At 58.0% G+C, this 57,671-nt stretch carries 43 protein-coding genes and 9 pseudogenes (1 of these 52 cut by a window edge); 38 read left to right on the top strand and 14 right to left on the bottom strand.

Going from position 1 to position 57,671, the window contains the following annotated elements; genetic code table 11:
* The first annotated feature begins 625 nt into the window (after nucleotides 1–625).
* Nucleotides 626–1,693, top strand: coding sequence for a Gfo/Idh/MocA family oxidoreductase (locus SM755_RS16400; protein ID WP_323173608.1), 1,068 nt, complete (start codon nucleotides 626–628; stop codon nucleotides 1,691–1,693).
* A gap of 38 nt (nucleotides 1,694–1,731) precedes the next feature.
* Here SM755_RS16400 and SM755_RS16395 read toward each other — a convergent pair whose 3' ends face one another.
* Nucleotides 1,732–2,529: an aldolase/citrate lyase family protein gene (locus SM755_RS16395; RefSeq protein WP_323173607.1), complete on the bottom strand. Its 798-nt coding sequence runs from the start codon at nucleotides 2,527–2,529 to the stop codon at nucleotides 1,732–1,734.
* A gap of 470 nt (nucleotides 2,530–2,999) precedes the next feature.
* On the opposite strand from SM755_RS16395, the gene SM755_RS16390 reads away from it, so the two are divergent.
* The 5 genes and pseudogenes from SM755_RS16390 to SM755_RS24495 all read left to right on the top strand — a co-directional run.
* Nucleotides 3,000–4,322: an extracellular solute-binding protein gene (locus SM755_RS16390; protein ID WP_323173606.1), complete on the top strand. Its 1,323-nt coding sequence runs from the start codon at nucleotides 3,000–3,002 to the stop codon at nucleotides 4,320–4,322.
* Between the two features lie 22 nt (nucleotides 4,323–4,344).
* Complete coding sequence (locus SM755_RS16385) at nucleotides 4,345–5,289, top strand: sugar ABC transporter permease (RefSeq protein ID WP_323173605.1); 945 nt, start codon at nucleotides 4,345–4,347, stop codon at nucleotides 5,287–5,289.
* Between the two features lie 2 nt (nucleotides 5,290–5,291).
* Complete coding sequence (locus SM755_RS16380) at nucleotides 5,292–6,200, top strand: carbohydrate ABC transporter permease (RefSeq protein WP_323173604.1); 909 nt, start codon at nucleotides 5,292–5,294, stop codon at nucleotides 6,198–6,200.
* 54 nt (nucleotides 6,201–6,254) lie between these two features.
* The gene (locus tag SM755_RS16375; protein WP_323173603.1) at nucleotides 6,255–7,412 is read left to right on the top strand and encodes an ABC transporter ATP-binding protein; all 1,158 of its coding nucleotides are present in this window, start codon (nucleotides 6,255–6,257) and stop codon (nucleotides 7,410–7,412) included.
* Between the two features lie 148 nt (nucleotides 7,413–7,560).
* Nucleotides 7,561–7,692 (top strand): annotated as a pseudogene (locus SM755_RS24495) (universal stress protein); the annotation flags it as partial.
* Between the two features lie 51 nt (nucleotides 7,693–7,743).
* Here the strand turns inward: SM755_RS24495 and SM755_RS16370 are convergent.
* Entirely contained in the window at nucleotides 7,744–8,511 is a 768-nt protein-coding gene (locus tag SM755_RS16370) for an IclR family transcriptional regulator (RefSeq protein WP_323173602.1), read from the bottom strand.
* Between the two features lie 205 nt (nucleotides 8,512–8,716).
* On the opposite strand from SM755_RS16370, the gene SM755_RS16365 reads away from it, so the two are divergent.
* The 3 genes from SM755_RS16365 to SM755_RS16355 all read left to right on the top strand — a co-directional run bounded on the left by SM755_RS16365 (nucleotide 8,717) and on the right by SM755_RS16355 (nucleotide 13,086).
* Nucleotides 8,717–10,216, top strand: coding sequence for a CoA-acylating methylmalonate-semialdehyde dehydrogenase (locus SM755_RS16365; RefSeq protein WP_323173601.1), 1,500 nt, complete (start codon nucleotides 8,717–8,719; stop codon nucleotides 10,214–10,216).
* A 433-nt stretch (nucleotides 10,217–10,649) separates the two neighbouring features.
* Entirely contained in the window at nucleotides 10,650–11,888 is a 1,239-nt protein-coding gene (locus tag SM755_RS16360) for a mandelate racemase/muconate lactonizing enzyme family protein (RefSeq protein ID WP_323173697.1), read from the top strand.
* 178 nt (nucleotides 11,889–12,066) lie between these two features.
* Nucleotides 12,067–13,086 (top strand): TIGR03557 family F420-dependent LLM class oxidoreductase, encoded by a 1,020-nt coding sequence (locus SM755_RS16355; protein WP_323173600.1) that lies wholly within the window; start codon nucleotides 12,067–12,069, stop codon nucleotides 13,084–13,086.
* Between the two features lie 59 nt (nucleotides 13,087–13,145).
* Here the strand turns inward: SM755_RS16355 and SM755_RS16350 are convergent, their stop codons facing one another.
* A complete protein-coding gene (locus SM755_RS16350) occupies nucleotides 13,146–13,982 on the bottom strand; it encodes an MBL fold metallo-hydrolase (protein WP_323173599.1) in 837 nt (278 codons plus the stop codon).
* 204 nt (nucleotides 13,983–14,186) lie between these two features.
* Here SM755_RS16350 and SM755_RS16345 point away from each other — a divergent pair, with 204 nt between their 5' ends.
* The 3 genes from SM755_RS16345 to SM755_RS16335 all read left to right on the top strand — a co-directional run bounded on the left by SM755_RS16345 (nucleotide 14,187) and on the right by SM755_RS16335 (nucleotide 18,157).
* Entirely contained in the window at nucleotides 14,187–15,923 is a 1,737-nt protein-coding gene (locus SM755_RS16345) for a thiamine pyrophosphate-binding protein (RefSeq protein ID WP_323173598.1), read from the top strand.
* A gap of 113 nt (nucleotides 15,924–16,036) precedes the next feature.
* Entirely contained in the window at nucleotides 16,037–17,191 is a 1,155-nt protein-coding gene (iolM, locus tag SM755_RS16340; protein ID WP_323173597.1) for a scyllo-inosose 3-dehydrogenase, read from the top strand.
* 162 nt (nucleotides 17,192–17,353) lie between these two features.
* Nucleotides 17,354–18,157 carry a sugar phosphate isomerase/epimerase gene (locus SM755_RS16335; RefSeq protein ID WP_323173596.1) on the top strand — a complete coding sequence of 268 codons (804 nt, stop codon included), beginning with the start codon at nucleotides 17,354–17,356 and terminating at the stop codon, nucleotides 18,155–18,157.
* Nucleotides 18,158–18,330: 173 nt separating this feature from the next.
* On the opposite strand, the gene SM755_RS16330 is transcribed toward SM755_RS16335, so the two are convergent.
* Nucleotides 18,331–19,440 carry a Gfo/Idh/MocA family oxidoreductase gene (locus SM755_RS16330; RefSeq protein WP_323173595.1) on the bottom strand — a complete coding sequence of 370 codons (1,110 nt, stop codon included), beginning with the start codon at nucleotides 19,438–19,440 and terminating at the stop codon, nucleotides 18,331–18,333.
* Between the two features lie 322 nt (nucleotides 19,441–19,762).
* Here SM755_RS16330 and SM755_RS16325 point away from each other — a divergent pair, with 322 nt between their 5' ends.
* On the top strand, nucleotides 19,763–20,851 hold the full coding sequence (locus tag SM755_RS16325; protein ID WP_323173594.1) for a Gfo/Idh/MocA family oxidoreductase: 1,089 nt from the start codon (nucleotides 19,763–19,765) through the stop codon (nucleotides 20,849–20,851).
* A gap of 90 nt (nucleotides 20,852–20,941) precedes the next feature.
* Here the strand turns inward: SM755_RS16325 and SM755_RS16320 are convergent, their stop codons facing one another.
* A complete protein-coding gene (locus SM755_RS16320; RefSeq protein ID WP_323173593.1) occupies nucleotides 20,942–21,751 on the bottom strand; it encodes an aldo/keto reductase in 810 nt (269 codons plus the stop codon).
* Nucleotides 21,752–22,293: 542 nt separating this feature from the next.
* The gene (locus SM755_RS16315) at nucleotides 22,294–23,166 is read right to left on the bottom strand and encodes a DMT family transporter (protein ID WP_323173592.1); all 873 of its coding nucleotides are present in this window, start codon (nucleotides 23,164–23,166) and stop codon (nucleotides 22,294–22,296) included.
* 200 nt (nucleotides 23,167–23,366) lie between these two features.
* Here SM755_RS16315 and SM755_RS16310 point away from each other — a divergent pair.
* Nucleotides 23,367–23,723, top strand: a pseudogene (locus SM755_RS16310) (phosphoenolpyruvate carboxylase); the annotation flags it as partial.
* Nucleotides 23,724–23,726: 3 nt separating this feature from the next.
* On the opposite strand, the pseudogene SM755_RS16305 reads toward SM755_RS16310, so the two are convergent.
* Nucleotides 23,727–24,368 (bottom strand): annotated as a pseudogene (locus SM755_RS16305) (transposase); the annotation flags it as partial.
* 159 nt (nucleotides 24,369–24,527) lie between these two features.
* On the opposite strand from SM755_RS16305, the pseudogene SM755_RS16300 reads away from it, so the two are divergent.
* From SM755_RS16300 to SM755_RS16275, 6 genes and pseudogenes are all read left to right on the top strand, one after another.
* Nucleotides 24,528–25,157 (top strand): annotated as a pseudogene (locus tag SM755_RS16300) (DDE-type integrase/transposase/recombinase).
* A gap of 313 nt (nucleotides 25,158–25,470) precedes the next feature.
* The gene (locus SM755_RS16295) at nucleotides 25,471–26,856 is read left to right on the top strand and encodes an NADH-ubiquinone oxidoreductase-F iron-sulfur binding region domain-containing protein (protein ID WP_323173591.1); all 1,386 of its coding nucleotides are present in this window, start codon (nucleotides 25,471–25,473) and stop codon (nucleotides 26,854–26,856) included.
* 3 nt (nucleotides 26,857–26,859) lie between these two features.
* On the top strand, nucleotides 26,860–27,822 hold the full coding sequence (locus SM755_RS16290; RefSeq protein WP_369335255.1) for a 2Fe-2S iron-sulfur cluster-binding protein: 963 nt from the start codon (nucleotides 26,860–26,862) through the stop codon (nucleotides 27,820–27,822).
* A gap of 29 nt (nucleotides 27,823–27,851) precedes the next feature.
* Entirely contained in the window at nucleotides 27,852–30,086 is a 2,235-nt protein-coding gene (gene fdhF / locus SM755_RS16285; RefSeq protein WP_369335257.1) for a formate dehydrogenase subunit alpha, read from the top strand.
* Nucleotide 30,087: 1 nt separating this feature from the next.
* Nucleotides 30,088–30,828 carry a DUF1641 domain-containing protein gene (locus tag SM755_RS16280; RefSeq protein ID WP_323173589.1) on the top strand — a complete coding sequence of 247 codons (741 nt, stop codon included), beginning with the start codon at nucleotides 30,088–30,090 and terminating at the stop codon, nucleotides 30,826–30,828.
* A gap of 3 nt (nucleotides 30,829–30,831) precedes the next feature.
* The gene (locus SM755_RS16275; protein WP_323173588.1) at nucleotides 30,832–32,787 is read left to right on the top strand and encodes a molybdopterin-dependent oxidoreductase; all 1,956 of its coding nucleotides are present in this window, start codon (nucleotides 30,832–30,834) and stop codon (nucleotides 32,785–32,787) included.
* 135 nt (nucleotides 32,788–32,922) lie between these two features.
* Here the strand turns inward: SM755_RS16275 and SM755_RS16270 are convergent.
* Nucleotides 32,923–33,162, bottom strand: a pseudogene (locus tag SM755_RS16270) (IS5/IS1182 family transposase); the annotation flags it as partial.
* Between SM755_RS16270 and SM755_RS16265 the strand changes: the two are divergent.
* A complete protein-coding gene (locus SM755_RS16265) occupies nucleotides 33,121–33,282 on the top strand; it encodes a hypothetical protein (RefSeq protein ID WP_323173700.1) in 162 nt (53 codons plus the stop codon). The pseudogene SM755_RS16270 and the gene SM755_RS16265 sit on opposite strands and share 42 nt — an antisense overlap.
* A 92-nt stretch (nucleotides 33,283–33,374) precedes the next feature.
* Here SM755_RS16265 and SM755_RS16260 read toward each other — a convergent pair whose 3' ends face one another.
* Both SM755_RS16260 and SM755_RS16255 read right to left on the bottom strand, forming a co-directional pair.
* A complete protein-coding gene (locus SM755_RS16260; RefSeq protein WP_323173587.1) occupies nucleotides 33,375–34,355 on the bottom strand; it encodes a zinc-binding dehydrogenase in 981 nt (326 codons plus the stop codon).
* A gap of 273 nt (nucleotides 34,356–34,628) precedes the next feature.
* Complete coding sequence (locus SM755_RS16255; RefSeq protein ID WP_049904087.1) at nucleotides 34,629–35,291, bottom strand: helix-turn-helix domain-containing protein; 663 nt, start codon at nucleotides 35,289–35,291, stop codon at nucleotides 34,629–34,631.
* A gap of 96 nt (nucleotides 35,292–35,387) precedes the next feature.
* On the opposite strand from SM755_RS16255, the gene SM755_RS16250 reads away from it, so the two are divergent.
* The 3 genes from SM755_RS16250 to SM755_RS16240 all read left to right on the top strand — a co-directional run bounded on the left by SM755_RS16250 (nucleotide 35,388) and on the right by SM755_RS16240 (nucleotide 39,970).
* On the top strand, nucleotides 35,388–36,596 hold the full coding sequence (locus SM755_RS16250; protein ID WP_006667429.1) for a CaiB/BaiF CoA-transferase family protein: 1,209 nt from the start codon (nucleotides 35,388–35,390) through the stop codon (nucleotides 36,594–36,596).
* Nucleotides 36,593–37,681 (top strand): citramalate synthase, encoded by a 1,089-nt coding sequence (locus SM755_RS16245; protein ID WP_323173586.1) that lies wholly within the window; start codon nucleotides 36,593–36,595, stop codon nucleotides 37,679–37,681. The genes SM755_RS16250 and SM755_RS16245 overlap by 4 nt, the downstream gene beginning before the upstream one ends.
* Before the next feature lie 471 nt (nucleotides 37,682–38,152).
* On the top strand, nucleotides 38,153–39,970 hold the full coding sequence (locus SM755_RS16240) for a sodium:solute symporter family protein (protein WP_323173585.1): 1,818 nt from the start codon (nucleotides 38,153–38,155) through the stop codon (nucleotides 39,968–39,970).
* A 74-nt stretch (nucleotides 39,971–40,044) separates the two neighbouring features.
* On the opposite strand, the gene SM755_RS24490 is transcribed toward SM755_RS16240, so the two are convergent.
* Nucleotides 40,045–40,191 (bottom strand): transposase, encoded by a 147-nt coding sequence (locus SM755_RS24490; protein ID WP_152424127.1) that lies wholly within the window; start codon nucleotides 40,189–40,191, stop codon nucleotides 40,045–40,047.
* A 654-nt stretch (nucleotides 40,192–40,845) separates the two neighbouring features.
* Between SM755_RS24490 and SM755_RS16235 the strand changes: the two genes are divergently transcribed.
* Both SM755_RS16235 and SM755_RS16230 read left to right on the top strand, forming a co-directional pair.
* Entirely contained in the window at nucleotides 40,846–41,649 is an 804-nt protein-coding gene (locus SM755_RS16235) for an N-acyl homoserine lactonase family protein (protein ID WP_049904077.1), read from the top strand.
* Nucleotides 41,650–42,963 carry a hydroxyacid-oxoacid transhydrogenase gene (locus SM755_RS16230; RefSeq protein ID WP_323173584.1) on the top strand — a complete coding sequence of 438 codons (1,314 nt, stop codon included), beginning with the start codon at nucleotides 41,650–41,652 and terminating at the stop codon, nucleotides 42,961–42,963.
* A 57-nt stretch (nucleotides 42,964–43,020) separates the two neighbouring features.
* Here SM755_RS16230 and SM755_RS16225 read toward each other — a convergent pair whose 3' ends face one another.
* Entirely contained in the window at nucleotides 43,021–43,353 is a 333-nt protein-coding gene (locus SM755_RS16225) for a hypothetical protein (protein ID WP_323173583.1), read from the bottom strand.
* Between the two features lie 110 nt (nucleotides 43,354–43,463).
* Between SM755_RS16225 and SM755_RS16220 the strand changes: the two are divergent.
* From SM755_RS16220 to SM755_RS16190, 7 genes and pseudogenes are all read left to right on the top strand, one after another.
* Nucleotides 43,464–44,075 (top strand): annotated as a pseudogene (locus SM755_RS16220) (ATP-binding cassette domain-containing protein); the annotation flags it as partial.
* A gap of 147 nt (nucleotides 44,076–44,222) precedes the next feature.
* Nucleotides 44,223–45,881 carry an ABC transporter substrate-binding protein gene (locus SM755_RS16215; RefSeq protein ID WP_323173582.1) on the top strand — a complete coding sequence of 553 codons (1,659 nt, stop codon included), beginning with the start codon at nucleotides 44,223–44,225 and terminating at the stop codon, nucleotides 45,879–45,881.
* Complete coding sequence (locus SM755_RS16210) at nucleotides 45,878–47,215, top strand: APC family permease (protein ID WP_323173581.1); 1,338 nt, start codon at nucleotides 45,878–45,880, stop codon at nucleotides 47,213–47,215. Before SM755_RS16215 ends, SM755_RS16210 begins: the two co-directional genes overlap by 4 nt.
* Before the next feature lie 515 nt (nucleotides 47,216–47,730).
* Nucleotides 47,731–47,817, top strand: a pseudogene (locus tag SM755_RS16205) (IS6 family transposase); the annotation flags it as partial.
* A gap of 70 nt (nucleotides 47,818–47,887) precedes the next feature.
* The gene (locus SM755_RS16200; RefSeq protein ID WP_323173580.1) at nucleotides 47,888–48,445 is read left to right on the top strand and encodes a maltose acetyltransferase domain-containing protein; all 558 of its coding nucleotides are present in this window, start codon (nucleotides 47,888–47,890) and stop codon (nucleotides 48,443–48,445) included.
* A gap of 127 nt (nucleotides 48,446–48,572) precedes the next feature.
* The gene (locus SM755_RS16195; protein WP_323173579.1) at nucleotides 48,573–49,322 is read left to right on the top strand and encodes a type II CAAX endopeptidase family protein; all 750 of its coding nucleotides are present in this window, start codon (nucleotides 48,573–48,575) and stop codon (nucleotides 49,320–49,322) included.
* Nucleotides 49,323–49,358: 36 nt separating this feature from the next.
* Nucleotides 49,359–49,514 (top strand): annotated as a pseudogene (locus tag SM755_RS16190) (IS5/IS1182 family transposase); the annotation flags it as partial.
* Between the two features lie 96 nt (nucleotides 49,515–49,610).
* Here SM755_RS16190 and SM755_RS16185 read toward each other — a convergent pair.
* Nucleotides 49,611–50,027: a hypothetical protein gene (locus tag SM755_RS16185; RefSeq protein WP_152424121.1), complete on the bottom strand. Its 417-nt coding sequence runs from the start codon at nucleotides 50,025–50,027 to the stop codon at nucleotides 49,611–49,613.
* Nucleotides 50,028–50,216: 189 nt separating this feature from the next.
* On the opposite strand from SM755_RS16185, the gene SM755_RS16180 reads away from it, so the two are divergent.
* The 5 genes and pseudogenes from SM755_RS16180 (at nucleotide 50,217) to SM755_RS16160 (ending at nucleotide 57,215) form a co-directional block, all read left to right on the top strand.
* Complete coding sequence (locus SM755_RS16180) at nucleotides 50,217–51,599, top strand: HalOD1 output domain-containing protein (RefSeq protein ID WP_323173578.1); 1,383 nt, start codon at nucleotides 50,217–50,219, stop codon at nucleotides 51,597–51,599.
* A gap of 78 nt (nucleotides 51,600–51,677) precedes the next feature.
* On the top strand, nucleotides 51,678–53,789 hold the full coding sequence (locus SM755_RS16175) for a hypothetical protein (RefSeq protein WP_323173577.1): 2,112 nt from the start codon (nucleotides 51,678–51,680) through the stop codon (nucleotides 53,787–53,789).
* 548 nt (nucleotides 53,790–54,337) lie between these two features.
* Nucleotides 54,338–54,601, top strand: a pseudogene (locus SM755_RS16170) (IS5/IS1182 family transposase); the annotation flags it as partial.
* A gap of 310 nt (nucleotides 54,602–54,911) precedes the next feature.
* Nucleotides 54,912–56,309, top strand: coding sequence for an ATP-binding protein (locus tag SM755_RS16165; protein ID WP_323173576.1), 1,398 nt, complete (start codon nucleotides 54,912–54,914; stop codon nucleotides 56,307–56,309).
* 99 nt (nucleotides 56,310–56,408) lie between these two features.
* Nucleotides 56,409–57,215, top strand: a complete 807-nt coding sequence (locus SM755_RS16160; RefSeq protein ID WP_323173575.1) for a hypothetical protein — start codon at nucleotides 56,409–56,411, stop codon at nucleotides 57,213–57,215.
* 395 nt (nucleotides 57,216–57,610) lie between these two features.
* On the opposite strand, the gene SM755_RS16155 is transcribed toward SM755_RS16160, so the two are convergent.
* A protein-coding gene (locus SM755_RS16155; RefSeq protein ID WP_323173574.1) for an FAD/NAD(P)-binding protein crosses the window boundary here: on the bottom strand, nucleotides 57,611–57,671 show its 3' portion. 1,202 nt of this gene lie beyond the right edge of the window; 61 of the gene's 1,263 nt are visible here — the last part of the coding sequence; its start codon lies off the right edge, out of view; it ends in the stop codon at nucleotides 57,611–57,613.

Here is a 57,671-nt window from a genome sequence, read left to right as displayed (position 1 = left end):
CGCGAACCGGCATTCGTTTCGTCAGTCACGGACCCGATCGCAAAAAGTACCGAAAAGTTCGTAGACAGATCGACCGGGTGCGCTACGATCGTTACCCCCGCTTGAACCGCACTGCTCCCGATCGAGTGACGAGTTCAGGGCTACGAGGTACGTACGGCAGGGGAAACGACCGCAGAGATGCCTTCAGAGCGGGCCGTTCGAACGTGACGAACGCGGTGATTGACCGGGAACGAACCGAGACCGACCCACTCCGGACGGTTCGAGCGAACCCTGCTGGAGACCTAGCGTGTGATCGTTACGACTGTCCACGGCGGGAACACTGACGGGTTGTTTCGTCACGAATTGCCCGCCGGCGGGATCACACACTATCGATTACCCTACGACGCAACGATAGTGGTTCGCAGTTGATCCGACGCTTGCGTTTGGAGATGTGGGAGACGGTGAGACGAAAACTTCCGGGTGATATTCGGCCGGGCGAGTCGTTCACTTCCCCGTTTCTCAGTTGTTCGTCCGTTGCAAACACGACGTGAGCGAACGATTCGCTACGAGCGAGCGCTTCTCGCGGCGATCAGGAAACGGTACCGTCGAAGGAAGCTTTTTGTAGCCCGTCTCCAAACGGGGTGGCATGAAGTTCGGTATCATCGGCTGCGGGACTATCGCACAGATCATGCACATTCCAAACATCATCGAAGTGCCGGATGCAACGCTCGCAGCGATGTGCGATCCCGCAGAGAACGTGACGGAGACGCTCGGAGACCGATACAACGTTCCAGCGGACCGGCGGTATATCGACCCGAGCCGACTGATCGAAGAGGGTGCGACCGACCTCGATGCGATCGTCGTCACCACTCCGATGCAGACCCACGCCGACATCGTTGAAACGGCGCTGGCGGCCGGGTTGGACACCCTCGTCGAGAAACCGCTCGCCGTCACACCGGCTGACGCCGACAGGCTCGCTGCGGCCGCCGAGCAAAGCGATGCGACAGCGATGGTCGCGTACAACCGGCGGTTCGAACCGGCGTACGAACGATTATCCGAGGAACTCGCCGACATCGACCACGTAGACGGTATCACGGCCTACGCCGTCGACGCTGACTTCTCGAAGTCGCTCCCGAATATCTACGATCTAGTCGAACCGGAACTCGACGCCGAGTTCATCGAACGGAGTACCGAACGCCGGCGCGAGCAGTGCAAGCAGGCCGTCGACACGACCGACGATGAACTCGCCTCGGCGTACGATTTTCAACTCGAGCACGTCTGCCACGACATCAACGCGCTTCGCGGGTTGTTCGGCGACATTGTCTCGATCGATCACGTCGACTTCGTCCGCAACGGGTATTTCGGCACCGCCCACCTCGTTTTCGAGGGCGGCGAACGGTGCGTACTCCAGACGGGGGATTCCGAACGGCACTGGCACGAGCAGTTTGTGCGTATCGACGCGCCGGACCGGATGCTCCAGCTCGAGTTCGACCATCCCTTCGTCAAGTACAACGCTGCGACGCTGTCCGTCCGGCGGGGGACGGAGGAAACGATCGATTCTCAGTTCAGTCCGACCCGCGAGGAGAGTTTCAAACGGGAGTTAGAGCGGTTCATGGCGTGTGCCTGCGGCGAAGCGGCGGTACAAACTCCGTTCACCGAGGCGCGAGACGATATCAAACTGATCGCCTCGCTGTTCACGCAATCTCGGGATTAACCACCACTTCGCGCGGCATTATGGCAAAATAATTGATTTTAGTCTTCGCTCATCGAGGCCGCCGTATGCTGTGCTACCGTTTCTTCGTAGCGTTGGCGAATCCGCTCGTTGGCGGCCGACAGGTGACTTGTATCTTTCCCGACGATCAGGAAGTCGAAATCCTGCTCGACTCGCGTTTCGATGTCGGTCGGATCAACGACGAGCGTCCCGACCGGAATGCCGGCGGCATTCCCGGCATTGACGACGTGGTTGATCGCGGCATCAAGGCTGTCGTTCTCCCATTCTCCGAAGATTCCGAGATTCGCGGAGAGATCGGCCGGCCCGACGAAGACGGCGTCGATACCGTCGACCGCGGCGATCTCTCGAGCGTTATCAAGGCCCGTCTGCGTCTCGATCTGAACGACTGTGGTGATCGAGTCGTTGGCGTTTTTAAAGTATTGCTGAAAATCGTCGCCGTACGTGGAGGCGCGACCCGACGCGACGCCACGAATACCAGTTGGTGGATAGGTAACCGCTCGGACGATGTCTCGGGCTTCATCGGCCGTTTCGATTCTCGGGACCATTATTCCGGCAACGCCGATATCCAAAACACGTTTGATCCGAACGGGATCGTCCGATGGTACTCGAACGATCGTCTTTGTGTCCCCATCGGCAGCATCGACCCCGCGAGACATGTTTTCGACCGTTTCCAGGTTCAACGTTGTGTGTTCGGTATCGATGAGAACGAAATCGAAACCGCGTGTTGCTGTTACTTCTGCGACGGTCGGATGACCGATCGAGAGCCACGCACCGACGAGATTTGTTTCGGTTCTGAATTTATGTTTTAGTTTTGTCATAATCTGGTCAAGGCGTATCGCTCTCCGGCGCAGTCAACGGGATAGCTTGCCCGTCGACCTGACCCGAGAATGTGTCCTTATCTAGCGTGCTCCTGGTTTCGTGAATCAGGCATAAATACTTAACCCTGTACCGAACCGGTTCGGCTGAGCGCAGTAGCTATCCGAAAACAAACTGGATAATGCGAGCGTACAAATCCGAATGCCGAATACAACCGGCTGATATCGTCGATCGACCAACCACTGGTTGAGTGACCGACACGAGAGCCCGCGTCAACCTCGGCTTGTTCCTTTACGCGAGGAGCACAATCGGATCTACTTCTCGTTCGAGTCGCGTTAGTGAACACTGCGTGGTGGTGGAAGTATACAAGGTGGATCATTTACCACATGATTTATGTTGGGGGACGATACACATTGCCATTATGCCAACTGGTGGCAAGACACAGAATAGAAGCGACAGTACTGAGCGTAGCATGACGACGCAGGCCACGGATCGAAACTCGCGCCGACGGTTCCTGACCGGTGTTGCCGGTGCGACAACGGCGATCGGACTGGCCGGCTGTCTCGGTGGGGGAGGAAGCGGCAGCGGTGCCGATGTCAACATTATCGCCGTTTCGGGAGAGGGCGAACTCGTACAGGACCTGATCAACGACTACGTCGAGGAGGAGACGGAGCTCTCGATCGAAGTCACGATCTTTCCGTACGCGAACCTCTACGAGCGAGTCAGCAGCGTGCTAACGACCGGGGGGACGGGATACGATGCGATCCTGATGGACGACACCTGGTTCCCCCAGTTCGCGACCTACCTCGACCCGCTCGAGCAGTGGCTCCCCGACGGACTGCCCGAGGATCAACTCATCGAGACGACGGTCGACATCACGACGTGGCCGACGCCCGGAGCCCCGACGGTTCCGTCCGCCGAAGGGATGGACGAGACGGTTCGCGGACAAGTCGTTGTGGGGAATACGCAGATGTTCGTCTACAATACCTCGTACTACGAGGAGGTCGGCGAGGAAGAGCCGGAAACCTGGGACGACGTGGTACGCGCCGGACGGAGTATCAACGACGAGGTCGACGGCGCAAACGGGTACGTGATCCGCGGTCAGCGCGGCAATCCGGCCAACACGAACTTCATGAGCATCGGGTGGTCGAACCTCGGGAACATGTTCAACGACGACTGGGAGTATCAGTGGGACACTGGCGAGGGCGAAGACGTAGTCAGTTTCTTCGTCGAGGAACTGCGATCGATCTCGCCGGACGGCGTCGGATCGTTCAACAGCGATCAGGTGCTGAACCGAATCGGGGACGGCTCCGCTGCACAGGGAATGGCGTGGCCGGCCGCGGCGTCGACACTGCTCGACGACGACACCGAGGAAGCGGACAACCTGGAGTTCATCCCGATCCCAGAAGGGGACGAGCAGCAAGCTCCGATGCAGGGCAACTGGCTGCTCGGTATCAACTCGAACGTCTCCGATGGTCGGAAGGAAGACGCCGGCACGGTCATTCAGTCCATCATCTCCAAGGAGGCACAGAACCGCTACGTGGAACTCGGCGGTGTCCCCTTCCGACACGATACGTTCGAGGACAACATGGACGCGCAACCGTGGTTCGAGGCGCTGTATGAAAGCCTGCAAAACGCCAAGCCGCGACCACGGACTCCGCTCTGGAACGAAATCGACGTGACGCAGGGTGAGAACCTCAACAGCGCACTGACCGGCGATATGAGTCCCGCGGAAGTCGTGAGTGAAACCAGGAACGAGGCCGAATCGATCCTCGAGAACGCGGGGTACTACTAGATGCCGCTAACGGGATCAAACAATGGCAACTGAAACAGGGACGGACGTGCGTTCGACGGCCGACCTCGAGGAGCAATTAGGCATGGAGAAGTCGATCCGGGAACGCGTGCTTCTATGGATCGACGAGCGGCTGAAATGGCTCATGACCCTCCCGGCCGTGTTTCTCCTGTTCACCCTGACGTTCTACCCGCTCTTGCGCGCGCTCCAGATGTCGACACAGCAGTACATGCCCGGTGGACGGACGGTCTACGTCGGGATCGAGAACTACGTTACCCTACTGGACAATGCCGCGTTCATCGACTCCCTCTTGGTGACCGGGAAGTTCATCGGGCTGGCAGTCGGCCTCGAGTTCGTGCTCGGGTTCGGAATCGCGCTTCTGTTGAACAAGAAGATCCAGATGCGCGGACTGTGGCAGACACTCATCTTGGTTCCGATGATACTTTCACCGACGGTCATCGGGCTGATCTGGCGGCTCATGTACACGCCCGACGGCCTCCTCGACTTCATGGCCGCGCCGTTTATCGGGGGCAACGTCGGCTGGATTAGCAATCCCGACGTCGCGTTGTACGCCATCGTCATAACCGATGTCTGGCAGTGGACGCCGCTCGTCGTGTTGGTCATCTTCGCGGGCCTGCAGTCCGTTCCGGGCGACATTCAAGAGGCGGCGATCATGGACGGCGCGCCGCGCTGGCGGCGATTCATCGACATCGTGTTCCCCTACCTGAAGTCGCTGATCGTCCTCGTGTTGATTATTCGCGTCGTCGACGCGCTACGCGTGTTCGCAAAGGTCTACATCCTGACCCGCGGGGGGCCATCAAACGCGACGAACGTGATCAGTATGGAAATGTACCGGACGGCGTTCCGGTTTAACAACTTCGGCCAGGCGTCGGCGATGGCAATATCGCTGCTGGTCGTCGTGCTCATCCTGGCGATGAGCTTCGTCAAAATCGCCGATATCGAATTCTAACCATGGCAACAGACCAACAACCGGACGTTCCGTTCAAGGAACCGTCTCGACTCGAGAAGATACAGGAGAGCGTGGCGGAGAAGGGCATCAGCAAGGCAATTATCTACGGACTGCTCGGGGTCTTCCTCGTCTGGACGCTGTTCCCGGTCTACTGGCTCGTCTCCGGTGCGCTCAAATCGCGGCAGACGCTGCTGGCGTTCCCGCCGACGTGGATCCCGACCGAATTCCGGGTGGGGAACTTCGTCCAGTTGTTCACCCAACGGCCCGAGTTCATTCAATACGTATTCAACAGCGTCGTCGTCACGGTTATCACGACGATCATCGCGACGACAATCGGGGCGGCGGCAGCATACGGGTTCGTCACCTTCGACTTCCCGTACAACCTGGATTTCCACCTGCCGTTTTACATTCTCTCAACGCGGTTCATGCCACCGATCGTGACGATCATCCCGCTGTTCGTCATCTTCCGGAACGTCAAGCTAGTGAACACGCTGTACGGACTCATCTGCGTGTACGTTATGTTCAACATCCCCTTCGCCGTGTGGATGATGAAAGGGTTCTTCGACGAGGTGCCGGACAGCCTCGTCGAGTCCGCGATGTTGGACGGACACACTCACATCGGGGCGTTCTTCAAGATCGTCCTGCCGCTGGTCAAACCCGGATTGCTCGCCTCGGCGATCTTCACGACGATCATCACCTGGAACGAGCTCCTGTTCGCAATTATCTTGACGCAGGACGTCACTGCGATGACGCTGCCGGTCGGCCTCTCGTCGTTCGTCACGAAGTACTCGGTCCAGTGGATCAACGTCAGCGTCGCCGGAACGATCGCGCTCATTCCGGTCCTCGTGTTCGCATTCGTCGCGCGGCAAGAACTCGTTCGCGGATTCAGCATGGGGGCCGTCGGCAAATGATGCACAGCACACGAACGAAACGGACGCGAACGCAACTCACGGAGGAATACAACAATGGTTAACGTCGAATACGACGCAGTCGAAAAGCGGTACGGAGAGACGATCGCGATCGAGGATATCAACCTCACCGTCGAAGACGGCGAGTTCGCCATCCTTCTCGGGCCGAGCGGCTGCGGGAAGACGACGACGCTGCGCTGTCTCGCCGGCCTCACCGAACCGACCAGCGGGACGATCACGCTCGGCGACTACGACGTCACCGACGTACATCCCAAAAACCGGAACGCTGCGATGGTGTTCCAAAACTTCGCGCTCTACCCGCACATGACCGTCCAGGAGAATATCGGCTACCCGCTCAAAGTCGCGGGCGTCGATGCTGCTGTCCGCGAAGAGCGCATTCGAGAGGTCGCGGAGATGCTCGAGATTCCGGAGTTACTCGATCGGGATATCGACAACCTAAGCGGCGGACAGCAACAGCGCGTCGCGCTGGGTCGGGCGATCATCCGCCGTCCATCCGTCTTCCTCATGGATGAGCCGCTGGCGAACCTCGATGCGAAATTGAAGCTGAGTATGCGCAGTCGGATCAAGGTACTCCAGCGCGAACTCGGTATCACGACGCTGTACGTGACCCACGACCAGGAGGAAGCGATGTCACTGGGTGACAAGCTCATTGTGATGGACCAGGGACACATCCAACAGATCGGGTCGCCAGATGAAGTCTACCACGAGCCCGAAAATAGGTTCGTCGCCGGATTCATCGGCTCGCCGTCGATGAACTTCATCGACGTCACGATTGACGAATCGGGCACGGTTCGCTCGACGGACGCCGTCGACGGATTCGAGTACCGGCTGGAGGCGGGTGTCGCCGACCGATACCGTGACCACGATGAGATCACCCTGGGAATTCGCCCGCAATACTTCATTGTCCATACGGAGCCGGTGGATAACGCGATTCGCGGTCAGGTCAAGGTAACGGAGCCCCAGGGCGACGATCAGATTATCGACGTGCTCGTCGGCGACGAGGATGGCGGCCACGTCGAACTCACCGTGAAAGCGCCGAGTACCGTCGAAGCCGTGCGAAACGAGGATATCTGGCTCACGGTAGACGATCCGCTCGTCCACGGGTTCGATAGCCGGTCCGGCTCCCGGCTCGATGACGGCGACGTCGCGCGGACGAAAGCGAGCAAACAGCACGCCGAATCGACGTCTGATTGATCGGATCGCGATCGTTTCCAGTCTCCCAGCTGTCCAGTGGCTTTCCGGTTGCAAACTACGTCTCTCCGAGCGGCGGCGTCTGGTGACGAGTTCGCCGCGGTGTTCCGAACCGGGCGGCTGGTCTGCCGTCGGGAGACAAAATGCGTTCGTGTCGCCGGCCGATGCAGTCGACGCCGATCTGGCGTTCGTTCAGGGCCGGTGTCGCACGGCCGACAAGGCGCTTTTCGGCAGTACCTCCCAGACGGTCGTTCTGAACGCTACCTGCCCCGTCACGTTCGTTTCAGAGGAATCAGCAGCCGGTCGTTCGAGCGGATCGGAAACGAAAGCGGAGTCAGGAGAACTTGGAGTTGATCTCGATCACGTTCGCAGAGCGTGTGACCATGTTGGGAAGTTCCTCTCGGTATCGGTCGCCCGTCATCCGACTCGACGGCCCGGAGATGCTCACGGCACCGAGCACCTCGTTTTCGTCGGCCTTTACCGGGGCTGCGACACACCTGAGTCCCTCGATCTTCTCCTCGTCGTCGAACGCATACCCGCGCTCTCGGATCGTTTGAAGTTCCTCGAAAAGCTCGTCGCGACTGGTAATCGTTTGCGAGGTGTACTCCGGTAATCCGTGCCGCTCGATGATCCGTTCGATGCGCTCGCGTGGGTAGTGGGCGAGAATCACCTTTCCGAGCGAGATACAGTGGAGGTACTCCCGTTTACCGATCGACGAGGCCGTCTGTACGGCCCGATCGCCGCCGTCCTTGTAGAGGTACACTGCGCGGCCGTGTTCCTCCGTCGCGAACTGAACCAGTTCGTCGGACTGTTCGGCCAAGTCGGCCAGCTCGTCGGTCACGACACCGTAGGTTCCCAGCCGCCTTTTGACACCCTCACCGAGTTCGAGGTACCGGAGACTGAGCTGGTAAGCATCGCCGTTCTTGACGACGTGTTCCTGCTCGAGTAGCGTCGCTAGATGGCAGTGAATCGTCCCCTTGGATCGACCGAGCTCATGCGCGATTTCCGTAATCCGTGCGCTATCGTGTTCGTGCAGGTAATCGATGATCTCAAGCGTAATCCCCACCGCTTGAATCGTCCTCGGTTCCGTCGTCTTTGTCATGCGAGATGCAAGCACACCGGCCCACTAAATTGTTTGTGTCTGCCAAACAAATCGTCGATTGACTCTTTCAAACGCTCTTGCCGATCACAATACCCGGTCGGCCGGTTAGCCCGTGAATCGCCAAACCGGGGCGAGCGGGGACGTGACCGTCTCGCGGTAGAGCGAACGTAATGTATTTGTGTCCGTACCGCAACCACTAATCCGTATGTCCGAGCAACGAGAGCGAGCCGTTTCGCCAGACGTTCGTAACCGCGTCGACAACTACGTCGGTGGGGAGTGGACGACGCCCGCCAGCGAGACCACCCAGCCGGTGCTCGATCCGGCGACGAGAGACGAACTCGCGACAGTCGAGTATTCGACCGTAGCAGCCGTCGACGACGCAGTCCGGACGGCTGATGAGGCCTTCGAGGAGTGGCGACGGACGCCCGTCGTCGAACGAGTTCAGTACCTCTTCGAACTGAAGACCGAACTCGAGAATCGGCTTGACGAGATTGCGATCGCGCTGTCTCGCGAACACGGAAAGACCGTCGCAGAGGCCCGCGGCGAGATTCAACGCGGCATCGAGAACGTCGAGGTAGCCTGCGGAATGCCGAACATGATGCGGGAGGGAAGCGGCAACGTCGAAGACATCGCACCTGGTATGGACGAGTACGCCGTCCGTCAACCGCTCGGCGTCTTCACCGCCATCACGCCCTTTAATTTCCCGGCGATGATTCCGCTCTGGTTCCTGCCGTACGCGGTCGCATCCGGCAACACGTTTATCCTCAAACCCAGCGAGAAGGTCCCGTTGAGCTCCCAACTCATCTTCGAGGCCGTCGATGCAGTCGATTTCCCCGACGGAGTCGTCAACCTCGTCAACGGCGGGGCCGACACGGTCAACGCGCTGCTCGAGCACGACACCATTGAGGGCGTCTCGTTCGTCGGCAGTTCCCCCGTCGCCAAGCACGTCTACGAAACCGCCGCCGAGCACGGGAAGCGCGTGCAGGCACAGGGGGGCGCGAAGAATTACGCCGTCGTCACCGAGCACGCCTCGATCGACGACGCCATCCCGAACGTCATCGGCTCCGTCTACGGTAACGCCGGCCAGCGATGTCTCGCCAACGACGTCGTCGTCGGTGTCGGCGATGTCTACGACGAACTCCGCGAACAGCTCATCGACGCTGCCGAGAATCTCACCGTCGGTGCTGGCGTCGCCGACGGCACCGATGTCGGACCCCTGATTACGGGCAACTCGCGCGACCGAGTGCTCGATCTGATCGACACTGCGATCGACGAGGGAGCCGAACTCGTCCTCGACGGTCGTGACTTCGAACATCCTGACGAGGAACTGGACGGGCACTTCCTCGGTCCGACGCTCCTCGAAGGCGTGACGACTGACATGGAGATCGCACAGGAGGAGATTTTCGGGCCGGTGCTGTGTCTCGCCGACGCCGGCGACTTAGACGAGGCGATCGAGATGGTCAACTCAACGAAGTACGGCAACGCGTCCTCAATTTACACCGAATCCGGTAGCGAAGCGCGCCAGTACAAGTACGAAGTCAATGCGGGGAACATCGGCGTCAACGTCGGTGTCTGTGCACCGATGGGCTTCTTCCACTTCGGCGGGCGGAAGGCGTCGTTCTTCGGTGACCTCCACGCCCAGGGCGAGGACGCGGTCAACTTCTACACCGAAAAGACGGTACAGATTGAACGGTGGTACAGCTAATACTCGATCGCACCGACCGACATAACAATCGATAATCAAGTGCGACCGCTGATCTAGTGGTTCTTTTGGGGATCCGTGCGACGAATGCCGAATCTACAGTGCGCACTCTTCCTAGCAGGGATCGGCGAGGTCGACGATGAACTCGTTTTCGGTCACCGGAAGCTATAACAAGCGTCTCCTCAATCGACTTGATAATGCGACTCGCTCCCAACGGCCGTGGTTTGACTGCCGCGACGCCGCCGCAGAACGCCGACGGCAGTCGGTGCGAGTTGCACTGCTCTTGTCTGCCGTACGGAGCGAGACCGGCACGAGGTGCCGTACCTCGCCGGTTCGGACATGCGGCCGGTTCGTCGCGGGCGTGCTCCGCGATGGAATCGCGATCGGGAGACCAGAGATGACTGCGGAACGCGGCCAGCAACATACGACACAGATCATGTACGAGGACTTTGCATCAACACTCGCGGCGACGATGTGGACAGACTTCGACGAAGAACCCGAACGGGACGGACCGACGGCTGAGATAACGGATGTCGACTCCTTCGTCATCGACGGCAATTTCCCGTGGACGATCGTCACGCTCGAGACTGACCAGGGAGTGACGGGAATCGGCGAAGCCTACCCTTCACCGGGCGTTCACGAGATCGTCACAGACTACCTCCGACCCGTACTCGTCGGTGAGAACCCGCTCGACGTCGAGCGACTCTACAACCTCATGCGCGAGAGCCTCTCGGGTCGAGGATCGCAGTGGGGCATCGGAACGATTGCCATCAGCGGTATCGAGATCGCGCTTTGGGACGCGGCCGGGAAAATCCTCGACCAGCCAATCTACCAGCTGCTCGGCGGGAAGACCCGCGACGAGGTTCGCGTCTATGCCGACTGTCACGCCGGCGAAGCGATGGTCTCCTCGGCCGAGGAGGGCCAAGCGGAAACGACCTACGAACCCGAAGCGTACGCGCGGGCCGCTCGGCTGGCGGTTGACGACGGTTTCGACGCCGTCAAATTCGATCTTGACGTTCCCTCCGGCCGCGACATAGACACGCTCTCGAGGCACTTCGATCCGCCGGAGATCGAACACAAACGGTCCGTCGTCGAAGCCGTCACCGACGAGGTCGGCGACGACGCCGAGGTCGCGGTCGACCTTCACTGGAACTTCAGCCCCGAAACCGCCGAACGGCTCTGCCGGGCCATCGAACCCTACGACCTCGCCTGGGTCGAAGACCCGCTTCCACCCGAAAATACCGACGCGATGCGAGAGCTGAAGCGATCGACCGACGTCACGCTGCTGACCGGCGAGAACCGCTACGGGCGTCACGGATTCCGCGACCTGATCGAAGAGCAGGCGGTGGACTTCCTCGCTCCCGACGTTCCGAAAACCGGCGGTATCGCTGAGACCAAAAAGATCGCAGATATGGCCGAAGCCTACTACCAGGCACTGATCCCGCACAACATCGGGAGCCCGGTCGCGACGATCGCGACCGCCCACGTCGGCGCGACGGTCCCGAACTTCGTCGCCCTCGAGTATCACGCCCGTGAAGTACCGTGGTGGGACGATCTCGTCGCACGGGACGAGCCACTCATTCAGAACGGACGCCTCAGTGTCCCGGACGAGCCGGGGCTCGGTATCGAACTCGACTGGGACGCCGTCGACAAACACCGGAAGGCGCGGTCCTGACTCGACGAACTCGACGACTACACGGATCGGTAGTCCGTTCGGGTACTATACCACCCTGATGGAAGACCCCAGATAAACTCACTGCGGCTCTCCTCGATACGAAACGCGTGCTCGCTCGGTTCCGATCGACATCCGAGCACAAAACCTAATGCACGGTCCTCCGTACTGTCAGGTGACGATGGTTAGAATCGATTACATGGCGCATCAGGAGCAGTACGATCCATCGACGCTGTTAGAATACGGGGAACACGCCACGAACAGCGGTTACGAAACCGTCTGGACGTCGGATCACTTCCACCCGTGGTTCCACACGAAGGCCGACTCCGGGTTTGCGTGGTCTTGGCTTGGCGCCGCCACGGAACGGCTTGACGGCCCGATTGGTACCTGCGTGACGCCCGCGACGGGACACTACCATCCTGGAATGATCGCACAGGCGTTCGCCACGCTCCAACACCTTCACGACGACCGGGTGCTGCTCGGTCTCTCCACCGGCGAGGCAATGAACGAGACGCCGCTCGGGTTCGATTGGCCCGAGTACCCCGAACGCCGGGACCGGCTCGAGGAAGCCCTCGAGATCATCCGCGCACTCTGGGGCGACGACGAGTGGGTCAGCGACGACGTCAGCGAGCGGATCGACGGGGAGGGATTCGTCACCTACGACGGGGAGCGATTCGAACTCGACGACGCGAGGCTATACACGATGTCCGAGACGTCGCCGGAGATCCACATCGCGGCCAACGGACCGAGCACCGCTCGGCTTGCGGCGCGATACGCCGACGGATTCGTCACCGTCAAAAAGGGTGAAGAGTTCACAGACCGGCTCTACCCCGCGATTCGTCGGTACGCCGAAGAGGAGGGAAACGATCCGGACGCGATCGAAACGACACTGCTCGTGACCGCGTCCTACCACCCCGACTACGAACGAGCGTTGGAGGCGACGCGGCCGTGGTGGGCGACGACCCAGAACGTCTTCGACCGGGCGATGGCGAACCCGAAGGAAATCGAGGCGGAAGGTGAGAAGGCGACCCGCGAAGAAGTCGAAGCGAAGTTCCTGATCGCCGACGATCCGTCAACGATCGCGGCCCAGCTCGAAGCGTACGCCGAGATGGGCTTCGATCGGATCGCGGTTGCCAACACCAGCCCGGATCCCGAGCAACTATTTGAAGTGATGAACGACGACGTAATCCCATCGCTGTGACTATCGGTGGCCCCTCGCTGACGCCGTAGCTCTCCAACTGGTTGGGACAGTCACTCGGCTCAGAGTTCGATGTGATCCCCGATTTCGGCGATCTCGAGGCGTCGAGGATGCTCGAAGCTTCGAGCGTGATCGCGAAGGGCAGTCGGATTCGCCGTCAGCCGCTTCCACATATCCCAGTGGCTCGGGAGCAGTCGGTCGAGCCTGAGATCCTGTGCGGCCTCGATACACTGGTTTCCATCGTTGTACCACTTCGTCACGGTCGGTACTCCGGTCTCTCGGTCCGGCATCATTCCGACGGTACCGAAGGCTAATACGCCGAGGTCGAGATCGTATCGCGAACCGATCTCGGCGAACGCATCAGCCGGTTTCGAATCGCCGCCGTGGAAAAACGTGCCGGCCTCGTGTTCGACGACGTACGTGACCGGATGGCTCGCATCGGGATCGTGGGCCGGTTCGACGTGGATCCGAAACTCACCGACATCGAACGACATCCCCTCGGCGACCTCGGTCAACTGTTCGTCGGAGATATCGTAGGCGGCCGGCCACGTCTCGTCTTCCCGAGCGACGGCAACCGCGTCGTCCGGTCCGTAAAACGACGCGCCCGTATTCGCGAGTATCGGTGCCTGCGACGGGCCGTGGACGTGGTCGACGTGTTCGTGGGTCGCGAGAATTGCGTGCGCACCGCGGATGGCCGATGGCTCGAACGGGACCGGGAGCATGCGAATCGTTCGCGGCGGATCCCCGTTCCCGAGATACGGGTCAATGAAGATCGTCGTCCCTCCGCTTCCCTTGAGAGCGAACCCGTTGCAACCGAGATACCAGACGGCGACGCCGACAGGATCTGCCGATTCAATCGCTCGCGGGAGCCACGACCCCCAGTCGCTGTGAATGACCATACGACTACGTGACTCCGGTATCGACCAAGAGCGTATCGATCCCTGCGACGGTTCTACGGTGCTCTTGACTCCCACTCGCACCGCACGAGACAACCGTCGTATGGTACCCTCCGCTTCCGTCTCGGCCACTCGTCGGATTGCAGTCATGGATAGATCGACACGCGAGGGCGAATGTTTATGTCACAGCGTGGTAATCCATTGAATATGCCCATGCTTACCGGCGGCGAGGTCGTCGCCAAGTATCTGGAAAAGGAGGGCGTAGAGTATCTGGTCGGTATCCCCGGTCACGGAAGCACGAACCTGCTCGACGCGTTCAACGACTCCGACGTCGAAGTCATCCAGCCGCGACACGAACAGGGCGCGACCCACCTTGCGGACGGCTATGCCCGCGCGTCCGGCGACCCGCTCGCGGTCTTCACTTCGATTGGACCGGGGGCGACGAACACCGTCACGGGCGCTGCAACGGCCTACGTCGACTCGATCCCGATGGTCATCTTCACCGGAGCGCCACAGACTCACGAGTACGGCCAGGGGATCCTGCAGGAACTCGACCGGCAGAAACCCGGCGACTTCCCGAGCGTGATGGAACCAGTGACCAAACGGAGTTTCGTCGCGCGGGACATTGAACAGCTCCCTCGAATCTTGCGGCGCGCGTTCCAGATCGCTGTCACGGGTCGGCCGGGTCCCGTCCACGTCGACATCCCGATGGACGTCCAGGGGAGCGCCGCGGACGTCGAGATTCCAGACCCCGAGGAAACACGCACGCATAGCCGACCGGGCGGCGACCCCGAATCGATCGAAGAGGCCGCGGACCTGCTCGCCGACGCCGATCGACCCGTAATTGTCCCCGGTGGCGGCTGTATGCTCGGTGAGGCCTGGGACGAGGTCCAAGCGCTCGCCGAGCACCTGAAAGCGCCCGTCATTCCAACATTTCAGGCGAAGGGAATCATCCCCGAAGACCACGACCTCTTCGTCGGGTACGCAGGCTGGATCGGCTCGTCGGCCGGGAACGAACTCGCGAGCAACGCGGACGTCGTCCTCGGGATCGGCTGTCGGTTCTCCGACCTGCACACCTCCTCGTTCGAACAGGGCGTTAGCTTCGAAATCCCGCCGAGCAAGCTGATCCACGTCGATATCGACAATACGGAGATCGGCAAGAACTACCCCGTCGAAGTTGGCATCCTCGGAGACGCCAAGGTCGTCACCGATCAACTCCACGACGCCGTCACCGACCGCGTCGACGAAGTCGCAACCGAGGACAACGAGTACTACGACGAGACCCAGCGTCTGTGGGCCGATTGGCAGGAGCAGGTCGAACAGCGCCACACCGACGACGTCCCCATGAGTATTTCCCGCGCGCTCGCGAGCCTCCGCGAGGCGCTGCCCCGAGAGGGTATGATCGTCTCGAGCGCGGGCCAACCCCAGGAGATCACGAATCCGGAGTTCCCGGTCTACGATCCGCAGACGAACATCTCCTGTGGCGGGTTCTCGACGATGGGCTTTGGCGTCTCTGCCGCGATCGGCGCGAAACTCGCCGAACCCGACCGGCCCGTCGTCGACATCGAAGGCGACGGTAGTTTCCTGATGTGCAACCAAGAGGTCGCCTGCGCAGTTGAACACGATATCGATGTCACCTGGGTTGTCGTCAACAACGACGGCTGGAAATCGATCCGCAACCTGCAGGTCGACAAGTACGGTTGGGACCGCGTTCTCAACACGGAGTTCGACGGTGATGTCGACTTCGTGAAGATGGCCGACGCGTTCAGCATCGAGTTCGCCGAACGCGTCGTCAAACCCGAGAACCTCACGGCAACGATCGAGGAGGCTATCAAGCACGACGGTCCCGCGTTCGTCGAAGCCGTCGTCGAACCGGACAGCGCCGACTCCGGTGCGATCATCACCGGTGAATGGGACCTCGCTGATCTCGAAGCGGACCACTGACCGCGAGAGTGATATCGGAGAACGACCAGCGAATCGACCGAGCGTCCGTCCTCGTCGATCGGAGTTGTCCCGGCACCGATATTATTATATTGGATGCCAAGAATCCCCATAGTATGCAATCCCTTGTAGTGGACGCTGAGTGGGAACCCCGCGCGGAGTACGAGGTTTCTGATGCCGAGCGCGACTCAAAGAAAGCGATGAACGCCTCGCAGGTGTGGCGAAACCCCAAATTCCGGATGACCGAGCGGGAACGGCCGACGCCGGACGATGACGAGGTGCTCGTTCGAGTTCGGTACGCGGGCATCTGCGGGAGCGACGCCTCGATGCTCGAGACGGACGATGAGGGCTACGTCCACTATTCGGCGTACCTCAGCCTCCCGAACGTGATCGGCCACGAGTTCGCAGGCGAGATCGTTGAGACGGGTGACGATGCGCAACTGTTCGAAACGGGCGATCTGGTCACTGCGGAGGTCACCGATTACTGCGGGCGCTGTGATATGTGCCGACAGGGATTCAACGGACACTGCGAGAACTTCGAACAGATCGGTTTCACGATTCCGGGTGCGTTCGCGGAGTATGTCGCCGTCCCGGAGAAACTGTGCTGGGACGTGTCGGCGCTTCGAGAAACGTACGAAACGGACGACGAGGCGCTTCGAGCCGCCGCGACGATTGAGCCGAGCACCATCACGTACCACGGGCTGTTCGCTCGAGCCGAGGGAATCTTGCCGGGGGACTACCACGTCTACCACGGTGCGGGGCCGATCGGGCTCACCGGCATGAACGTTTCGCGGGCCGCCGGCGCGGGAAAAGTGATCGCGTTCGAGCCCGCCGATGAGCGCCGCGAGATCGCCCGCAACCTCGGGCACGAACACGTCTACAACCCGATTGAACGCGCTCCGGTCGAGACGATCGCGTCGGTCACGGACGGTGCGGGTGCCGACGTCCACGTTGAGACCGCCGGTGCGGTCGGGCAGACCTACCCCTCGATCGAAGACACCCTGGCGGAGACCGCAAACGTGGTCCATATCAGCAATGCCGGCTCCGACCCCGGAATTGCGCTGCGAAAGTACCAGGGTAACAGCGCTCAGTTATACGGTTCGGAGGGACATACCGGTCAACAAGTCTACCCGCGAGTGGTCAGGTTGATGGCCGCCGGACGGCTCGACAACCGACCGATAATCACGTCGACGTTCGACCTCTCGAACGCTGACGGCGCACTCCGGCAGGCGGCGGAGCGCGTCGACGGGAAGGTCCTCATCGAGATGTAGATGTCCATCGACCGATTCCCCGGTCGATCGACGACCTCGTTTCGACGGCAGCTCGACGGACTGATTTGAGGAAGACGGTTACCGGTTGGTACTCCACGGCGGTGAATCGACATTCGTCACCAAACCACACCATTTATTATCACGCCTGGTAGTGGGTCGTGTATGGGCGTAGGATATACGACCATCATGTACGACCCAGCGGAGGTACTGTCCGAGGGCCTCGGTGACTTCGCCGCCTGCCGGTACGACGGCGTCGAGATCGGTCTCGGCAAAGTCGAATACATCGGCGTCGATTCGCTCCAGGAATCCCTCGAGGAAAGCGGCCTCAACATCTACTGTGTCATGGCCGGCTGGCTCAACAACGAAGCAGACGTCGAGGCGGCGGTCGACGGCGCCGCAATCGCGGCCGAACTCGACGCCCGCTTCCTCGGAATCTTGCCGCCACCGCGGGGTCAGGAGACCGACGAGACGTTCGACGAGTGGCTCAACCAGATCTGTACGGCGGCCGCCGACGCCGGCGTCACGCCCGTCCTCCACCATCACGGGGCCTCGCACGTCGAGAGTCCCGAGGAAATCGAAGAATGGCTTGAGCGTGCGCCGGACAACCTCGAGTTGTTGTACGATACGGCACACTACTATCCCTATGGTGATGCCATCGACGGCATCCACCGATTCGCAGACGACATCGCGTACGTCCACCTCAAGGACATCGATCCGACCGTCGATTTCCAGAGTCACGTCGATACCCTCTCCGCGGGGAACGTCCAGTACGATAGTCTCTTCGTATTCCTCACGTCGTTTGTCGATCTCGGAGCGGGCGTCATCGACTTCGAAGCCGTCGACGAGACGCTTGACGACATCGGATACGACGGACAAATCACGATCGAAATCGAGAACGAGCGCAACGACAGGCTCGTCCACGCGAAGCGCAACATCGATCACTGGAACGACGCAACCGACGCGTAAGGACGAACCGGAACCGATAGTCGAGCGGAATCGTCCCTCGTCACAATCGCTACCATACACCTTTTTGCAGCCGTTCGTGATTGCCGGTAGCGACGGCGGCGGCCGCTCAAGCGAGAACAATGGATACCACTCCGATCGAGAATCCTTTCCGGCGAGAGGGATCGAACACGCGATCAGCCGTCGGTCTCGACTGCGATCTGACGGCCTTGATCGTCACTTCGGACGATAGCGTCGACGATTCGCTGAACCGTCAGCGCCTCGCCGAAGGAAACGATATCGTCACCTTCGCCCGCGATTGCGCGGAGGAACTCGTAGTTCTCGTGGACGACCGTGTGTTCCCAGCCGATCGTGTGGCCGGCTGGCCACCATCGGTCGCCGTACGGATCGTCGTCGTCGGTAATGATTATCCGCTCGTAGCCACGCCGGTCTGCATCGTACACCTCGAGTTCATTGAGTCGCTCGAGATCGAACCGGATCGCGCCTTCGGAGCCGATGATCTCAATCGCGTTGGTAGCCTTGTGCCCCGACGCCACGCTCGAGCCCTCGAAGACACCGACCGCGCCCGACTCGAACGACGCTGTCGCGAGATAGACATCGTCGGTCGTCACTGGCCGCTTGCCGCTACCGTCCGGCGCGGGCCGCTCGTCGACGAACGTTTCGAGCCGTCCGCTAACGCGGGTGATGTTGCCGACGAGCCAGCGCGCCAGATCGATCGTGTGCGAGCCGACATCACCTACCTGCCCGTACCCCGCCCGCTCGACGTCGTTGCGCCAGACCCAGGGATGTGCAGGGTCTACCTGCCAGTCGACGAGATACTTCCCGCGGACGTGTCTGATCTCGCCGAGCGCGCCTTGGTCGACCAGGTCCTTCGCCAGCCGAAGCGCAGGGACGTACCGGTAATTGAACGCGCACGCGGCGACGGCGTCGCTCTCTCGCGCAGCCGCGACCATCCGCTCGGCGTTCCCGATGGAGGCCGCGAGCGGTTTCTCACAAAGGACGTGGACATCCGCCTCGAGCGCGGCGATCGTCGGCTCGGCGTGAAGATCGTTCGGTCCGAGATTGTAGAGAACGTCGACCTGGTCGACAAGCGTCTCCCAATCGTCGGTCGTGTGCGTGAACCCGAACCGCTCCGCGGCCGAGGCGACGCGCTTCTCGTTGCGCCCGCAGAGCACGTGCCGGTCGGTGTCCGGTGCCTCCGGGAAAAACATCGGCAGACGGGCCAGCGCGTTCGCGTGCGCTTGTCCCATGAAGCCGTAGCCGATGAATCCGACTCGAAGAGTCATCGAACTCTCCCTCCGCAGGGCGGCACAGCCTCGGCGGTCAGTTCCGTTTCGGTCCACTCCCGTTTCCCATACCGTCGGACGCTCGTTCCAATCCCGGGACTACACCCAGGAAGATTGAGAGACCACATACTGTACGGGTTGACCGCATCGTGCAAATAGATATCGGACCCCGCTCACCGACACACCGGTCCGTTGCCGATCCCACACTGAACTCGGTCCGAGTCGAAATTGGAGTCGGAGTTGGGATCGGAACGGAATCGGAATTATGGCGTTCTATCCTTTGGTAAATTATTTGTGGGATGGTACCGAATCTGCTCCTGAAATGAAGATTGGAGTCATTGGTGTCGGCGCTATCGCACAGATCATGCACGTTCCGTACCTAGCGGAACTGCCCGAGGTTGACATCCATGCAATCGCCGACCCCGGCGAGAACGTGGTCGAGTCGTTTGGAGAACGATACAACGTTTCCCACCGGTACACGGAGAGCGCGGCGCTGATCGACGACCAGGCCGACGCGCTCGACGGCGTGGTCATTACGACGCCGATGCAAACCCACGCGGAGGTGGCCGTGGCCGCCCTCGAGGCGGATTTACACTCGTTCGTCGAGAAACCGGTCGCCGTGACGCCGTCGGACGCCCAGCGGGTCGTCGACGCGGCCGCGGAAACCGATGCGACCTGCATGGTCGGCTACATGAAGCGCTTCGATCCCGGGTTCCAGCGGTTCCGATCAGCAGTCGACGAACTGTCCAATATCGACCTCGTCACTGGTACCATCATCCCGCCGAATGTGGGATCGGTTATCGAGGAGAACTACGATATCGTCTACGCCGACCTCGACGACTCCTTCATCGAGGAGAGCAACGAAACCCGCCGGCAACAGGTCGAAGAAGCCATCGGCACCAACGACGAGACGCTCTCGCAGGCGTACGACTTCCACCTCGAAAGCATCTGCCACGACATCAACGCGTTGCGATCCGTGTTCGGATCCGTCAAACGGATCGACCACATCGACGTCTTCGACGACTGGAAGTTCATCACCGCGCAACTCCGCTACGAAGGGGGCCAACGGTGTCTGTTGACGACCGGGACAAGCGACCGAAAGTGGTACGACGAGCGGATCCGCGTCGACGCTCCCGAGGGATCGGTGTCGATCGAGTTCTCGAACGCGTTCATTAAGAACACCCCATCAGACGTCCGCGCCAAACTCGGCACGGAGGAGACGACGGAGACCAAGTACACCCCATCGTCGGACGAACCGTTCAAACGCGAACTCCAACACTTCCTCGGGTGTATCGAGGGAACGGCCGAGCCCCGGACGCCACCGGAAGAATCGAAACGAGATGTCGAACTCATCGCCGATCTCATCCGGACCTACGACGAAAAAGGTATGGAGAACAGCGTCAGCCGCTAGTTCCAGATCGACTCGAGATCCACCAGTCGGGATCGCTGCGAAAACGACCGACGTAATCATCGACCGACGGCGACGCTATAGCGGACCTGATCACTCCCACTCCATCCAGTCAGGATCTTCGCAGCGGGCCTGGCGATCGATACCATCGATCCGTTCGATATCTGTGTCGTCCAACTCGAATTCGAGTGCCTCGCGATTGCTCCGAATGTGGTCGGGCGTCTTCGACCGGGGGATCGGAACGACGGCGTCTTTCAACAGGAGCCAGGCGAGACTAACCGCAGCCTCGTTCGTGTCATGCTTGTCGGCAATCGCTGAGATCTCAGGGCTCTCGAATACATTGCCCTGTGCAATCGGGGAGTAGGCGACGAAGTACGCATCGCGATCCCGAACGGCCGTGCGGAGTTCCTCCTGTGGGAGGAACGGATGCATTTCAGCCTGGACCGCATACGGCGACGGTTCGAGGAGATCGGCGGCGAGTTCCAGATCGGCGGGCGTGTAGTTGCTAACACCGACGTGCTCGGCCCGTCCTGCATCGACGAGTTCGTTGAAGACGGGGAGTACAGTCTCGATGTCGTCCCGGTTGCGAGGCCAGTGGTGATAGAGTAGATCGATCGTATCGATTCCGAGTCGGGAAAGACTTTCCTCGACGCCGTTTCGAACGTACTCCGGCGTCCTCTCCGGTTCCTCGAAATGGGCGATCTTCGTCGCGACGAACAGGTCGTCGCGATCGACATCGGTGCGAGCGATGGCCTCGCCGACCTCTTCCTCGTTTCCGTACAGCCGGGCCGTATCGAGGTGGCGGTATCCCAACTCGATCGCTCTCACAAGAGCGTCGATTCCATCCTCGTCAGTGAGACTGTACGTCCCGAATCCGAGTCTATATTCGTCTTCGTCGAGCATACCTGAAACAAGACTCGAACGGCCCTTATAGTTTCTCGTTCGAATGAGTGTTCGGGGCCATCATCGCCCCTGGAAAAGAGTACCAGCACCGACATTTGTCGACCACTATTCGACCCCAGAGACCGACGAGCGGTCTTCACGCCGTTCCGAAGCGACCGGAAATCTGCGTTTGCGAGTCGAAAACGCCGTCCACATCTCCGTATCGAATGTAACGAACAAATTCCGGTTCCTGTGAACGAGTGCTGGTGAACGCGGCCGTAACTCCAACCGGTCGGTCCGCTTCCCGTTTGATCGTGACGAATCACCCGATACGGGGAGTAACGCTGCTCGTCGATCGAACGACGAGTGGCTTCCTGCCAAACGAAACTGAGCATCGTTTCCCGAAGTGTTTACAACCGTACTCTCGTAATCCCACACCGACAATTGCTCCACAACGAGGTTATTATCGTCTCTGATCTCCCGCTTCGTTTGTAAGACACGAACGATGTATCGATCAGCGCTTCTGACAGGCTGAGCCGAGAGCCGTATCGTCGATCGCTCGCTCACCCGATGGAGATCATCGTAATACCGACGATAGCCAGGGCCGTCGCAGCGAGACGAGCGCGCAGGTGTGACTCCTCGAGGAAGATCGCCCCGAGGATCACGGCGACGATTGCCTGTCCGTTGACCACCGGAGAGACGATACTCGCGGGCAGTCGCTGAAAGGCGAGCAGGACGACGTGGTTGCCGGACGCAATGATGAGTGCCGTGACGACAAAATAGGGCAAATCGCGCCACCAGTCGTCCGGCCGGTAAGCGCGGATCGCTACCGGCCCCATCAACGCGGCGACGCCGAGAAACATCAACGGAACGTACGTCGTTGGCGCGACGGCCAACTCCTGCATCAGCAGGCGTTTGCCCACATCGACGACCGCGAACGTCGCGGCCGACAGCAGCGCCAGCTGAGCCGGCCGTGACCGACTGGCCCGCTCGATCGGAGCGAGGAGCGTCGTTCCTTGCCAGTTAGCGATGTAAATCGCAATCGTTGCGATACCCACGCCCCCGACCTGGAGCGCGGAGAGTCGCTGGCTCAGTAGACCCACTTCCAGCGGCAGGACGAACACCGGAATGATTTTGCTGATCGGCGAAACGTACGAGACCTCGCCGAGTCGAATCGAGCGGAACAAAAAGACCATGGCGAGGGCTGTCAACATTGTTACCGCGAAAATCGAACCGAGGGCTTCCATTCGGTTCGACGCCGGGAGGAAGGGCGCATCACTGGCGAGAACCACCGGCAAATAGAGTACGACCGAGAGCGTGTAGGTGATCGACAGAAAAGTCGACGACGGGTACTCGGCGAACCACTGTTTCATCGCGAACAATGACGTTCCGTAGAGTAGCGCAGCGAGGCCGGCGAAAGCGATTCCGAGATTCACACCGCTTTCCAAATCGGCCGAATGTAAGAAACATTCGCTTTGTATCCGCGAGACGGTCAGTCGACCGTGCTAATTCGAACGAACGAGTGGTCGTATAGGGTTCAGAACTAAAACTGACGACGGCGAATTCCCGCTGAATCATCAAACAACGTGTAATTCGTGGGCAAGGATTTTTAACGGTAAGTCACCATTCGGGTGATATGGGACTGCATAACAGAGAGATCAGTCAAGACGTCACCGACCTCGGTGCGCTGCTCGAGAACATCCTCGAAGAGCAGACGTCCCTCGAGGCATTCGAGGCGGTCGAGTCATGCCGACGAACGGCGATCGACTACCGCTCCGGAGATCTCGGCTCTCGCGAGCCCCTGGTAGCAGAACTCGAAGAACTCTCTTCTCACAACCAGCGGACCGTCGCCCGCGCATTTACGACCTACTTTGAATTGGTCAATCTCGCGGAAGAACGCGAGCGAATCCGGAGAATCCGGATGGGATCACAGGAGAACACACTCGAGGAGAGCCTCGAAACTGCGGTCGCAGAACTGGGAAATGAGAATGTTGGCCAAGGGATTATAGGCGCGAAATCCGTCAGTGTAGACGGTTAGTGGCTCCTTCTCGCGGTTTGCGAGAAGGAGTCGAATCGTCGATTCGTCGGCTAATTTCGCGGGGATCACGTATCGGTCGCCGGTGCCACGATCGACGATCGTGAACACCGGCGGATTGTCCTGCTCGTACGATCCACGTCCACGCGTGGACAGGCTATGCGAGCGCGACGGTCGGTCGCGCTCGCGGCCTTTCAGCCCTGCAGAGACGTAGACTTCGTCGATTTCGACGGGGCTGACGAGGTCGAGCGAAGGCGCGTCGAGCGCCTTCGTGAAGTGCTCGACGCGCTGGTAGATCGTTTTGTACTGAACGTCGATTTCTAGCTGAAGCTGGCGAAGACTCGTGTTAAACCGGAGAAATGCGTAAATCGAGAACAACCACTTTCTGAGTGCGACTTTCGAATGGGCGAAGATGGTTCCGGTCTTGTCGTTGAACGTGCGGTCGCAATTCTTACAGAGATAGCGCTGAAAGTGACCATAGCTGCCGTTCTTGACCGTTCGGTCAGAACGGCAGCGAGGGCAAGTAACACCGTTACGCCAGCGAACCTGCGCCAACAGGTCCGCTGCGACCGATTCCGACCCAAACACATCGAGCGGAATCATGCCTAACGGACACCGCTGACGCGGTGTCCTTGCTCTCTTCGATTCCCCAGTGACAGCTGAACAGTATTAACAATCTCCTACAGAAGAGCGAATACGGGATAAGGGCAGTGTTTAGTTTGGCCAGTTTGAGAAGCGAGCAGGTCGGAGAGTTAGGTTAGGCTGTCACTCGTAGACTTGCTCAACGAGTGCTACACGGCGGAATTTGATAAATCTTGGAAGCGGGATCGGACGGCGACGCCTGTTAGGGTGTTCGCCGTCTGCCTTTATGTAACCGGTTATTCACTTCGAGAAACACAAGCGATTCTTTGCTTGCTCGGCATACAACGTTCTTATCAAACACTTTGACAACGGGTTCCGTCGACTGGCTGACAGTGTTCCAGACCCGCGGACGATAAAGTCGCCGCGAGTCGCTATTACTGAGATTCTGTCACTATTAACGTCGACTGGTCCTGGGTGTATACTGCAATATACCTTGACTCGCGGTTGATTCTGATGTCGAAGTCTTCGGACTGAGAGGGACTGATCCAGTCACTACATTTATTCACAGACTGACCGGGAAATACGATTTCTCCGAGACAATGTTCCTCGTCGATGGCTACGGTTATCTGACTTCTCTCTCCCGATTAGGGTTGACCGGTCAGCTCAACTACGTTGATCGAAAAGTGGTTTCAGACCTTCAAGATGCACGTTGACCGCTTCCATAATTCGTGGGTGGGCAGTCGGACGAGCGTCAGAGAATGTCATGAGCAGTTCGTACACTACTACAACACACAACGACCGTACCAATAACACACTTAACAGATGTCAACAGAGGTGCTAAACTAGACAGTGTCTACGCCCCATATAATAACCCATCTCACATGAATATCGATATTGGTTATAATATCCAAATTATTTATCTGCTATGTTTGTATACGAAACCGTAAATGGTTAACAGAAACACCTCACACCCCCGTGATTTATCATACAGAACAACAATGAACAACCAAGAACAAAGCAAATGACGGCCATCACAACAGGCGATCATCTAGTTATCCGGGTCGCTGCCGGCGATCCAGACAGAGGCCCCTCTCTGTCCACCGCTGGCTTCGACGGTCCTATCGTGAACGTCGGCCCAACTGGAGTGCCCGCACTCGAACCGCTTATCACAGTAACTGCCGCGGGCCGGACTGCGCTTTACACACACTGTTCGACAGCCGATCTCGAGTCGATCACAGCGAGCGTCGAGGAAACTGGGGATGTCGATGGTGCAGACCCAGATGCCGTCGTTTCGCACGCTCCGGATCGAAACCGGTTGCCGACCGCACCGTTACCGGGACTGCGAACTGGCAATCGCTGCGTGCTCGGGGCATGCAGCTGGCGACGTCCGACGAGCGTCGCAGACCACAAGGCCGCCGGCGGATTCGCTCCGAGTGATGCAGAAACGGTATTGAAGGTGGGCAACTCCCTGAACGGTCGCGGGTGGGGTGATCTGTGTCAGGACGACCCCCTCGCCGAGACGTGGCGAACAGCCCGCGCGACAGATGGCGATCCGGTTGTCGTGGTGAATGGACACGGATCACCCGCTGACACGCTTTTGCTTTCCAGCGCGCCGTTCGAGGTCCTCGACGGCGCGTCGGTTCTTGCGAGCACCGTCGCCGCCGATCGAATCATCGTCTACGCGTCGTCGGAGGACGATAATGCGGTCAAGACAGTTAGTTCAGCAGTTGACACCTACCCGGATCCCGCAGCCCCGATGGAAGTCGTCACCGGTCCCAAGGAGTACCGGGCAGCCGAGCCGACGATGGCGATCGAAGCCATAGAAGGGAACCACCGACTGGAGGCTCGTCTCCGGCCTCCAGGACCTGAACGCGTGGGGCTCGACGGTCGGCCAACGCTCGTTCATACGCCCCGGACGCTTGCACACCTCGCCGTGGGTCTGCGCGAGGGCATTGACGAACAAACGCGCGTGATGACCGTCCGTGGCGATGTCGACTCCGTCGCGACGGTCGAACTCTCGGAGACACAGAAGCTGTCGGAACTAGTCGATACTGTTGGTGTTGATGGATCGTTCAAGGCCGCTTGCGTCGGCGGCCGATTCGGCGGGATCACCCGTGACCTTGATGTCGGGATTGGATTAGAAGCCCTCAATAATGCCGACCTCGGAACCGATGGAATCGTCGATGTCCTCTCTGACGCCCGGTGTCTGGTCGAGTTCGTCGGTCAGCGTGCAAGCTTCGCCGCCGAGGAGAACTGCGGCCGATGCGTGCCATGTCGGGAGGGAACGGCGCAGTTGGCGTCGTTGCTTCGGAACGTCTACGACGGCAAGTTCGACGCTCGAGCCATTGAGGAACTGGATCGTGTGATGGCTAGTTCAAGCATCTGCATGTTCGGTGAGCGGGCAGGCCGACCCGCCCGGACCGCCATCGAAGCGTTCACATCGGAGTTCAAGGCGCACGCAGAGGGTCGCTGTCCCGCGGGGACCTGTCTCGAGCCACTGGAGGCCTAACTTATGAGTTCGGAAAACCCACAACAGATCGATGCACCGCCGCTGACAGAGGAAATCGCGCCCGGAACGGCGACCGATCCCCCAGTTGGAAGTACTGATGTGGCGACCGTGACCGTCGACGGAGCCACCATCGACGTGGCCGCCGGTGCAACGCTTCTAGATGCGATCGAGGCAGTCGAGACTGACGATTACGTTCCAGCATTATGTAGCTACGATCGCCAAGAGATCGGTCCACGAAGTGAATGCCGAACTTGTATGGTTGGGACTGACGAACACGGCGTCGTACCGGCGTGTAGCTTCCCGGCCGAGGATGGCCTCACCGTTCAGACCGACGCAGCCGATGCCGCCGAAGCTCGGGATGTTAACCTCGATCTCGTCCTGTCAGATCACAATCTTCGATGTACAACCTGTGGTAAGAACGGGCGGTGTGAACTGCAGGACGCGGCTATCGAACAAGACGTCGAAGAACCACGGTACGGCGTCCTTGACGACCGCGACGAATACGAGCCGATCGACGACTCCTCGTCGTTCATCCAGATCGACCGCAACAAGTGCATCCTCTGTAACCGCTGTGTCGAAGCTTGCAACGATGTGCAGGTCGAAGGTGTCCTCCGCATGGAGGGCTCTGGACAAGACACCCGAATCGGATTCCAGAGCGACGCAGAGACGATGGAGGAGTCAACCTGTGTCTCATGTGGACACTGCGTGAGCGTCTGTCCGACTGGCTCACTCGTTGAGAAGGGGATCGAGGACGCAACGACGATCCCTCTCTCCGGCTTCACACAGAAGAACAGCGTTGGGAAGACCTACGAGAGCACTGGAACGTCAAAGGGACCGATGACGCCGAAGAAGCGCACCGAACACACGCTCGAGACCCCCACGACTGAAATGGTCGACTCTCCGACTGAAGACGACACATTGAGCGATACATGGGACGACTCCCAGAGCGGAGGTGACTGGTTGTGAACGATGATCTCGACGGTGTCGCGGGATATATGCAGCAAGCGAAGGACCAGGCAATAGAGAACGTTGAACACGTCGCCGAGGGTGTCGCCGCCGAGACGCTTCCCGAAGGCAAACTGTTCGAGATCGCACAGTCGATTGGTGATAAGCGGCTGGAGGAACTGAACGTCGAAGACACCACCTGTGGCTACTGTGCGGTCGGTTGTCGGTTTGATCTCTACACCGACGGTGAAGCGATCCTCGCAGCGCGTCCGACCGACGAGGAGGATGCACCCGTCAACGGAATCTCGACATGTGTGAAAGGGAAGTTTAGCTACGATTTCGTAAACTCCGACGACCGGCTGACCGCGCCACTGGTCCGTGACGAATCCGGAGAGTTCCGCAAGGCGACGTGGGACGTAGCGCTCTCGAGGGTCGCCGAAGAACTCGGCAGTATCCGCGATGAACACGGCGGCGAGACACTTTCGGTTATCGCGTCCTCGAAGGCGACAAACGAGGATAACTACCTGATGGGCAAGTTTGCCCGACAGGTGCTCGGTACCAATAGTGTCGACAACTGCAATCGCTTGTGTCACTCCTCGACGGTCGCTGGGCTGGCGAAAACCTACGGATACGGGGCGGCGTCAATCAGCACCGACGACCTCGAACTCGCCGACTGCATCCTGCTGACTGGGTCGAATACCACCGAAGCCCACCCCGTCCTCGCAACGCGGATCAAACAGAACGTGAGAGACGGCGGCGATTTGATCGTGTTCGATCCGCGAGAGATCCAGATCGCCGAGTACGCAACGCAGTACACCCAAATCAAACCCGGATACGACGCCGTTTGGATCAACGGAATTACGCGTTACATCATCAACAATGACCTCTACGACGAGGAATTCGTTCAGGAACGGACCACTGGTTTTGAGGATGTCAAGGAGACAGTCCAGGAGTTCACACCGGAGCGCGTTGAGGAGATAACGGGTGTCTCCCCCGAGGCGGTCGCTTCTTCCGCGGAGACGATCGCCGAGGCAAACCGGTGTATATTCGGGTGGACGCTCGGACTCACCGAGCACTCACACGGCACCGAGAACGTAATGGCGATGGCAAACCTCGCAGCGATCACTGGCAATCTCGGAAAGCCCGGTGCGGGGGTCTCGCCGTTCCGCGGCCAGAATAACGTCCAAGGTGGCGGCGGCGATATGGGACCGCTCCCGGACAGTTTCCCGGGGTATCAGGATATTGCCGACGACGAAGCCCGTGCCAAGTTTGAGGACGCTTGGGACTGCGAAATCTCACCGGAGTACGGCTACTATACCACCCAAATGTTCCTCGAAGCTGACGACGATAACGTTCGTGGGATGTATATTATCGGTGAGAACGCAGCGCTCTCAGAGCCCGGGGTGAACCATGCCGAAGAAGTTCTCGAGGATCTCGACTTCCTCGTGGTCCAAGATCTCTTCATGACCGAGACTGCACAATACGCCGACGTCGTCCTCCCCGCTTGTTCGTTTGTCGAGAAGACAGGGACGTTTACGAACACAGACCGCACGGTTCAGAAGGTCAATAAGGTGATGGAACCGAAAGGCAAAGCCCGGCCGGACTGGCAGATTCTCCAAGACCTCGCAAACCGGATGGGGCGCGAGTGGGACTACGACTCGTCGGCCGAGATTATGGACGAAATTAACTCCCTCACACCACTGTATGGTGGCGTCACTCACGAGCGCGTCGAAGCTGAGGGCGGCCTTCAGTGGCCATGCTGGGACGAAGACCATCCCGGGACAAAACGTCTCTATACGGACGAATTTGATACCGAGGACGGCATGGCAAACCTCCACGCTGTCGGATACAGCGAACCTGGGGAGACGCCGGACGATGAGTACCCGTTCACGCTCACTACCGGCCGCGTCCTGTATCAGTATCACACCGGAACGATGACCCACCGTGAAGAGGGTATTATGCAGTACAACCAGAGTGACTTCGTCGAAATCAACCCTACGACCGCTACCGAGTACGGAATCGAGAACGGTGATCCGGTTCGGATCGAATCCCGACGCGGCGAAACGACTGTCCCCGCGCAGGTGACTGATCGTGTCGGCCCCGAGAACCTCTTTGTTCCGATCCACTTCGCCGAGAGCGCCGTGAACCGCCTGACCGACGAAGACCGCCTCGATCCGGCCGCATCGACGCCGGAATTTAAGGTTTCAGCCGTGAGGATCGCGGCCGTCGAGGACGATATCGACCGAACTGGAACTGAAGCGGTCGAGACAATGGGGGACGACTGAGATGGCAAAGCCACAGTCGTCCTACCCCGAGTCAGCGACCAACGGAGCGCGGAAAGAACGTCCCGAGAGCAACGGCGAAGCGGCCGTTAAGGACGCCATCGCAACCCACGGTGACGACATCGCCGCAGCGATCGAGCAAAGCGACGAACTCGCGGACGCGATCACAACCGCGATCCTCGTGATCGCAAGTGCCGACGACGAAGAGGTCGGCCACATCACGGACTCGGCAGCTAACCTCGTCGCCGCCGCTGACGGCCTCTCGACTGACGGCACAGCGGAGCTTGCAGACGAATTAGGTGAGAACGCCGACACGCTTTCGGAGTCACTCAACGTCATCCTCACATTCCAGCGCGAGGGCCACCTTGAAGACCTCGTGACCGTCGCTACCTCGGTCTCCGAATCGCTCTCACCCGAGGAAATCGAGGAGTTGTCGACACTGCTCGAAGACAACGGGCCAGAACTCGTCGCCATCCTCGAGACTGTACTGGAACTCCAACGTGAGGGCCACCTCGACGACCTCGTCGAGACGGCAAAGACGCTCTCGGTGCTGGAGATCGACGAGGATGCCGCCCGCGGTATGAACGAGTTCTTCGGCGCGATAGGCGATGCCCAGCGAGACTCCGAGCCAATTGGCCTGAGGGGGTCGTTGTCGGCGCTGTTAAATCGGGACATCCGGTTCGGCCTCGGATACCTCGTCAGCTTCCTGAAGGCCAAAGGACGGCGCATTAGGGACCGATCCTGAGCAATGACCACCAACGACGACGCTATCGACCACTCGACAGTCTGTCCACTCTGTGCGGTCGGCTGTCGGTTGAAAGCCGGTGACGGGTCGCGTGCTGACGGTGTTTCGGGTCCAATGAATCCGAACGGTCGGCTCTGCCGAAAGGGCATCGGCGCACTTGATGTCGACGCGGAAAATCGGCTTACGCAACCACTACTCCAAGATGGGGGAGAACTTCGGCCAGCGTCGTGGGGCGAAGCCTATGAACGGATCGTCGACGGGATCGAAGCTACGCTTGACCGGTACGGCCCCGACGCAATGGGGTTCTTCGGTGCGCCACACTGTACCAATGAAGAGAATTATCTTCTCCAAAAGCTGGCACGGATGCTTGGAACGAACAACATCGATAATCGGGCCCGACTCTGTCACGAATCGACGACTCGATGCCTCGAGGCCCGCGTTGGATGGCCAGCATCAACGAACGGGCTCGCTGAACTGAGCGACGCCGACGTAATTATAATCGCAGGGGCTAATCCCGCGAAACGACAGCCAATCGCGTTCAATAGCTTCGTCCGGCCGGCGGTCAATAACGGTGCGACGCTCGTCCACATTGATCCGATCGGGAATGCAACGACTCGCCTCGCAGAGATCCACATAACCCCTCGTCCAGAAACCGACGCACTGGTGTTCGATCTGTTGAGTAGTCGGCTCCTCGACGGAAACGATGTCGACCGAGAGTTCATCCATGAGCGCACCCGACAGTTCGAATCGTTCGCAGCATCTATGCAAAGTCTTCCTCCAACACAAGCAGTGTCAGCGGCGGGTGTCGACGAGACACAAATCGATCGCCTCGCGGAACTTATCACGACGGCAGACGGGGTCGCAGCGCTAGTCGGAACAGGTATTGAGGGCGACGACACGAACGCCCCCGAAGCGCTTCTCAATCTCCTCCTTCTCACTGGGAATATCGGTCGACCCGGTGCCGGACTGTACGTGCTCCGTGGCCTCGCGAACGAACAGGGAGCGACCGATACCGGCTGTGTCCCGGACCGTCTGCCCGGTCACCAATCGGTGACTGCGACCGACGCTCGTGAACGGATCACTGAGGAATGGGGTATGATACCACCATCCTGCCCTGGGAAGAATGTGCGGGAGATGCTTACGGCCTGCGGTAAGGAAATCCGCACAGCGGTTGTCGTCGGCGAGAATCCGGCTATTTCGAAGTGCGATCCCGATTGGACCCGCGATCGGCTCGACACACTCGACCATCTCGTTGTCCTTGACCTGTTTCTCAGCGAGACTGCAAGCAACGCGGACGTTGTGCTCCCGGCCGCTGCTGGGTTCGAGAAACGGGGAACTATAACAAATCTCGAACGACGGGTCCAACGCGTTTCGCCAACGACACTCCCTCCTAGTTCGGCCCGCTCGGATTTCGAAATACTCCGTGATCTCGGGGCACTGTTACTCCCCGACTCGAACGCTTTTGAATACAAAACGGTAGCCGACGTGTTCGATGAATTGACCCGTATCGCACCTACGTATGAAGGACTTTCTTTCGCCGAGCTTGGACCATCCGGTCGACAATGGCCAGTCGACTCTGATTCGACACTGTACCGCGACAGCTTCGAAACGTCTGACGGACGGGCAGTTTTCAGTAATGACCAATCGAGATTTACCTTCGATTCCGCAAGTGGACTCTCCTTGATCGCCGGCGGACGGGTCGGAGAGACACAGGGGGATGATAGCGAGACTAAACGCCGACTCAGAATGCATCCAGAAGACGCCCAAGATCGAGATATCGAAGAACAGGATCTCGTTGCAATCTCGAATGAGAAACAGACTATCAAGGCCAGAGTCGAGCTGGACGAGAATGTTCGGTGCACGACGGTATACTTACCAGCCCGAGTTGCGGATCCTCTTGTTCGTCGTGGCACAAGCGACATCACAGTTGAGTCGATTTCCGAGAACGAACAGCTCTAGAAAGATATACTCATACGTCAGTATCCGATGTCGTTACACGACACTCTCTAGATAAGCGACACCAGTAGAAAGCAGTCCGGTGGACGAGGTGCAAACCATGGGCCGTAGTGAATCACCATACGGCGTTGGATTTGCCTAGCTCACAGCACGCTTGATGTTGTAGACGGCACACATTAGGACGATTTCACGAAACTCTCGATACCAGCTTCGCGCACGCACGGCATCGTCGAGCGTGCGCTGGATCACGGAGAAGATGGTCTCAGATAACGCTCTTTGGCCGTAGAGAGTCCCATCGATCACTCGCATAACGCGCGGATCGGGACGGAATTTTCGATGCTTGATCAACGGTCTTACGTCCTCTTTCCGGAGTGTCTGAACGGAGACGTGGTCGTCGGTGGGAAATCGACTGACGGCGCAAAAGCTCAGCGCTGGTTCGACTGCCCGGACTGCGGGTACAAAGCCCCATCACGCATCGTCTACGGCGCCGAGCGCTGAGGGACATATCCGCATTTACAGTGGCATGGCTCTGTTGAACCCCCTTGATTCTTACTTCATCTGATGAAATATACGCTAGGTTAGTGTGCCTATCACACAGTTAGCACTAATTTCCCAATGCTTTCCCGGCTTTCTAATATCTGATGGGCTGTATAAGCTTGTTCGAGGGGTATCGTATCAAAAATAATAGTGTCCATAGACCCAGTGGCGAGTCGTCGAAGAATACCCTCAGCAGGGCTGAGAACACGCTGTGGAGACTCGGAAAGCGCACTCCCATAGTGATACCCATAGACTTGGAGATTTTTTGTGAGCAATCCACTTGGATTCAATTGGGTTCCCTCACCGCTAGCTACGCCATAGGCAACCAGCCGTCCGAACGAGGCAAGTGCTTTCAGACTGTTGTGATGAACTGATCCACCGACACCATCAAGGATGAGGTCAACTCCATCGCCATCGGTTAGGTGGTTGATTGCATCGACAAATGAAGTCTTCTCGTAGTTGATGCAATGGTCGCACCCAAGGGCACGAACTCTGTCAAGTTTTGCGTCAGTACTTGCTGTTCCGAACACCACCGCACCAGCCTCCCGAGCGAGTTGTATGGCTGCAGTACCGACGCCACCTGCTGCTGCGTGGATAAGAACTCTATCGTTAGTGCTGAGGTTGCCCCACTCAAACAGACAATTGTGTGCGGTTAGAAACTGGATTGGAACTGCCACTGCCTCACAGAGGGGGAGGGAATCTGGAACACGAAATGTATGACTCGGTTTCACAAGTGCATACTCGGCATAGCCGTCTGTCCCCCCGACTACGTAACTGACAACTCTATCACCGACCTCGAATTGCTCAACAGTATTCCCCACGGAATCAATGACTCCAGCAACCTCGAAGCCGGGAACATATGGAGGGGCTGGTCCATCGGGATACGTGCCCCGACGGTGCATCACGTCAGCGAAGTTGACTCCTGAGGCTCTGACACTGATGCGGAGTTCATCGTGAGATGGAGTTGGCTGCTCGCGAGTTCTTACTTGGAGAACAGAGGGTGACCCATGCTTGCTGACTTCGATAACTTTCATACTTTGTCAAATGAACAGTGGTTGATTGGTGTTTCGACCCCTCCACGCAAAAGACAAAATTAACTGAGTATTCAATAAGGACACTGTAGTGAGCAATTGAGAGTTCGGATTTGGTAGCTTTTAAGGATTTCAATAGTACCAGTGACGTGGATTTCTGGACCGGAATGGGTGGTCCATCTTCGTTTACCAGAGCCACGGAAATGATTGTCCCGTTCCTATTTCGATCCTGCCGGATGTCCTGATTATGGCTCAGACTGCACGTCGAGGTGCCGCCTACCGGTCGGGCTGAGCGTTCACTATATCCTCCGGTATAGTCGGTGCCGTGGCCCCACTGTTGAGCGTTTCCCCGATGACTTTCTTTTCGGCCTTCCTGAGGTGTTCGAGGAACGTGGTGTGGCTGATGTCGAGCCGATCGGCGAGGGTCTTTACGTCCGTCTCCCGCGGCCAGTCGAAGTAGCCGTGTTCGTAGGCGAGTTCGAGCACTTCGCCCTGGCGCGTTGAGAACGCGGACGAATAGCCTGCGAATGGTTTGAGCCGCTCCAGCCGAACAGAGCCCAGCTCTCGTAGTCCGTCGATGATGTTCTTCAGATCTTCGCGATTGAAGACGACGATCTCGAACATTCGGCCAGTGCCGTTGAACTCGTTCATCCGCTGGAACATCCCATGGTTTTCACGGATGATCGGGATTACGCCCGATGACCGCTTCGTGATGAGCAGTTGGGACTCTGCAATCGGCTCGACAGAGTACACCGCGTCGTTCCCGTCGAGCACTGCCGCGATGGTCTCGCGGTGTTCGCCCGCGTCAATGAGGAATTTGATCGTCTCCCCGTCAATGACTTCGAACTTGTACATCACGAAGGTCTCGTCGTGGATCGATTGCAGCTCGCTGAGAGCATAATCATCGTTGAGGTCAATGTAGATTGTTGCAGTGAGCATGTGGAACTCCACTTCATCCCCATGACGTATAAACAGCCCACACTTGTTGGGTTTTTACTCATTCACTATCAATTCATATAGTTAGTATACGCACCGATGACTGATGATACGACACAGGGGCCGCTTGCCGGTCTCGACGTGATTGACTGCACCGGAATGATCAGTGGTGGCTTTGCAACCGCACAGCTGGCTGACTTCGGTGCGAACGTGATCAAGGTCGAGCACCCGAAGCACGGTGATCCAATCCGAGAATGGCCACCGTTCGACGGTAAGACCTCCCTGTGGTGGAAGTCGGCCGGGCGGAACAAGCGGTGTATCACGCTTGATCTAAGCACCGAGCAGGGCCGCGAGCTGCTATTCGAACTGATCGACGACGCGGACCTACTCTTCGAGAACTTCCGGCCGGGCACGCTCGAACGCTGGGATCTGGGTCCCGAAACGCTCCGCGATCGAAACGGAGAACTGATCGTTGTTCGTCTATCGGGCTACGGGCAGACGGGTCCTCGATCGGCGAAGCCCGGGTTCGGAACGGTCGCCGAGGGTATCGCCGGGTGGGCCGATGTCAACGGATTTCCCGATCGCGAGCCGCTGTTGCCACCGATCAGTCTCGCCGACCTAACCGCAGCGCAGTTCGCGGTGCAGGCGTCGATGTTCGCGATCTTCGAGCGCGACATCGGCGCAAGCGGAACCGGGCAGGTGATTGACGTGAGTCTCTACGAACCGCTGTTCCGGCTGTTTCTCGGCGACGTCGAGGCGTATGACCGGCTCGGCAAGGAGTGTGAGCGGACCGGCAACCGCCATTCGAGCGCCGCCCCACGCAACGTCTACGCGACATCCGACGGCCACATTACGCTGTCTGCGTCCTCACAGCGTATCTTCGAGAACGTCATGGACGCCATTGGCCGCCCCGAGCTCGTTGACGACCCGCGGTTCGAGACGAACAACGACCGTGTCGAGAACGCCGACGAACTCGACGCGGTCATCGAGGAGTGGACCAGCGAACGCACGACTGACCGGGCGATCGCCGAGATGGAGGCCGCAGACGCCATTGTCGGCCCGGTCTATAGTATGGGCGATATCTTCGAGGACGAGCAGTACGCGGCCCGAAACAACATCGTCGAGATTGAGGACGACGATCTGGGCACGCTTCGGACCGCGAACACAGTTCCGAAGTTCTCGCGCACCCCAGGGAGAGTTGTCCACGCCGGCCCGCGTCATGGCCAGCACAACGAGGAGGTCTACCTCGAGGAACTCGGCGTTCGGCGCGAGCGCTACGAGGAGCTTCGTGGGATGGAGGTCGTATGATGCTGCTCAGCGATGTAACGCTGCGCGAGGGCGACCAGATGCCCGATCGCGACTATTCCGTCAAGCAGAAAGTTGATGCCGGATGCGCGCTCGACGATCTCGGGCTTCCGTACATACAGACGGGCTTTCCGATCACCGGCGAGAAGGATTACGAAGCGACACGCCGTCTCTCAGGGGCGGTTTCGGCCGAGACTATCGGCCTCGCGCGCGCTCTGACTGGTGATGTCGATGCCGCAATCGAGGCCGAAGCAGACATTGTCGAGGTGATCCTGCCGCTTTCGGATCGACACCTCGAACACACACTCAGCGCAACCCGCGAGGAGGCGTTCGGAATGGCCAACGAGGCGATCTCCCATGCAATCGACCGGGGGGCGACAGTCCACGTCACGCTCATCGACGCCTTCCGGACCAACCCCGCCGGCATCGTCGATTTTTTCGAGCGGTTCCCCGAACCAAAGTTCATCAACCTGGCTGACACCGTGGGTGCGCGGGTTCCGAAGTCCGTCCAGGAACTGCTCGCGTCGCTCGACGGCTCGGTCGATTTCGACCGCGTCGGTGTCCACTTCCACGATGATCTAGGACTTGGGACAGCGAACACGCTCATAGCCTATGAGGCCGGCGTCGCAAAGGCCGACGTAAGCGTCGCCTCGATTGGCGAGCGCGCGGGCAACACCGCGCTTGAGGAGCTCGTGGTCTCCGGGACAATCGAGCACGACGAAAAGTTTGGAATTGAGGTCGATCGGCTCGCCCCTGTCTGCCGGCGCGTCCTTGATGACCTCAAGGAGTCGGTCGATCCCCGGAAGTCCGTCCTGGGCGAGGCCGTCGTCACCCACGAGTCGGGGCTTCACACGGCCGCCATGCTCAACGATCCGAGCGTCTTCGAGCCCTATGACCCAGCACGCTTCGGCGGCGAGCGCCACTTAGTGTTCGGCCAGGGAACTGGACAGGCGAGCGCGCGTATCCTCCTCCGGCGCGCCGGTGTCGAGCCTACGGATGAACATATCGAAGAGTTGCTTTCGCTCCTCGACCGCGAGGGTCCCGTTGAACTCGGCGGAGCGGTCGCGCTCGCTGGCGACCTCCAGTAGCGCCGACGAGTTTCCGCAGACAACGTCGATCGTTCGTTCTTGTCTTGTTGAACGCCAGACGGAGAAAGTGTTCCCTTACTGATAATCAATTCTTCATCGATAAAGTGGCTAACTCTTTTGAATCCTACACACGGGTGGTTTAGAGACAGATTTCATTCTGAAAAGCGATACAAATAATGGGCGTGCATGTACTCGGAGTGCACAAATACAATATTTTTAATATTTGCCTATGGATACAATACATTCACAGGGGGTAGTAATCGAAAGACGGCATCTAATCCCTATATATCCGGATTTAGCCTCGATACGGTCTGAAAATTTAACAGAGTATTCATTTTTGTGTGGGGGAACATATAAAAAGCCAACAAGTGTCGGTGCAATCATCTTATACCTTCATAATCAAACCAAATCTATGTTGAACAATGGAATTGAATTGGATAGGAAACCACGTCAGGCGACTGGGAGGGACTAATGAGCGCCGGATCGTTCGTCCTCCAAGCGAGTCTCGAACCGGAAACAGCCTCGCTGGGATGGGTGATCGTTGTTCTAACCGCCGTTTCGCTCACGGCGTTGATCGCCATCGGATGGTACTCTGCGAAGAAGAACATCGGAAACGACACGGCTGATTTCTTTTCCGCGAGCAAGTCGCTGGGATTCGTCGTGATCGCCCTTTCAGTGTTCGCGAGCGTCTTCAGCGGAAGCTCGTTCATCGGCCACCCCGCGGAGACCTACCGGTCCGGAGCGGCGTTTCTGGTCTTCCCGCAGTTTATGATCGCTGGGCTGATCGGTGCACTAATCATCGCACCGCCGCTGATAAACCTTGGACGCAAATGGGACTACACGTCGCCGATCGACTACATCGAACACCGGTTCGACCCGAGAGTCGCCTTCCTTGTATTGCTGCTGATGATCTGGGGAACGTTTATCCAGTTTATCGAACAGTTCATCGCGATGGGGTATCTCGGCCAGGTCGCCTCTGGTGGGATCCTCTCGTATCAGGCCGTTACTGTCGTCTTTGCGGCCGTGATCTTCGTCTACGTCGCCTTGGGTGGATTCAGGGGGACTGCGATCGTCGCGGGGGTACAGGGACTGTTGATGCTCCTGTCGGTGTGTCTCTTACTCGGCATCATCGGACAGCTTAGTAACGGTGGGTTCACGACCCAGGTCCAGTCGGTCTGGCAGACTGCGCCCGAGAAACTGACGCTCCCCAACGCATCGACGATGCGGGGCTGGTACGGCCTCGTGATCCTCATCCTCTTTGGCGTTCCGACGTACATCCACATCCAGCAGTTCTACCTCAGTGTGAAGGACACGGGCGATCTACAGCGAACCTTCCGGATCCAGGCGCCGATCTTCCTGTTCGTGGCGCTCGTCTTGTGGGTGGTCGGTCTCGTCGGGGCCGGGGTGTTCCCGGGGCTTGTGGAGTCACAATCCGAGCGCGTCGTCCCGTACCTGATGGGGACGTACGCTAGCACCGGCGGGGGAACGCTGTTTCCGTCGCTCATCTCGCTCGGCATCATCATGTCGACGCTCTCGACGGCCGGAGCCACGGTAATGGTTCTTTCAATGGCTATCGCGAAGGATATGTATGAACGCTTTCTCAACCCCGCAGCGTCCGACGGGCGGGTAATCAACGCGAGCCGGCTATCAATCGCCGTGTTCACGGCCTTTGCTGTCGTCGTCGCGTTCACTCCCGGCCTCACGATCTGGGGTTGGGTGCAACTGAAGTTCGAGTTCCTGCTCCAAGCCACCCCGGCGTTCCTTTTCGGACTGTATCTCCACCGAATAAAAAGCGACTTCGTAATCGCGGGGATCGTCGTCGGCTGCCTCACCGCACTGGGGATCTACTTTGTCGGCAACGGTGAGGTCTACGGTATCAACCCCGGAATCATCGGGTTCGCAGTGAACTCGGCCGTGGTTGTTGGCGGAAGCTACCTGACCGGCGAAACCGATGAAACGAGACAGACGCGAGAGATCTTGCGGTACAACGCGGTCGAGTACCAGGACGGAAGTGACGAAAGCGAGGTCAGGTACGTCCTTCCCGGCCAGAAAAAGTCCTTCTGGGCTGGACTCGGAATCGTGCTCACGCTAATCGTTCCATGGTACGCCCCGTCGAGCTGGAACGCCCAGGCGCTGTTCGGCCTGCCGATCTGGACGTGGGTGATCTTCGGGGCGCTGATCCTTGAGGCCCTGCTCGTCGTCTACGGAACGATCGTCTGGCGTAAGCGACCGATCGAACAGACGAGCGCTCCGGTCGGAGTAGTTCGTGACAGCGAGGCTGACGACTGAGAGTGATCAGCGCAACTTCTGAACATCTGAGTGGAATGTCTCGATCCAGTCACTAGCGAAGCTCAACAGGTGATTCAACCGGAGAAATGCTTGGTGAGGAGCGCTTTGAAGTGGTCTCGGTCTGCGAAGATCTCTGGCAAGATCTCGCGCTTCAGGCCTTGCCACAGCGGTTCAATAGCGTTCAGCGTCGGTGAGTATGTCGGGATGAAAACAAAATCGATGCCGAGTTCGTCGGCTCGCTATTGTGTGAGATAGGCATGATGAAAACCGTAGTTATCGGCCACGAGCAGAATCCGGTTGGGCGGATTTTGCTCGCGGATCTCTTTAAGTGCCTCGACGATTGTCTCTTTCAATAGCTTCTCTTTGAACGTGATCCCGCTGTTCCCAGTCAGTGCGTAGAAGCTGATTGACTGCCACGGAACCGTCACTAACGGCTTTGGGATTTCGAGCCTCTGGTACGACCATATCCGTAGGGAGTTCTCGAACGGCTGTGGCCATGCTTCATCGAAAGAATCCCAGGACGACTAGACCATCCTCCTGGCATGTGTGATTATCTTCGCCGAGCGCCTGAGCGTACCAGTATTCGTCAATGCGGCGTTGTGTGTGATCGTACTCTGACGCCGCGGTTGGAATACACTCCCCACCGAGTTCAGCCGGTTCGTTGAGGATCTCCCACCGCTACTAGACCAGCTACTCCCGATGTCGACGTCTATCTCGTCGCAACGACGGAGATACGATCAACAGCGACACTCCGTTGTCAATGAACTGCGATAACGACGATATGCAACGCTACTGCATCGGCCAAGACCAGTCCCCCCATTCGATCTGGAGCAGTCTCCCAAACCCATTTATTATTGAACATTGATTAAGGATATATGGTAGATGCTAGCATTGATGTGATCCATCGCGGTGGGTTGAAGTGTGATCTCAACTATCTGATCCAGGGCAACACACTTGGGAAGTACGACGAACCCAACCCCGACACCGACTACGAGGAGATTCCGGTGTGGAACCTCGTCATCGACCATCCGGAGGCAACGATCCTCTGGGACACAGGCAACCACGAGGACGCCCTCGACAGCCACTGGCCAGAAGGTCTCAAGCAAGCGTTCTACCCTCACGACGTGCAAGAACACACGCTGGAGGGCGACCTTGCGGACGCGGGCTACAGCCTCGATGACATCGACGCTGTGTTTCAGACCCACCTGCATCTGGACCACGCCGGCGGACTCCACCACTTCGACGGGACGGACGTTCCGGTGTATGTTCACGAGAAGGAACTCAAGTTCGCGTACTACTCCGAGAAGACCGACAAGGGAAGCGCCGCGTACATCCTAGAAGACTTCGACCACGACCTTAACTGGGAGATCGTCCACCAAAACCGCGAGAGCCACTTCGAGGACGTGGAGTTCATTCGACTCCCGGGACACACGCCCGGACTCATGGGGACGAAAATCCATCTGGACAACCATGGAACGCTTGTGTTCGCGGGCGATGAGATCTACCAGTCGGTCAACTACGAGGACGAAGTGCCGCTGGGTGCCGGTCTACTCTGGAGCAACCAGGAGTGGTTCGATAGTCTCCAAACGCTGAAAGACCTCGAACGCTCCCACGATGCCGAGGTGGTGTACGGTCACGATCCCGACCAGTTCGAAGAGATCCGATCGGGGTGGTCCTGAATGAGCTACGACCGCTCCGTCTCGGCCGACAGCCACAAACTCTCTCCCGAGAGCGTCTGGCATATCGACATGCCGGAAATCCGGTTCGGCCGGGACGCCACCGATGAACTCGCCTATCAACTGCGCGATCTCGGCGTCGAGGGGACAGCCACCGGGCTAGTGATCACCGACGAGGGGGTCGCCGATGCCGGCCACGCGGACCGTGTCGTTGCCCACCTCACGGACGCTGGCCTCAATGCCGACCTGTATGACGAGTCAGAGCGCGAACCCTCGATCAGTGCTATCGAGGACTGCCTCTCGTTTGTCCGGGAGCAGACCGATAACGGATATGACTTCTACGTCGGCCTCGGCGGCGGGAGCTGTATGGATACCGCGAAAGCTACTCGCGCGATCAACGCCAACGGCGGCAGTCCGCTCGACTACATCTCCGAACCGACCGGCGACGGCCAAAGTCTCACTGAGTCTGGGCCGCCGCTGGTGCTGTTACCGACCACGGCCGGCACCGGCGCCGAAATCTCGCCAGTTGCCATCCTCTCGGTGCCGGAGAAAGAGATCAAGGAGGCCATCTCGAGCAACCACGTCCGGGCCGATGCTGCTGTTCTCGATCCCACGCTGACGACGACGCTCCCGCCGGAACTCACCGCAAGGACGGCGATGGACGCGCTTGGCCATGCGATTGAGGGGTACACCACCCACGAGCATGACTCGTTGCTGCGTGCGAGCGATCCGGCCGAGCGCCCAGTATACGCCGGCCGAACCCAGCTCACCGAGATGTTCTCCGAGAAGGCGATCCGCCTCCTCTCAGAGAGTGCACGCACTGCCGTCCACAATGGTGACGACCTCGACGCCCGAGAGGATATGTTGCTGGGTGCACTGTTCGGCGCCATCTCCGGGCTCACGGCCGGTGCCAGCCTCTGTCACGCGATGGCGTATCCAGTTGGAAACAAGTACCACACATACCACGGTGAGACTATTGCCGTACTCACCCCCGCGAGCACTATCGACTACAACTCCGCGAGTGACCCCAAGCGGTTCGCCAAGGTAGCCGATATCTTCGGCGTCGAAACCGCGGGGATGCCGAACCGCGAGGCCGCCAACGCACTCAAACAGGAGTACATCCAGCTCCAGCAGGACCTAAACGTACTCCCCAGCGGCCTCACCGAACTTGCTGGAATCACAGAGGAGGACATCGACTGGCTGGCCCAGCAGACCGTCAATACGCAGGAGCGCCTGCTACGGTGTAACCCCCGACCGGTGACCAAGGAGGATGTCGCGGACGTGTTCCGCGACACGCTGCACAACTGGGAAGACTAATAAAAGCAACAGCCAGAACAGAAAGGAGAACCAGAAAAATCCCGCTTCAAATCGCAGTCAACCGTCCTCAGGCTGTTCAAGCAATCTGGCGACAGTCACGAACGCATCAAATTTCGGTGGCGCACCCTGTACCTGAACAACCCCCTTATCACGACGATACTGGATGAACTCGACCTCCGCAGTCTTGGGAAGATGAGTATGCTGTAGGTCCACCACTATCTCATCGAACTTTTCCCACGAATCATCTTCCGGTGGATCATCTTCCCAATCAGCGATCGTCTCTACAAGCTCCTCAATCGGCACAGGGCCGTCTCGCTCGTACAGATAGTATAGAGCATATCGCCTGCGTTCGTCGCTGAGCAGGTCGAAGATCGTGTCTAGTGATACCATATGTTGTAAAGAGTCGTACTGCTGATTTAGCCTCATCGCTTATTCCAACCCTTGACCCTTTTTCACCGGTAATTTCACGAATTGTTATCCTTCATGGCGACGCCGACCCCAACCGTGGTGAAGTCATCCTCGAGACAGACGAGTTGGAAAAATACTACGAGCAGAGCCAGCCGCTGCTGAGCAAGTTCCGCGGCGGGGACTCCGACTACGTAAAAGCGGCCGACGGCGTCTCACTGTCCGTCCGTCGGTCAGAGGTGCTCGGCATCGCTGGCGAGTCCGGCTGCGGGAAGTCGACGCTCGGCGAGACAATGGCCTTGTTCGAGGATCCGACCGGAGGCGACTTCATGTTCGACGCCTACAAGTACTATCGGGACGGCAACCTCCAAGAGTTCCGGCGGAAGGTCCAGATCATCTTTCAGGACCCCTTCGATTCGCTGAACCTCCGCCAGACCGTCTGCAAACCCGTCGGCGAGCCGCTGACGATCCACGACTCCCGCGCGGACGAAAAAGAACGGGCGATCGTCGAGACGCTCGAGAAGGCCGGGCTGACCCCTGCTGAGGGATTCCTCAACCAATACCCCCACGAACTCTCCGGCGGGCAGCGCCAGCGCGTAGCGGTCGCCAAGGCGCTGGTTCTAGATCCAGACTTCCTGATCTGTGACGAGCCGGCGGCGATGCTTGACATCTCGCTGAAAGTCAACGTGCTGCGTGGGTTAGCTGATGCGGGACGTCACCGTGGTCGGTGGTCGATCACGGACCGGCCGGTCTCTCGACCGGTAGCTTCGCCGTCAATAGCGGTCGGTCGACACCCATCAAGAGCAGGCCCGCTACCCAAAATTCTCCGCCCCGACAGTCACAATTAGTTCCCGATGCGACGACGAAACCTCGGACGCGACGGCATCCTGACCGAAACCGATCCTCGAAGGGGGATGAACGCAGAGAACACGGGGGACAACCGGGGACGGCCGACACGACGCGACCTGCTCGCCGGTATCGGAGGGACGAGCGCAGCCCTGTTGGCCGGCTGTTCGACAACGATAGGGACGGGTCCTGCTTCGACACTCCGGATCGGCACTCTCCGACCACCGATCACGCTCGATCCGATTACGGCCGACTCGATCGGCTCGGAACAGGCCATCGAGAGCGTCTTCGAGGGACTCTACGCGTACGGCGAGGGGACCGACATCGTCCCCTCAATCGCCGACGGCGAGCCGACGACCGAAGACGACGGACGCGAAGTCATCGTCGAACTCGACGACAGCGCTCGGTTCCAAAACGGCAGAGGCGTGGGCGCCGAGGACGTCGTCTACTCGTTTGAGACGCCGCTCGAGGAGGACGCGCCGACGGCGTGGCGGGTGAGCCCCTTCGAATCGATCGCGGCCGAGGACGAGCGGACCGTCCGATTCACGCTCGAGGAGCTGTATCCGGGACTCGATCACGCGCTGACGCATCCGATCGTGCCCAAGCAGGAACGCGAAGACGACAGGGAGGCGTTCGCCACGGATCCGATCGGCGCCGGCCCGTTCGAGGCCGCGTCGTTCAGCGCGGAGAAGAAGGCCACACTGCACCGCTGGGACGACTACTGGGGCGAGACCGAACCGGAGATCGAGCGCCTCACGCTGGCGTACGTCGAGTTCCCGATCACCCAGCTGACGAGCCTCCGGACGAACCGCAACGACGTAATCGGGCCGGTCTCGCCGCTAATCGTCGATCACGTCAGCGACGTCGCGAACGCGTCGGTGAAGCGCCGCGAGGGGTACACGTCGTTTTACTACGGGTTCAATCTGAACGAGGGACCCACGACCGACCACCGGGTGCGAAAGGCGATCAGCTACTGCATTGACCTTGAGACGGCGGTCTCCGAGTTCGTCGAGCCCATGGGTCAGCGCCAGTACAGTCCGCTGCCGCCGCAGGTGGCCGACGACTGGGACCTGCCGGTCGACGAGTGGACGGACCTCGCCAACGAGAAGAACGTGGAACGGGCCAAGAACCTCTTTCGCGAGGCCGACGAAGCCAGCGGTCAGCTCCGCATCCTCACGTCGATGGATCCCAAACACAAGGAGTTCGGCGAGGCGCTCGCGGGCGGGCTCCGGGACGCCGACCACGGCGCTCTCGTCATTTCGAAGCCCGAAACGGAGTTCGTCGACCGGTACGTCTCTGGCTCCGAGCGCGACTACGCGGTGTTCGTCGGCGAGATCAGCGGTACGCCCGACCCGGACACACACCTCTACCCGACGTTTCACGAGAACATGACCGGCGTGACCAACGGAACGTTCTACCGCGAGGACGCGGTCATGGACCGGCTCGAGTCGGCTCGACGGACGGACGACCGTGACCAACGCCGTCAGTTGTACGAGGCGGCGATCACGAGGCTGCTCGAAGACCGGGTCTGCCTGCCGATCTGTTCGTTCGAGAATAGCTTCGCCGTGGACGCGGGCGTTCAGAACTTCCGCGTCCATCCGATTGCACGGGTTAATCCGCGGCTCGTCGGAGAGAACCGCGTCGTGACGGTGGGTGATGGATCGTGAGCGACGACAACGGCGGTGACGACCAGGGTAAGTTCGGCGTCAGAACGGCCGTTGCGTTGGGAGTCGGCGGCATCGTTGGCGGCGGGATCTACGCGGCAATCGGGATCGTCGTGGCTGCCGCCGGTATCCTGACCTGGTTTGCCTACAGCCTACCGACCGTCGTCGTCTGCTGTTGTGCGTACTCGTATATCAAGCTCAACGACGCGACCGATAGCAACGGCGGCTCGGTCACCTACATCGAGGAGTTGTTGGGAAGATCGACGGTGGCCGGCGTCGTCGGCTGGACGCTCGTCGTCGGCTACATCGGGACGATGGCGATGTACGCCTACGCGTTCGGCATGTACGGTCAGATGATGATCGGTGTCGAGTACGTCTTCGGACTCCCGATCCGCCAGTTTCTCTCGATCGGCATCGTCGCCGTCTTCGTCGGCCTGAACCTCCTCGGTGCGGGCTCGTCGGCGTCGGTCGAGCGATTGCTTGTGTTCGTACAGGCGGGTATCATCGCCGTCTTCGGTCTCATCGGGCTCTGGTACGGGGCAGCGAACTTTCAGTTACGACTCGGACTCTCGCAACTCGGGTTCAATCCAATTCTCGCGGCGTCGGTTGGGTTCGTGTCGTTCGAGGGGTGGCAGCTCCTGTTCTACGATCAGGAGCAGTTCGACGATCCCGATGAGACGCTCGCGAAGGGCGTGGCCATCTCGATCCCGATCGCGGCGGTCATCTACATCCTTGTCGGATTCGTTATCACGACGCTGTTACCCGAGGAGGTGATCGCCGCCCAGCCCGAGCCGGCACTGCTCTACGGTGCTCTGCTCATCTCGAAGTGGCTCGCGCTTGCGGTCGGAATCGCCGGACTCGTCTCGACGGCCAGTGCGATCAACTCGACGCTGTTCAGCGAGGCGCTGTTTGCGAAGAACCTCATCAGCGACGACATTCTCCCTCACGAGATGGGCGACCCCGACGCCGACGCCGCACCGAAACGGGCCGTTCTCGTTATCGGCGCCTTGACAGCCGCGTTCACCGCCCTCGGTAGTCTCGAGGCCGTCGTCGAGTTCGCCTCGCTGGCCTTTATCGTCGTCTTTGGTTCGATGTGCGCGCTCGCGCTGACGGTGCGCGATTCCGACGACATCGACCTCAACCCGATCCCACCACTGGTCGGCGCGATCGGTTCGGCGGCGTTTTTCGTCATGCTGACGTGGTATCTCTACTCACAGCTCCCCGCGGTCTTCTGGCTGGTCGTCGTCATCGCCGCGGCGGTCTTCGCGGTTGAGGCGATGTACTTCAAGCGCCAGACGCTCTCGGAAGGCGTTCGAACCGTCGAAAAGCGTATCTGACCGCTCCCGTCTCCGCCGCTTCCCATCGTGAGATCGGTTTCGGGTCCAAACTCCAGACAGACTTGCTCCACCGCCACGATGAGAACGCAGGCCGAATCCCTAATCCGTCTCTCGTCGGGGCAGCCGTCGGCATGGCCACCGGTTGGATCGAGTTCGAGTTCCGGTTACTGAATCATATCGGCCAGCCATACGGCTGAAGACCCTCTTTAGCGAACTCGATGTCCTTTATAAGTTTACTGAGTGTTTCGACGTCGAAGTAGCTTTGTTGATCATAGTCCTGTGGGACAAATTTTCTTTCAGGGATTGATCAATACAGACCAGTTTCGAAAGGCTTTGGTGAATCACCGTGGGGCGTTGGGTTAGGCCATCTTAGTGGCACTGTGAATAAGCACAGTCACTTCGCCAGTAGAGATCCGCTAGAAGTTGAAGCCAGAATTGTCCAAAGTAGTGCATCGAACCGCCTGATCTAGTGCCTGAAGTCGCTGTTGTCCATCAATTTACTCGTTCTGACGAGACAGTCCAGCGCACGCCGCTGGGTCAGACGGTTCAGTCACCACTACAACCACGATCGGCCAAGCCAAGCGCTGAATGGACGCACATGAGCCGAGGAGGTACTGAACTAGAGGACCCTTGCTCAGAAACTCCTATTTAGTCAGATAGCCAGTGACAGCTATGAACAGTGAGAAAGAGAAGATGTTGAACGGGGAGTTGTATGATGCCGACGACCCTGAACTAGTGGCCGAACGGGAACATGCACGAGACCTCACGAGACGCTACAATAACACGACACCGGACGCGCAGAAAGAGCGACAGCGAGTATTAGAAGATCTTCTTGGTTCAGTCAGTACCCAGTGCCACATAGAGCCACCGTTTCGCTGTGACTACGGATACAATATCCACGTCGATGAGAACTTCTACGCGAACTTCGACTGCGTTGTTTTGGACGTATGTCGGGTAGATATCGGACGGAACTGCCAAATCGGACCAGGGGTCCACATCTACACAGCAACTCATCCACTCAATGCAATCGAACGAATCAACGGACCAGAGTACGGCAAACCAGTAACAATCGGAGATAACGTCTGGATTGGTGGTAAAGCGGTTCTCAACCCCGGCGTGGCGGTTGGTGACAACTCCGTTATTGCATCAGGGGCCGTCGTCACTGAAGATGTTCCAGAGAATGTCGTTGTTCAAGGTAATCCTGCGACAGTCGTAAAAGAACTGGATTGACAGTCCTCTTTTGCAGTTTGTGAACGCCAATAGTTCGATTGTACTACATACGCCTCAAACGTATTGATCTTGAGAGGGATACTAAGAGTGCACGTCGTAGCGGTGAATATATCATCTAGACGCGGGAATGTTCAACGGAATAATGAATAACAGACAACAAGCAGACGAATTGAGCGGCTCTCCCTTACAAACCGGCTGGCGTAGTAGGGTACGTGCGCTTGTAATCGGCCTTGGATTGGTCGTCGCCGCTCTCCTGATCGGAACGGCTCTTTCGCTCCCCCTATTTGTGCTGGGTGGAACCAGTCTCGCTGCGCTCACCGCAACGATCATTCTGTCGGAAGCGGGCTATGCCATCGCCGGATGGCTCTACCTCCGACGATGGTTCAGTGAGTCAGTGCCGATAACGCTGCCGACACCGAGACAGGGTGTGTGGGTGATCGCCAGCACACTCCTCATGCTCGGGATTGCAACCGGAGTTAGTGCACTCAGCACCATGTTCGACGTTCAGTTCGGCCGTGTGGATCAAGAGTTCATAGCAGGCAATCCGACGATGGTGCTCGTGATGGCAGCACTGTCGTTCGTACTCATCGCGCCAGCGGAGGAGTACCTGTTCCGCGGTGTGATTCAGCAACGACTGATGCGGAGTATGCGACCCAGTGCTGCCATCGTTGCCACTGCATTTCTGTTCGTTATTCCCCACGCCATCGGCTATCTCGGCGGGGCAGAGGGTGTGCTCCTTCTCAGCACCGTCCCGTTCTCTCTCGCGGTCGTAATGGGTGTTCTCTACGAACGAGTCAATAACCTGTCCGTCCCGATCCTTTCTCATGCCTGCTACAACGCGGCTCTGTTCCTCACAACGTACGTTACTGAGTTCTGAGAGAATCTAAACAAGCGTTGGGAAGCATGCGAACTCGCCGGCTGGTTCCACGTTGTTCTGCATTGTTTTCGGCTTGAAGAGGGCTACAGATACCGTGAAACAGCGTATTGGCTAGAGAATATGGCCGAGGTTCGTAACGGACTCGGCTTAGATCGGGACGATCTTTCGGATTCCAGTACGATCGACAAGTCGCGTCATAGAACAGGGACCCTACCTCAATGCACGAAGTGCGTAGAATGGGGATCTTTCCCTCGATTGGCTACGTGCTGTCAAGCGCTAGTTCACCAACTACTCGCTCACATCAAGATCGGCGTGTTCGGTTTCATAACACTGCTCTAATAACGAATGGATGTGACTTGATTCCAACGACCATTTGATTGCCCCGCTTCGCCGATCGTATTCGATCAAACCACTGTTGGTAAGTTTGGGGAGGTGGTTGTGATAGAGGTCGATTAAAACTGGTTTGCGATCATCCGGAGTGACATCCGATGATGAGCAATCGAGCTCGTGTGCCGTTATCTTGGTCGCTAGTGATTCGATACTGGCTAACTCGTGTTCGCTGAGATAGTAGAGAACGTCGCGGCGCCGGTGATGACTCAGAATAAGCAATAACTCATCAATTCGTGATTCGTCGCTTGATGATGAACGTTGTCGGTCGATAAAAGGAAATTGATTTCTGGCGCCACCTGAATTCTGATCAGCCATATACATACGAATACGACGGTCGGTAATAAGTCTGGTAGATAAATGCTACTTTCAATAGTTGATAATCAATATAGTAACATCTGTCTATCAAACAATCTCTCTCATATAATAGTAATTTAAAAATATGGCGGTAGTACGTTGATAATCCGAGAGATTTTCGTCCATGCCGATTGTACAGCAATCATCTCAATGACTGATGAAGACGACCAGAATTCAGATCGGAATGATTTGCCCGTATTTCCGTCTCGAGGTCAACAGTGCACATCCGATAGTGAACCGCCGAGTCATGCTGTCGTGAAAGCAGTTGCCGACGAGTCCGATACAGGGCTGATAGATTTACCGCCACTCAACGATGTTGTCGATACTGAAGCCCTAAATACGCTTGTCCGGGTTAACCACCGGCACGATGAAGCATGGCTGAGGATCCGCTTTTCCTACGCTGGTTACACCATTACCATTACCGAAAACAGCGATATCAGTCTCTCTCGACAAGAGGGTGCAAATCCGGCTATCGTGGATATCAAACCCGACTGGCCACACGTCACACCGGTATCAGAGGGCATCAACAGCCGCTCTACCAGTAATCTCGCTGCGGGAGTAGTCAGCGCGGTAGCCGACCACTCCGGCCATGATCCTGCTCACGTTCGCCAAGCGATTGATGACATCCTCGACCGTTCCGCACTCGCACGTCTCAACAGCAAGCGTGCAGATAGGATTGCTCGCGCCGGCGCGACGGTCCAGTTCTCGACGCTCGGCTACGATGTCCTCATCGAACCTGACGAGACAATTGCTATCGGTTCGGCGCTTCAGCGGCTTCAACTGACTGGTGCTAATGTACTGCTCGTTGGCGCCGTGCCGGATTCGGTTATGGACCTCGCAAGCAGTAATCTGCTTGGTGAACGCGACCGTGATCGACAACGACTATTTGCACTTCTCGATCGACACATCAATTCGGCGATTGATCGGCTATCGAGAATCAACGACACCACCGAGACTGCTCGAGCCATCAACTATGCGAGCACAGCCCGATCGGCTGTTCCCGAATCTCAATCGATTACAGATCCCCAACCCAATACGGATACCGATTCCTACACATTCCCTGATACGAACACCGACACTCCATCCGAAAATAGATCCGTTCCACCTGTTGGCCCCGACCATCACAGCGCTCGTAATTCAGAGGATACACCAGAGATAACAGTCAAAACAGTTGATGAAAATATCGAGGCGTTCGTTACTACTATCGAAGCGACAGTAGAGATGATCCAAGAACAACAATTGGAACCAACAGAACTGCGGTTTTGTTTCGATTCCCTCCGTCCGCTCCTCGAAGAACATGGTGTCAAGAGGACCCGATCGATCCTTGAACCGATCTGTGAACAAGTCACCTCCGCATCGGGGATCGGCCATTATATTTTTCCGGTCGAATACGAATCAGAGTATGTACAGGCACTCAAGCCCTTATTTGAGGCAACAATCGAGATTCGCATCAATGAAGTCGAGCCAATGCAACGTTGGCATCTCCATCGGAGTGACTACACGACCGAGTGGTTCACACTCCGAATCGACTGAAGGAGTACGCCGAAAGGATCGACAGGTTGCAAGAACGATTTCAACCACGGCGCATCAAATCATGAGCACAAATAGATCGTGAATCCAACGTTCAAAGCAGCCGATGATCGTCCGGGCGTAACGGTCATTGATCTGATAGAGAATCGTCAATTCCCGCTCCAAACATCCACCCAGATCGATCCACAGCAAATCGGAACCGACAGTTTTCACTTTCCAGTTGATACAGCAGTCGAGTTCATAACGGACCAATTGGTGCTACCGTACGTCGTTCCGACATGCGTTCGTGATCAGCATGGAGAAATGCTTCTCGAAACGGAACACTACGCGTACGAGACGTTACCGGAGAACGTATACCTGCTTGAGTTGACGGCACCAATCAAACTCTACGTATGTGTCCGGAGTGAGATCACAATTGCTTCATCGGACGATCGACTGGCGTTCGACTTCGGGTCGCCGATCCACGTCCAACTTGGTGCACGGTCCCTCCACGAGAAACCCGCTGCAACCGTCAAATCAACCGCTGATCCAACCGACTTGGCGTGTGCCGTTTCGACGTTTGGGTCCGCACTGAAGACCACGACCTGCGAGCGGTCGCTTCCATCATTTCGAGGACATCCACCTCGCCTTGAACTCGCTGATCAGTTGCATGTTCCGGATGAAATTGAGTCCCCAGATACCGGTATTACGATCGTTGCGCCACCCGACCGGAACGCGATTTATGCGACCAGTTCGCTTGCATATTATCTCGGTGCGACTGTTGTCACCGGTGAAAATCCACGTATTGAAACCGACGCCGGTTTCGAGTACAAGATGGGGCAATCGTCCGAGGAGTTCGAGTCATCTATCGAGCGTACCCTCCAGCACGTATTTTTCCTCGACACCGTAACCAGGACGGAGGGAATCTACGACATTGATTTTCACGAACGCAAACAGATCGAAGCACACGTCACGCTTCCCTTTGAGGAATTGTACGACCGTACCATCGCCGAGCAACTCGCAATCTACCTCTCGATTCCGTTCGATACAACTGAGGAGTTTCGGCCAACGTGGCAACTTGTCACATATGTGACCCCCAATCCGCAGAACGCGAAGGCATTACCGTTCCTCGCTAATGATCTCTCGCTCATCCAAACGGCTCGCCAGACGGCTCAATCGACGGAGGGTCCATCAGCACCATCCGCTGACATTGCCGCGTTCGTCAGGTCCAGCACCAGATCGAAAGACAGCGACCGAGAAAAGACAGACGAAACCAATCACCTATGTGATGGTGTCAACTCGTACGTCTCACCGCCAAAAACCGACACATTCGAGACAGCGTGGCTTGGAGAGGGGACGCCGATTGGTGCAAATAAGCTCTTACCGAGTGCATTTGAGAACGGACTAAACCATTCTCCTCGGGATGCAAGCGATGCTATTGACATAACGATCGTCTGTAACGATCAACAAATGGCAGCCGAGTATAATGAAAGCACGGATGGACTCTATGGCAACCGGGATGAACTTCCGTTTGATGTCACTATCCATCGAAATCTCTCTATCGATAGTCTTCGACAAGTCTTCGCAACCGATACCGATTTCCTCCACTATATTGGCCATGTTGATGGTGAAGCGTTTATTTGTAGCGACGGTGAACTCGACTCTCGGACGCTAACGCAGGTCGGCGTCGACACGTTTCTGCTCAACGGGTGCGAATCGTATCAGCATGGATTGCAACTGATTAAGAACGGGAGCGTAGGAGGGATCATCACACATAGTGTAGTCGAGAATCAAGATGCGATTGCTGTCGGACAATTGATTGCACGTCTATTGAATAGTGGATTTACATTGCGCTCAGCGGTAAACCTCGCACGTACCCATCGATTTGTTGGAAATCAGTACGGAGTTGTCGGTGACGGTGGTATCACTGTAGCCCAATCAGGCGGTGGAGTTGCGAACCGTTGCCACATTGATTCAGTTGAAGAGGATCGCTACGAACTGCGCATCTCTACGTATCATTCACAGCACGGCATCGGAGCGCTGTACATCCCTTATATTCCATCTGTTAGTAAACACTTTCTTGCAGGAACCGAACTCCCACCATTCACACTTTCCAGGGACACTCTGAAGCGATTCCTTCAACTTGAAGAAATCCCCGTGGAATTTGATGACAGATTTTACTGGTCATCAGATGATTTCTTTTCCTTCCTCTAACATTCTGCTATCCAAGTAGTGGTTAGTCGGGGATGGTGTCGGGTTTTACCCCCGCACACGGTGGCGCGGGGCACTCGCCCATGCTAACAACTGCAACGTAGGAACTACTGGTGCGATCTTTCTTCTAAAATATTCTTTATATAATGCTATCAGCCAACAGCTGATTTAATAAATTGAACCGCCATTCCCTGCCGCAACTGTCCCAGCCTGTGACAGGAGTAGACAGATCGTGAATAAAATTCCGATTAATCGTGGGTTTTCAGCGACTTGCTTTGCTAAGGATGTTTTACTATCGGACATTGCAACCCCTACTTTCGAGTCAGAGATGATATAATTACCTTAATATATAGTATATTAAATTAATAATATCTTATATATTAGGGTAAAAGATGTTAAATTGTTGTAGTGGAATACTATCGATAGCACCTTCAGTGACGGAGATCTCACTATCTAAGCTCTAACACGGAAAGATCAGCCTCCGCATCGATTTTCACGTAGTTAGGTCTGGTAATCCATTCTTACTGGAGTTAAGAGCCTCTTCTTCAATCATGGAGAGGTCCTATCGGGAAGCGCTCGATCTCTTGAACGAAAGGTCACAAATACTCGGGGAAATCAGCCTCAATACGGCCGACCTCCCTGATCACTCAACGTTACTGAAAGCGTTCGGCAGGATGAAGATGATAGTCTAGCGAGTGCTGCGCCAACAGGCGCAGCTATACAAGTCTCCTGGTCACGCAGCAATGGACGCAACAGTTTTCGATCGCGAAAACACGAGTAACTACTCCTCCCACCGCACGAATTATCTTGTACAACCGCCCACGCTCTTGTATGAGTGGCAGAACAAATCTCGCGCCAATCGTTCGAAGCCGTTGCAGAGAGCAATCGAGACGATGCCGAGTATGCCAGTCAAGTACTGGACTATCGAGCAAGACGACGGGAAGCGACACACGATAGTGGTTGACCGCTGTCGGTCGTCCTCGCAGTCGCCAGTGGCGATAGAGAGCCATTTCTGCTGTCCCGAAGTATGTCCAGAGAACAATCTCCAATTAGGCAATTCTCAATTAGCCTATTCTGGATTAGGTTATTCGAGGGTTTTATCTGGCTGGACGCCAGTCAGAGTGTATGGATCGATTCGTGGATCGGGAGGATGAACTCAGTCGGCTTCGAGAGTGTTATGAGTCGGACGACGCAGACATGGTCGTAATTTTCGGGCGTCGCCGTCTCGGGAAGACCGAACTCGTCCGAGAGTCACTAACAAACCACGATGACGCCGTTTTGTACCAAGCGACTGAAACAACCCGGCAGATCCAACTGGATACGTTCGTGGACGTAGCGGCTGAGTCGTTTCCGGGAATCGACCGGATCGAGAGCGAGTGGGAATCGCTGCTGGGATATCTCGCCGACCAGGATGCAGTCATCGTGTTGGACGAATTCCCGTACCTAATTGACGCCGACGAGAGCCTTCCCTCGGTTATCCAGCGACTCTGGGATCAGGAGTTGCGTGACACAGGCGTGACGCTCGTGCTCGTCGGATCCTCGATCAGTATGATGGAGGAGGCGACGCTCCTCGGGAACAGTCCGTTATATGGCCGGTTCACTGAGAAGATCGATCTCCGCCAGCTCGATTTTGCTGCCGTGCGGACGTTCTTTCCCGAGAGCTATACCCCCGAACAACTTCTGTTCGCATGGGGCGTGTTTGGCGGGACACCATACTATTTGGACGGCATCGATCTGGATGGTGACCTCGGAACAGTCATCCAGCAGTCGCTGCTGTCACGGCAGGGATTCCTGCATGACGAACCGGAATACGTGCTCCGTACCGAGCTGACGGAGCCAAACCGGTACTTTGCCATCCTGAAAGCGATTGCCGCCGGGAACACCACGTCGAACGAGATTGCACAAACAGTCGGGATCGATGGTAAACAGATTTCGACGTATACGCAGAAACTGGAGCGGCTGCGACTGGTCGAACGTGAGGTTCCGGTGACGGAGGACAAGACGAAGTCACGCCGAGGACGGTATCGGATTCTCGACCCGTTGTTCAGGTTTTGGTTCCGATTCGTCTATGGGAACGAAGACCGCTACGAACGGTTGGGTGCTGACGCCTACGAGACGGTCATCGAACCGGAGCTGGCGGACTTTGTGAGCCAGGAGTTTGAAAATCGCTGTCAGGACATCCTTCCTGACCTCTATCCCGATCTGATGTTCACCGATATCGGCCGCTGGTGGTATAATGAGTATGAGGTGGATGTGGTTGGGTTCAATGCAGACGGGACGATGGTAACGGGTGAGTGTAAGTTCACGTCCGCGCCACTCGATTACGGTGCGCTTGCCTCGCTTGAAGACCATACAGATGAGATTCGATGGTCGCCTGATAATGGCGAAGTAGGGCACGAGTATGCGCTATTTGCGCGGAACGGGTTCACGCGATCTGTTCGTGATGAAGCGGCTGACCGTGACGACCTGCAATTGTTCACTCTCGAACGGATTGTCGAACCCGCTCACCGTCGAATTCGATGACAGCCCGATTCGTATCAGTCCACTCGAGTGCCAGATTGCAGACAAACTCCGGCTTGCACAAGCAGCAGGCAGTCTCAGCGAAAGAGATTCCACCGTAGCTTGGACAACAGTCCGTACGTCGGACAATTGCTGCAGCGTCTCGAGGAGGAGTTCAATAACGAGCACGCATCCGTGACTCACGTCTGGGAGCCGACCTTCGATCCCAACGCGATCGGCGAGACATCGTCCGTCGGTATCGTCAGTGGGAGCATCACCGCCGCACAGCTCGCCACGAGGGTTGCCCAGTTACCAGGCCGGGACGTGGTTCTGTTCGCCCGAAGCCCGTTTTGCATAGAGACGCTCGAGGCAAGCACCGACTGGATGCACTTTTCGGGTGTGACCGAGAAACTCCACGTTCACCCACCGGCGTCACGTGCCCGCGAGGAACTGGTCTCCAAGGCTCGATACGACGGAACAATGCCACCGTACGTGTTTCGTCGACTCCAGCAAGCGCTCGAACGGGAGCAGGTCGAACTCGAACGATCGGAAATCGCGGTTGCGACGGAAGCTGGCGGAACGGTCGTCGTCACCTGTCGTGATGGCAGCGCGTTCTGTCTCGACGAGCTGATCTGTGCGACGGGGTTCGGATCGCCGTACGACGGTGAACTGTTCTGTCATCTCCGTCAGCAATCGGCGCTGCAAACGGGCTACCGTGGAACACCCGTTCTAGATGACGACACGCTCCGATGGATGCGGCAGGACGAGACACCCTCGCGGATCGCGGTTTCGGGCGTCGCTGCACAGCAGGTCCTTGGCCCGTTCGCTCGTAACGTCATCGGTGCTAGACGCGCAGGAGAGCTGATCGCTGGGTTTCTCGAATCCGAACTCACGGACGAACAACGTGGCATATCACGGCTGGGGATGTAACTGTGAGTCCGAAGTTCGGCGCTGTAAAAAAGCCCAGTGTCGTGGAAAATGTTCGTTCCCCGTAACGATTTGCTCGACTAGTTCCGATGTATCGTCACAGTGTCTGAGCGTGTGTACGCTATCGTCGGTACACCACCGGTCTTCAAGTTCGACACCCTGTCAAAGTTGTTTGTCGAAGGAACTGTCGACAGCAGTTCGTCGGTTGTCCACGGGCCGTCGATGGCGTCACAACCGTCGAACATTCGATTTTCTTGGCCGATCAGTCAGTATTGGCGTATCGGTTCAGGCAAACGGGAAAACTGATCGTCGGATTCTTCGAACCCAACCCCAACGTCGAAAAACGGGACGCTCGGCCGTGGACGAAATCGATCCGTTCGTTCCCACGCTGAACCGGATCAATCGGACACTTCCGTCCCATGTACCGACGTGCCCGTGTTGTCTTCTCCGGAGCGGCGC

This window comes from Natrialba sp. PRR66 (genome assembly GCF_034808065.1).
Classification (GTDB): domain Archaea; phylum Halobacteriota; class Halobacteria; order Halobacteriales; family Natrialbaceae; genus Natrialba; species Natrialba aegyptia.
This window is presented reverse-complemented; position numbering and strand designations above follow the sequence as displayed.

What these genes read in the sequence shown, in the direction of transcription:
- SM755_RS16255 (WP_049904087.1), bottom strand. Translation starts at nt 35,291, where the DNA reads ATGCTCACTGCAACAATCTACATTGACCTCAACGATGATTATGCTCTC.
- SM755_RS16400 (WP_323173608.1), top strand. Translation starts at nt 626, where the DNA reads ATGAAGTTCGGTATCATCGGCTGCGGGACTATCGCACAGATCATGCAC.
- SM755_RS16265 (WP_323173700.1), top strand. Translation starts at nt 33,121, where the DNA reads ATGCTTGATCAACGGTCTTACGTCCTCTTTCCGGAGTGTCTGAACGGA.
- SM755_RS16325 (WP_323173594.1), top strand. Translation starts at nt 19,763, where the DNA reads ATGAAGATTGGAGTCATTGGTGTCGGCGCTATCGCACAGATCATGCAC.
- SM755_RS16250 (WP_006667429.1), top strand. Translation starts at nt 35,388, where the DNA reads ATGACTGATGATACGACACAGGGGCCGCTTGCCGGTCTCGACGTGATT.
- SM755_RS16240 (WP_323173585.1), top strand. Translation starts at nt 38,153, where the DNA reads ATGAGCGCCGGATCGTTCGTCCTCCAAGCGAGTCTCGAACCGGAAACA.
- SM755_RS16165 (WP_323173576.1), top strand. Translation starts at nt 54,912, where the DNA reads ATGGATCGATTCGTGGATCGGGAGGATGAACTCAGTCGGCTTCGAGAG.
- SM755_RS16195 (WP_323173579.1), top strand. Translation starts at nt 48,573, where the DNA reads ATGTTCAACGGAATAATGAATAACAGACAACAAGCAGACGAATTGAGC.
- SM755_RS16275 (WP_323173588.1), top strand. Translation starts at nt 30,832, where the DNA reads ATGACCACCAACGACGACGCTATCGACCACTCGACAGTCTGTCCACTC.
- SM755_RS16385 (WP_323173605.1), top strand. Translation starts at nt 4,345, where the DNA reads ATGGCAACTGAAACAGGGACGGACGTGCGTTCGACGGCCGACCTCGAG.
- SM755_RS16225 (WP_323173583.1), bottom strand. Translation starts at nt 43,353, where the DNA reads ATGGTATCACTAGACACGATCTTCGACCTGCTCAGCGACGAACGCAGG.
- SM755_RS16215 (WP_323173582.1), top strand. Translation starts at nt 44,223, where the DNA reads ATGCGACGACGAAACCTCGGACGCGACGGCATCCTGACCGAAACCGAT.
- SM755_RS16375 (WP_323173603.1), top strand. Translation starts at nt 6,255, where the DNA reads ATGGTTAACGTCGAATACGACGCAGTCGAAAAGCGGTACGGAGAGACG.
- fdhF (WP_369335257.1), top strand. Translation starts at nt 27,852, where the DNA reads ATGCAGCAAGCGAAGGACCAGGCAATAGAGAACGTTGAACACGTCGCC.
- SM755_RS16230 (WP_323173584.1), top strand. Translation starts at nt 41,650, where the DNA reads ATGAGCTACGACCGCTCCGTCTCGGCCGACAGCCACAAACTCTCTCCC.
- SM755_RS16350 (WP_323173599.1), bottom strand. Translation starts at nt 13,982, where the DNA reads ATGGTCATTCACAGCGACTGGGGGTCGTGGCTCCCGCGAGCGATTGAA.
- SM755_RS16260 (WP_323173587.1), bottom strand. Translation starts at nt 34,355, where the DNA reads ATGAAAGTTATCGAAGTCAGCAAGCATGGGTCACCCTCTGTTCTCCAA.
- SM755_RS16330 (WP_323173595.1), bottom strand. Translation starts at nt 19,440, where the DNA reads ATGACTCTTCGAGTCGGATTCATCGGCTACGGCTTCATGGGACAAGCG.
- SM755_RS16335 (WP_323173596.1), top strand. Translation starts at nt 17,354, where the DNA reads ATGGGCGTAGGATATACGACCATCATGTACGACCCAGCGGAGGTACTG.
- SM755_RS16360 (WP_323173697.1), top strand. Translation starts at nt 10,650, where the DNA reads ATGTACGAGGACTTTGCATCAACACTCGCGGCGACGATGTGGACAGAC.
- SM755_RS16200 (WP_323173580.1), top strand. Translation starts at nt 47,888, where the DNA reads ATGAACAGTGAGAAAGAGAAGATGTTGAACGGGGAGTTGTATGATGCC.
- SM755_RS16180 (WP_323173578.1), top strand. Translation starts at nt 50,217, where the DNA reads ATGACTGATGAAGACGACCAGAATTCAGATCGGAATGATTTGCCCGTA.
- SM755_RS16320 (WP_323173593.1), bottom strand. Translation starts at nt 21,751, where the DNA reads ATGCTCGACGAAGACGAATATAGACTCGGATTCGGGACGTACAGTCTC.
- SM755_RS16280 (WP_323173589.1), top strand. Translation starts at nt 30,088, where the DNA reads ATGGCAAAGCCACAGTCGTCCTACCCCGAGTCAGCGACCAACGGAGCG.
- SM755_RS16185 (WP_152424121.1), bottom strand. Translation starts at nt 50,027, where the DNA reads ATGGCTGATCAGAATTCAGGTGGCGCCAGAAATCAATTTCCTTTTATC.
- SM755_RS16345 (WP_323173598.1), top strand. Translation starts at nt 14,187, where the DNA reads ATGCCCATGCTTACCGGCGGCGAGGTCGTCGCCAAGTATCTGGAAAAG.
- SM755_RS16290 (WP_369335255.1), top strand. Translation starts at nt 26,860, where the DNA reads ATGAGTTCGGAAAACCCACAACAGATCGATGCACCGCCGCTGACAGAG.
- iolM (WP_323173597.1), top strand. Translation starts at nt 16,037, where the DNA reads ATGCAATCCCTTGTAGTGGACGCTGAGTGGGAACCCCGCGCGGAGTAC.
- SM755_RS16380 (WP_323173604.1), top strand. Translation starts at nt 5,292, where the DNA reads ATGGCAACAGACCAACAACCGGACGTTCCGTTCAAGGAACCGTCTCGA.
- SM755_RS16245 (WP_323173586.1), top strand. Translation starts at nt 36,593, where the DNA reads ATGATGCTGCTCAGCGATGTAACGCTGCGCGAGGGCGACCAGATGCCC.
- SM755_RS16365 (WP_323173601.1), top strand. Translation starts at nt 8,717, where the DNA reads ATGTCCGAGCAACGAGAGCGAGCCGTTTCGCCAGACGTTCGTAACCGC.
- SM755_RS16370 (WP_323173602.1), bottom strand. Translation starts at nt 8,511, where the DNA reads ATGACAAAGACGACGGAACCGAGGACGATTCAAGCGGTGGGGATTACG.
- SM755_RS16355 (WP_323173600.1), top strand. Translation starts at nt 12,067, where the DNA reads ATGGTTAGAATCGATTACATGGCGCATCAGGAGCAGTACGATCCATCG.
- SM755_RS16235 (WP_049904077.1), top strand. Translation starts at nt 40,846, where the DNA reads ATGGTAGATGCTAGCATTGATGTGATCCATCGCGGTGGGTTGAAGTGT.
- SM755_RS16395 (WP_323173607.1), bottom strand. Translation starts at nt 2,529, where the DNA reads ATGACAAAACTAAAACATAAATTCAGAACCGAAACAAATCTCGTCGGT.
- SM755_RS16390 (WP_323173606.1), top strand. Translation starts at nt 3,000, where the DNA reads ATGACGACGCAGGCCACGGATCGAAACTCGCGCCGACGGTTCCTGACC.